The 56,228-nt window shown below is 72.5% G+C and carries 47 protein-coding genes, 3 tRNA genes, 1 other RNA gene and 4 pseudogenes (1 of these 55 running past the window's edge); 29 read left to right on the forward strand and 26 right to left on the reverse strand.

What is annotated here, in order from left to right; all coding sequences use genetic code 11:
• Positions 1-59 precede the first annotated feature (59 nt).
• The 5 genes from ACIQ1J_RS03940 to ACIQ1J_RS03960 all read left to right on the forward strand — a co-directional run bounded on the left by ACIQ1J_RS03940 (position 60) and on the right by ACIQ1J_RS03960 (position 3,844).
• Complete coding sequence (locus ACIQ1J_RS03940; RefSeq protein WP_403553909.1) at positions 60-1,031, forward strand: ABC transporter ATP-binding protein; 972 nt, start codon at positions 60-62, stop codon at positions 1,029-1,031.
• Positions 1,028-1,843 (forward strand): ABC transporter permease, encoded by an 816-nt coding sequence (locus ACIQ1J_RS03945; protein ID WP_403553911.1) that lies wholly within the window; start codon positions 1,028-1,030, stop codon positions 1,841-1,843. Before ACIQ1J_RS03940 ends, ACIQ1J_RS03945 begins: the two co-directional genes overlap by 4 nt.
• Positions 1,844-1,873: 30 nt before the next feature.
• Positions 1,874-3,112, forward strand: coding sequence for a sensor histidine kinase (locus ACIQ1J_RS03950; RefSeq protein ID WP_403553913.1), 1,239 nt, complete (start codon positions 1,874-1,876; stop codon positions 3,110-3,112).
• Positions 3,109-3,723 (forward strand): response regulator transcription factor, encoded by a 615-nt coding sequence (locus tag ACIQ1J_RS03955; RefSeq protein WP_210962151.1) that lies wholly within the window; start codon positions 3,109-3,111, stop codon positions 3,721-3,723. The genes ACIQ1J_RS03950 and ACIQ1J_RS03955 overlap by 4 nt, the downstream gene beginning before the upstream one ends.
• 48 nt (positions 3,724-3,771) lie before the next feature.
• Positions 3,772-3,844, forward strand: a tRNA-Gly gene (locus tag ACIQ1J_RS03960).
• Positions 3,845-3,927: 83 nt separating this feature from the next.
• Here ACIQ1J_RS03960 and ACIQ1J_RS03965 read toward each other — a convergent pair.
• From ACIQ1J_RS03965 to ffs, 6 genes are all read right to left on the reverse strand, one after another.
• Positions 3,928-4,836, reverse strand: coding sequence for a phosphoribosylaminoimidazolesuccinocarboxamide synthase (locus ACIQ1J_RS03965; protein ID WP_403553915.1), 909 nt, complete (start codon positions 4,834-4,836; stop codon positions 3,928-3,930).
• An 86-nt stretch (positions 4,837-4,922) separates the two neighbouring features.
• Positions 4,923-6,431 (reverse strand): N,N-dimethylformamidase beta subunit family domain-containing protein, encoded by a 1,509-nt coding sequence (locus tag ACIQ1J_RS03970; protein ID WP_403553917.1) that lies wholly within the window; start codon positions 6,429-6,431, stop codon positions 4,923-4,925.
• A 205-nt stretch (positions 6,432-6,636) separates the two neighbouring features.
• Positions 6,637-8,976 (reverse strand): hypothetical protein, encoded by a 2,340-nt coding sequence (locus ACIQ1J_RS03975; RefSeq protein ID WP_403553918.1) that lies wholly within the window; start codon positions 8,974-8,976, stop codon positions 6,637-6,639.
• Positions 8,977-9,273: 297 nt separating this feature from the next.
• Positions 9,274-10,527: a phosphoribosylamine--glycine ligase gene (gene purD / locus ACIQ1J_RS03980; RefSeq protein ID WP_210962155.1), complete on the reverse strand. Its 1,254-nt coding sequence runs from the start codon at positions 10,525-10,527 to the stop codon at positions 9,274-9,276.
• A 129-nt stretch (positions 10,528-10,656) separates the two neighbouring features.
• Entirely contained in the window at positions 10,657-13,023 is a 2,367-nt protein-coding gene (locus tag ACIQ1J_RS03985) for a DNA polymerase III subunit gamma and tau (RefSeq protein ID WP_403553920.1), read from the reverse strand.
• Positions 13,024-13,090: 67 nt separating this feature from the next.
• An RNA gene (gene ffs / locus ACIQ1J_RS03990) (signal recognition particle sRNA small type) lies at positions 13,091-13,185 on the reverse strand.
• 74 nt (positions 13,186-13,259) lie between these two features.
• On the opposite strand from ffs, the gene ACIQ1J_RS03995 reads away from it, so the two are divergent.
• Positions 13,260-13,347 (forward strand) — tRNA-Ser (locus tag ACIQ1J_RS03995).
• A 2,416-nt stretch (positions 13,348-15,763) separates the two neighbouring features.
• On the forward strand, positions 15,764-16,375 hold the full coding sequence (locus tag ACIQ1J_RS04000) for a hypothetical protein (RefSeq protein WP_254882252.1): 612 nt from the start codon (positions 15,764-15,766) through the stop codon (positions 16,373-16,375).
• Between the two features lie 792 nt (positions 16,376-17,167).
• Here the strand turns inward: ACIQ1J_RS04000 and ACIQ1J_RS04005 are convergent.
• The 3 genes and pseudogenes from ACIQ1J_RS04005 to ACIQ1J_RS04015 form a co-directional block, all read right to left on the reverse strand.
• Positions 17,168-17,532, reverse strand: a pseudogene (locus ACIQ1J_RS04005) (tyrosine-type recombinase/integrase); the annotation flags it as partial.
• A 22-nt stretch (positions 17,533-17,554) separates the two neighbouring features.
• Positions 17,555-17,922, reverse strand: a pseudogene (locus ACIQ1J_RS04010) (DNA-binding protein); the annotation flags it as partial.
• A gap of 18 nt (positions 17,923-17,940) precedes the next feature.
• On the reverse strand, positions 17,941-18,219 hold the full coding sequence (locus ACIQ1J_RS04015; RefSeq protein ID WP_403553922.1) for a hypothetical protein: 279 nt from the start codon (positions 18,217-18,219) through the stop codon (positions 17,941-17,943).
• 296 nt (positions 18,220-18,515) lie between these two features.
• Here ACIQ1J_RS04015 and ACIQ1J_RS04020 point away from each other — a divergent pair, with 296 nt between their 5' ends.
• The gene (locus ACIQ1J_RS04020; RefSeq protein WP_403553924.1) at positions 18,516-21,308 is read left to right on the forward strand and encodes a DEAD/DEAH box helicase; all 2,793 of its coding nucleotides are present in this window, start codon (positions 18,516-18,518) and stop codon (positions 21,306-21,308) included.
• Positions 21,305-22,540, forward strand: a complete 1,236-nt coding sequence (locus ACIQ1J_RS04025) for an SWIM zinc finger family protein (protein WP_403553926.1) — start codon at positions 21,305-21,307, stop codon at positions 22,538-22,540. Before ACIQ1J_RS04020 ends, ACIQ1J_RS04025 begins: the two co-directional genes overlap by 4 nt.
• Positions 22,541-22,812: 272 nt before the next feature.
• Here the strand turns inward: ACIQ1J_RS04025 and ACIQ1J_RS04030 are convergent, their stop codons facing one another.
• From ACIQ1J_RS04030 to ACIQ1J_RS04050, 5 genes and pseudogenes are all read right to left on the reverse strand, one after another.
• A complete protein-coding gene (locus tag ACIQ1J_RS04030; RefSeq protein ID WP_403553928.1) occupies positions 22,813-24,939 on the reverse strand; it encodes a copper resistance CopC/CopD family protein in 2,127 nt (708 codons plus the stop codon).
• Between the two features lie 158 nt (positions 24,940-25,097).
• Positions 25,098-25,861: pseudogene (locus ACIQ1J_RS04035) on the reverse strand (SDR family NAD(P)-dependent oxidoreductase).
• A complete protein-coding gene (locus ACIQ1J_RS04040; protein WP_210962184.1) occupies positions 25,858-26,349 on the reverse strand; it encodes a cupin domain-containing protein in 492 nt (163 codons plus the stop codon). Before ACIQ1J_RS04040 ends, ACIQ1J_RS04035 begins: the two are co-directional and overlap by 4 nt.
• Positions 26,346-26,966, reverse strand: a complete 621-nt coding sequence (locus tag ACIQ1J_RS04045; protein ID WP_403553930.1) for a GNAT family N-acetyltransferase — start codon at positions 26,964-26,966, stop codon at positions 26,346-26,348. The genes ACIQ1J_RS04040 and ACIQ1J_RS04045 overlap by 4 nt, the downstream gene beginning before the upstream one ends.
• Positions 26,959-29,049 carry a penicillin acylase family protein gene (locus ACIQ1J_RS04050; protein ID WP_403553932.1) on the reverse strand — a complete coding sequence of 697 codons (2,091 nt, stop codon included), beginning with the start codon at positions 29,047-29,049 and terminating at the stop codon, positions 26,959-26,961. Before ACIQ1J_RS04050 ends, ACIQ1J_RS04045 begins: the two co-directional genes overlap by 8 nt.
• A gap of 83 nt (positions 29,050-29,132) precedes the next feature.
• Between ACIQ1J_RS04050 and ACIQ1J_RS04055 the strand changes: the two genes are divergently transcribed.
• The 7 genes from ACIQ1J_RS04055 to ACIQ1J_RS04085 all read left to right on the forward strand — a co-directional run bounded on the left by ACIQ1J_RS04055 (position 29,133) and on the right by ACIQ1J_RS04085 (position 33,606).
• Complete coding sequence (locus ACIQ1J_RS04055; protein ID WP_403553934.1) at positions 29,133-29,864, forward strand: siderophore-interacting protein; 732 nt, start codon at positions 29,133-29,135, stop codon at positions 29,862-29,864.
• A gap of 25 nt (positions 29,865-29,889) precedes the next feature.
• The gene (locus ACIQ1J_RS04060) at positions 29,890-30,483 is read left to right on the forward strand and encodes an HhH-GPD-type base excision DNA repair protein (protein ID WP_210962188.1); all 594 of its coding nucleotides are present in this window, start codon (positions 29,890-29,892) and stop codon (positions 30,481-30,483) included.
• 291 nt (positions 30,484-30,774) lie between these two features.
• Positions 30,775-31,470 (forward strand): HdeD family acid-resistance protein, encoded by a 696-nt coding sequence (locus tag ACIQ1J_RS04065; RefSeq protein WP_403553937.1) that lies wholly within the window; start codon positions 30,775-30,777, stop codon positions 31,468-31,470.
• 184 nt (positions 31,471-31,654) lie between these two features.
• Positions 31,655-32,050 (forward strand): hypothetical protein, encoded by a 396-nt coding sequence (locus tag ACIQ1J_RS04070; protein WP_403553939.1) that lies wholly within the window; start codon positions 31,655-31,657, stop codon positions 32,048-32,050.
• Between the two features lie 133 nt (positions 32,051-32,183).
• The gene (locus ACIQ1J_RS04075; RefSeq protein ID WP_210962190.1) at positions 32,184-32,321 is read left to right on the forward strand and encodes a hypothetical protein; all 138 of its coding nucleotides are present in this window, start codon (positions 32,184-32,186) and stop codon (positions 32,319-32,321) included.
• 199 nt (positions 32,322-32,520) lie between these two features.
• A complete protein-coding gene (locus ACIQ1J_RS04080) occupies positions 32,521-32,817 on the forward strand; it encodes a type II toxin-antitoxin system VapB family antitoxin (RefSeq protein WP_003999914.1) in 297 nt (98 codons plus the stop codon).
• Positions 32,818-32,985: 168 nt separating this feature from the next.
• A complete protein-coding gene (locus ACIQ1J_RS04085; protein ID WP_403554786.1) occupies positions 32,986-33,606 on the forward strand; it encodes a LytR C-terminal domain-containing protein in 621 nt (206 codons plus the stop codon).
• 43 nt (positions 33,607-33,649) lie between these two features.
• On the opposite strand, the gene upp is transcribed toward ACIQ1J_RS04085, so the two are convergent.
• Entirely contained in the window at positions 33,650-34,285 is a 636-nt protein-coding gene (gene upp / locus ACIQ1J_RS04090; protein ID WP_121747899.1) for a uracil phosphoribosyltransferase, read from the reverse strand.
• 139 nt (positions 34,286-34,424) lie between these two features.
• On the opposite strand from upp, the gene ACIQ1J_RS04095 reads away from it, so the two are divergent.
• From ACIQ1J_RS04095 to ACIQ1J_RS04130, 8 genes are all read left to right on the forward strand, one after another.
• Positions 34,425-34,655, forward strand: coding sequence for a hypothetical protein (locus ACIQ1J_RS04095; RefSeq protein ID WP_210962191.1), 231 nt, complete (start codon positions 34,425-34,427; stop codon positions 34,653-34,655).
• A 325-nt stretch (positions 34,656-34,980) separates the two neighbouring features.
• Entirely contained in the window at positions 34,981-35,532 is a 552-nt protein-coding gene (locus ACIQ1J_RS04100) for a hypothetical protein (protein WP_403553942.1), read from the forward strand.
• A gap of 176 nt (positions 35,533-35,708) precedes the next feature.
• Positions 35,709-36,140: a tRNA adenosine(34) deaminase TadA gene (gene tadA / locus ACIQ1J_RS04105; RefSeq protein ID WP_403554788.1), complete on the forward strand. Its 432-nt coding sequence runs from the start codon at positions 35,709-35,711 to the stop codon at positions 36,138-36,140.
• 76 nt (positions 36,141-36,216) lie between these two features.
• Positions 36,217-36,301 (forward strand) — tRNA-Ser (locus ACIQ1J_RS04110).
• Positions 36,302-36,387: 86 nt separating this feature from the next.
• Entirely contained in the window at positions 36,388-36,564 is a 177-nt protein-coding gene (locus tag ACIQ1J_RS04115) for a hypothetical protein (RefSeq protein WP_210962193.1), read from the forward strand.
• The gene (locus ACIQ1J_RS04120; RefSeq protein WP_121747902.1) at positions 36,564-36,857 is read left to right on the forward strand and encodes a Dabb family protein; all 294 of its coding nucleotides are present in this window, start codon (positions 36,564-36,566) and stop codon (positions 36,855-36,857) included. The genes ACIQ1J_RS04115 and ACIQ1J_RS04120 overlap by 1 nt, the downstream gene beginning before the upstream one ends.
• Positions 36,858-37,037: 180 nt before the next feature.
• A complete protein-coding gene (locus ACIQ1J_RS04125; protein WP_403553945.1) occupies positions 37,038-38,108 on the forward strand; it encodes a SigB/SigF/SigG family RNA polymerase sigma factor in 1,071 nt (356 codons plus the stop codon).
• A gap of 293 nt (positions 38,109-38,401) precedes the next feature.
• Complete coding sequence (locus ACIQ1J_RS04130) at positions 38,402-39,322, forward strand: RNA polymerase sigma factor SigF (RefSeq protein WP_210962195.1); 921 nt, start codon at positions 38,402-38,404, stop codon at positions 39,320-39,322.
• A 161-nt stretch (positions 39,323-39,483) separates the two neighbouring features.
• Here the strand turns inward: ACIQ1J_RS04130 and ACIQ1J_RS04135 are convergent, their stop codons facing one another.
• Entirely contained in the window at positions 39,484-39,684 is a 201-nt protein-coding gene (locus ACIQ1J_RS04135; RefSeq protein WP_375919280.1) for a hypothetical protein, read from the reverse strand.
• Positions 39,685-39,891: 207 nt separating this feature from the next.
• Here ACIQ1J_RS04135 and ACIQ1J_RS04140 point away from each other — a divergent pair, with 207 nt between their 5' ends.
• From ACIQ1J_RS04140 to ACIQ1J_RS04150, 3 genes are all read left to right on the forward strand, one after another.
• Positions 39,892-40,392 (forward strand): MarR family winged helix-turn-helix transcriptional regulator, encoded by a 501-nt coding sequence (locus ACIQ1J_RS04140; RefSeq protein ID WP_403553948.1) that lies wholly within the window; start codon positions 39,892-39,894, stop codon positions 40,390-40,392.
• 13 nt (positions 40,393-40,405) lie between these two features.
• Positions 40,406-42,991: an MFS transporter gene (locus ACIQ1J_RS04145; protein WP_403553950.1), complete on the forward strand. Its 2,586-nt coding sequence runs from the start codon at positions 40,406-40,408 to the stop codon at positions 42,989-42,991.
• A gap of 156 nt (positions 42,992-43,147) precedes the next feature.
• Positions 43,148-43,969 (forward strand): YceI family protein, encoded by an 822-nt coding sequence (locus ACIQ1J_RS04150; protein ID WP_121747906.1) that lies wholly within the window; start codon positions 43,148-43,150, stop codon positions 43,967-43,969.
• Here ACIQ1J_RS04150 and ACIQ1J_RS04155 read toward each other — a convergent pair.
• Both ACIQ1J_RS04155 and ACIQ1J_RS04160 read right to left on the reverse strand, forming a co-directional pair.
• Positions 43,952-44,653 (reverse strand): GAF and ANTAR domain-containing protein, encoded by a 702-nt coding sequence (locus tag ACIQ1J_RS04155; RefSeq protein WP_403553952.1) that lies wholly within the window; start codon positions 44,651-44,653, stop codon positions 43,952-43,954. The two genes, ACIQ1J_RS04150 and ACIQ1J_RS04155, sit on opposite strands and share 18 nt — an antisense overlap.
• 17 nt (positions 44,654-44,670) lie before the next feature.
• Positions 44,671-45,423: an ANTAR domain-containing protein gene (locus tag ACIQ1J_RS04160; RefSeq protein ID WP_403554790.1), complete on the reverse strand. Its 753-nt coding sequence runs from the start codon at positions 45,421-45,423 to the stop codon at positions 44,671-44,673.
• Positions 45,424-45,640: 217 nt separating this feature from the next.
• Here ACIQ1J_RS04160 and ACIQ1J_RS04165 point away from each other — a divergent pair.
• Both ACIQ1J_RS04165 and ACIQ1J_RS04170 read left to right on the forward strand, forming a co-directional pair.
• Positions 45,641-46,000 (forward strand): annotated as a pseudogene (locus ACIQ1J_RS04165) (STAS domain-containing protein); the annotation flags it as partial.
• A 141-nt stretch (positions 46,001-46,141) separates the two neighbouring features.
• Entirely contained in the window at positions 46,142-46,612 is a 471-nt protein-coding gene (locus tag ACIQ1J_RS04170; RefSeq protein WP_121747909.1) for a PPOX class F420-dependent oxidoreductase, read from the forward strand.
• A 1-nt stretch (position 46,613) separates the two neighbouring features.
• On the opposite strand, the gene ACIQ1J_RS04175 is transcribed toward ACIQ1J_RS04170, so the two are convergent.
• The 8 genes from ACIQ1J_RS04175 to ACIQ1J_RS04210 form a co-directional block, all read right to left on the reverse strand.
• Positions 46,614-47,369, reverse strand: a complete 756-nt coding sequence (locus tag ACIQ1J_RS04175; RefSeq protein WP_403553955.1) for a TetR/AcrR family transcriptional regulator — start codon at positions 47,367-47,369, stop codon at positions 46,614-46,616.
• A gap of 118 nt (positions 47,370-47,487) precedes the next feature.
• On the reverse strand, positions 47,488-48,978 hold the full coding sequence (locus ACIQ1J_RS04180; protein WP_403553957.1) for an MFS transporter: 1,491 nt from the start codon (positions 48,976-48,978) through the stop codon (positions 47,488-47,490).
• A 52-nt stretch (positions 48,979-49,030) separates the two neighbouring features.
• Complete coding sequence (locus ACIQ1J_RS04185; protein WP_403553959.1) at positions 49,031-51,304, reverse strand: glycosyltransferase family 39 protein; 2,274 nt, start codon at positions 51,302-51,304, stop codon at positions 49,031-49,033.
• On the reverse strand, positions 51,301-52,674 hold the full coding sequence (locus ACIQ1J_RS04190; protein WP_403553961.1) for a glycosyltransferase: 1,374 nt from the start codon (positions 52,672-52,674) through the stop codon (positions 51,301-51,303). Before ACIQ1J_RS04190 ends, ACIQ1J_RS04185 begins: the two co-directional genes overlap by 4 nt.
• A gap of 14 nt (positions 52,675-52,688) precedes the next feature.
• Positions 52,689-54,236 carry a sensor histidine kinase gene (locus tag ACIQ1J_RS04195; RefSeq protein ID WP_403553963.1) on the reverse strand — a complete coding sequence of 516 codons (1,548 nt, stop codon included), beginning with the start codon at positions 54,234-54,236 and terminating at the stop codon, positions 52,689-52,691.
• Positions 54,233-54,970, reverse strand: a complete 738-nt coding sequence (locus ACIQ1J_RS04200) for a response regulator transcription factor (RefSeq protein WP_193776373.1) — start codon at positions 54,968-54,970, stop codon at positions 54,233-54,235. The genes ACIQ1J_RS04195 and ACIQ1J_RS04200 overlap by 4 nt, the downstream gene beginning before the upstream one ends.
• Before the next feature lie 92 nt (positions 54,971-55,062).
• Positions 55,063-55,962: an amidohydrolase family protein gene (locus tag ACIQ1J_RS04205; protein ID WP_403553965.1), complete on the reverse strand. Its 900-nt coding sequence runs from the start codon at positions 55,960-55,962 to the stop codon at positions 55,063-55,065.
• Positions 55,963-56,016: 54 nt separating this feature from the next.
• Positions 56,017-56,228: the 3' end of a DUF2797 domain-containing protein gene (locus tag ACIQ1J_RS04210; protein WP_403553967.1), read on the reverse strand. 694 nt of this gene lie beyond the right edge of the window; 212 of the gene's 906 nt are visible here — the last part of the coding sequence; its start codon lies beyond the right edge, outside the window — the gene reads right to left on this strand; its stop codon occupies positions 56,017-56,019.

Genomic DNA, 56,228 nt, shown 5'->3' on the forward strand with positions numbered 1-56,228 from the left:
ATGCCCGGTGATGACGGCTCGCACTGTCCCCCGGCCCGGATGGCCGTAATGCTTGAAGCATGCAATCAAACGGACACGAACACGTGATTGAGGTCACCGACCTGCGACGTGTGTACGGGGGCGGGTTCGAGGCCGTGCGCGGAATCGACTTCTCCGTGCGCCGCGGCGAGGTCTTCGCCCTCCTCGGCACCAACGGCGCCGGCAAGACATCGACGGTGGAACTGCTGGAGGGCCTCGCCGCTCCGGCCGGCGGGCGGGTGCGGGTCCTCGGTCACGACCCGTACACCGAGCGGGCCGCCATACGCCCCCGCACCGGGGTGATGCTCCAGGAGGGCGGCTTCCCGTCCGAACTGACCGTCGCGGAGACCGCGCGGATGTGGGCGGGCTGTGTGAGCGGGGCCCGCCCGCCGGCGGAGGTGCTGGCGATGGTCGGCCTGGAGAACAAGGCCGACACCCGCGTGAAGCAGCTGTCCGGGGGCCAGCGGCGCCGCCTGGACCTGGCGCTCGCGCTGCTCGGCGACCCCGAGGTGCTCTTCCTCGACGAGCCCAGCACCGGACTGGACGCCGAAGGCCGCCGGGACACCTGGGAGTTGGTGAGCGCGCTGCGCGACGGTGGTACGACGGTGCTGCTGACCACGCACTACCTGGAGGAGGCCGAGAACCTCGCCGACCGGCTCGCGATCATGCACGAGGGCCGGATCGCCGCCACCGGAACGCCGGCCGAGGTGACCGCCGCGCAGCCGTCCCGGATCTCCTTCGAACTGCCCACGGGCTACTTCGTGGGCGACCTGCCGCCGCTCGACGAACTGGGCGTCGGCGGACACGAGGTCGACGGCCGGATGGTCAGGCTGCGCACCCATGAACTCCAGCGCGCCGCCACCGGACTGCTGGTGTGGGCCGGACAGGCCGGAGTGGAACTGCGCCGCCTGGACGTGCGGTCGGCGTCCCTGGAGGAAGCCTTCCTGGGGATCGCGAGGGAGGCGTCCGCGGGGACGGCCGAGGGCACGGCGACGAAGGAGTACGCGGCATGAGCGCCACGACCACCAGGCACTCCGCGGCGCGCGCCACGAACGCCACGGTCACCACACCGATGGGGCGCATGACCGCCCTCGCCCGCGTCGAGATGACCCTGCTCGGACGGAACAAGGGCACCCTCTTCGCCGCGCTGTTCGTGCCGCTGGTGCTGCCGCTCAGCGTCTGGTCGGCGTCCAAGGAGATGGACCTCGCCGAGGCCGGACTGACCACCGGCACGCTCGTCCTGCCCGCCGCGATCGGCTTCTCCCTGCTGTTCGCCGTCTACTCGGCCCTCGTCGGCGTCTTCGTCGTCCGGCGCGAGGAACTCGTCCTCAAGCGGCTGCGCACCGGCGAGCTGCGGGACGCCGAGATCCTGAGCGGGTCCGCGATGCCGGCCGTCCTCAGCGGCCTCGTGCAGAGCCTCCTCCTTGCGGCGGGCTGCTTCGTGCTGCTCGACCTGTCCGCGCCGCCCGCGCCGCATCTGGCCGTCGTCGGCCTGCTGCTCGGCCTGGTGATGTGCGCCGCGCTCGCGGCCGTCACCGCGAGCTTCACCCGGACCGGTGAGAGCGCGCAGGTCACACCGCTGCCGTTCATGTTCGTCTCGATGCTCGGCTCCGGCATGTTCGTCCCGCTGGAGGTGCTCCCCGACCGGCTGGCCTCCTTCTGCGAACTGCTGCCGCTGACCCCCGTCATCACCCTGGTGCGCGGTGGCTGGACCGGCGACCTGTCGGCCTACGAGGCGCTGGGCGCCGTGGTGACGGCGGTGGCCTGGACCGTGGCCGCGGTGTTTGCTGTACGGCGGTGGTTCCGCTGGGAGCCGCGGCACTGAGGTACGGGGCGAGTGGGAGCAGTGGGTCGGATGCGCAGGCCGGGCGGATGGTGGCGGCGGAAGAGCACGCCGGAGAAGGTGGAGACGTACACGCGGTGGTCGTTCCACTTCTTCGGGGTCATGGAGATCGTCGCCATGGGACTGTCGGCCTTCGGACGGGTCGACGCCCGGCTCGCGACCGCGCTCTTCCTGGTGGTCGGCGTGCACGCCACCGTCCTCATGCTGGTCGCGTCCCGGACGCTGGACTGGGAACTCGGCCTGCGGGCGAAGCCCGTACGGCTGCTGTGGACGCTCGCCGTCCTCACCGCGGTGATCGCGTGCGCCGCACTCGGCGCCGCCGAGGGCGGGTCGTACGGTGGGGACGGCGCCGCGGCGGCGGGCACGGCCTTCGGGGGTGTCGTGACCATCGGGTCCGGCATCATCGCGCTCGGCCTGCGCAGCCGGCGGCACGCGATCGCGCTCGTCCTCGGCTTCTCGGCCGGCGCCGCAGCGCTCTCGCTCCTGCTGGACGTGCCGGCCCCCGCCGCCCTCTTCACCGCGGGCGTCGTGCTGGTGGGCGGCGGTTTCGTCGCCTTCGCCTGTGTCTTCTCCGTATGGCTGCTCAACGCCGTCTACGAACTGGACCAGGCGCGGGAGACCCGGACCCGGCTCGCCGTCGCCGAGGAGCGGCTGCGGTTCGGCCGGGACCTGCACGACGTGATGGGCCGGAACCTGGCGGTGATCGCGCTCAAGAGCGAACTGGCCGTCCAGCTGTCCCGGCGCGGCAGGCCCGAGGCGGTGGAGCAGATGATCGAGGTCCAGCGCATCGCCCAGGAGTCGCAGCGGGAGGTCCGGGACGTCGTGCGCGGCTACCGGGAGACCGCCCTGGAGGTCGAACTGGCCGGCGCCAGGGGCGTGCTCTCGGCGGCCGGCATCGTCTCGGAGGTCACCGGCGAGACGGCCGGACTGCCCGCCGAGGTCCAGTCGGCGCTCGGCTGGGTGGTGCGGGAGGCGACGACGAACGTGCTGCGGCACGGCAACGCGGAGAAGTGCGCCGTGACGGTGCGGATTTCGGAGGGGCGGGTAGTGCTGACGGTGGAGAACGACGGGGTGGCGGAGACGGCCGAGGAAGAGCCCTCGGGCGGGTCCGGGCTCGCGGGGCTGCGGGAGCGGCTGTCCGCCGTGGACGGCACGCTGGACGCCGGTCGGGCCGGCAAGGGCGTGTTCCGGCTCACGGCCCAGGTGCCGCTGCCGGCGGCCGGTTCCGCGGTGCTGGAGGCCGCGTCGTGACGACTCCCGTACGGGTGCTGCTCGCCGACGACGAGCACCTCATCCGCGGGGCGCTGGCGGCCCTGCTGTCCCTGGAGGACGACCTCGTCGTGGTCGCCGAGGCGGCCACCGGCCCGGAGGCACTGGCGATGGCACGGGCGCACGCGCCCGACGTCGCCGTACTGGATCTCCAGATGCCCGGCGCGGACGGTGTGAAGGTCGCCACATCCCTGCGGGCCGAGCTGCCCGCCTGCCGGGTGCTGATCGTGACCGGTCACGGGCGGCCCGGCCATCTGAAGCGGGCGCTCGCGGCGGGGGTGCGCGGGTTCGTCCCCAAGACGGTCAGCGCCCAGCGGCTCGCCGAGCTGATCCGCGCGGTGCACGCCGGAAACCGCTACGTCGACCCGGAGTTGGCCGCCGACGCGATCTCCGCCGGGGACTCTCCGCTGACCGCGCGCGAGGCCGAGGTGCTGGAGCACGCCGCCGACGGGGCGCCCGTCGCGGAGATCGCCGAGCGTGCCGCACTCGCGGAGGGGACCGTACGGAACTATCTGTCGTCGGCCGCGAGCAAGCTCGGCGCCGAGAACCGGCACGCGGCGGTGCGGCTCGCGCGGGAGCGGGGTTGGGTATAGTGGCTGTCGCGCCACGGCGAAGTCCACGGATTCCGTACACGGCGCAGTGCGAACGTAGCTCAGTTGGTAGAGCGCAACCTTGCCAAGGTTGAGGTCGCGAGTTCGAACCTCGTCGTTCGCTCAGTGTGAGGAAGCCCCCGGTTCCGGCCGGGGGCTTTCTCGTGCCCGCAGTGCCGCGGCCACGACGGCACGGCGGCACGGCGGCTACGACCAGGTCAGGCCGGTCAGGCGCTCGTACGCCTCCACGTACTTGGCGCGGGTCGCGTCCACGACCCGCCGCGGCAGCGGCGGCGGGGGCTGCTCGCTCTTCCGGTCCCAGCCGGACTCCGCCGAGGTCAGCCAGTCCCGGACGAACTGCTTGTCGTACGACGGCTGCGCGCGGCCCGGCTGCCACTGGTCCGCCGGCCAGAAGCGGGAGGAGTCCGGAGTGAGGACCTCGTCGCCGAGGACGAGGTCGTCGCCGCTCTCGCCCGCGAAGCCGAACTCGAACTTGGTGTCCGCCAGGATGACGCCGCGGTCGCGGGCGATGTCCCGGGCGCGGGAGTAGACGGCGAGGGTGGCCTGGCGCAGGGCGGCCGCGGTGTCCGCGCCGGCCTGGCGGGCGACCTCCTCGTAGGAGACGTTCTCGTCGTGCTCGCCGACCTCGGCCTTGGTGGCCGGCGTGAAGATCGGGGCGGGCAGCTCCGAGCCGTCGACGAGGCCCTCGGGGAGCGCGAGGCCGCAGACGGTGCGGGTCTCGTTGTACTCGGCCAGCCCCGAGCCGGTGAGGTAGCCGCGGGCCACGCACTCCACGGGGACCATCCGCAGGGACTTGCAGACCAGCGTGCGGCCCTCCCAGTCGGCGGGGGCGCCGGGGGGCAGCTCGGTGCTCAGGACGTGGTTCGGGACCAGGTCGACGAGCTGGTCGAACCACCACAGGGATAGCTGGGTGAGGACCCGGCCCTTGTCGGGGATCTCGGTCGGCAGCACCCAGTCGTAGGCGGAGATGCGGTCGCTGGCGACCATCACGAGGTCGCCCGCCTCGTTCTGGTACAGCTCGCGCACCTTGCCGGTGTGCAGATGCACCAGACCCGGAACCCTGATCGGCTCGGGCTTTTCGACGAATCCGGACACGGTTCCTCCCCGTGGTTCTGTCCAAGTGGTTCCGATTCTCCCGTACGGCCGGGTGATCGGGGACGGCGGGTCGGTCCGGGTACGGGTCAGTCCCGTTTGCAGATGCGGTCCAGGAGGTTGGCGGTGGCCCGCTGGACGCGGGGGTCGACGTGGCCGGGGCGGTCCAGCGCCGGCGACCAGGCGAACGTCCCGGACGCGAAGACCCAGGCGCCCGACGGCGCCCGGTACAGCGACGTCTCCTGGTGGCGCCGGGCCCCTTCGACGTCGGTGTACGGGCTGTGCGCGAGCAGGACCCGTTCGTCGTGCCGGGGGAGCGCGGTGCGCGGGAAGTAGCGGTCGGCCTCGCCCGCGACCAGGTCCTCGATCTCGTCGCCCTCGTGCGCTCCGGTGGCCTCCCAGAGCCAGTGCCCGGCGTTGCGGACGATCAGCGGATGCGGTTCGGGGACGCGGCCGGCGTACTGGATGCCGAGCAGTTGCTGTTCGGCGCGGTCGACCTCCCGCCACAGCACCGGCCGGCCCGGGCCCCGGCGCTTGCGGCAGGTCAGCAGGCGGTCGGGGGTGCCGGACGGGGAGGCGGCCAGCTCCACCTGCCAGTACATGGTGTTGGCGGAGAGGAAGACCAGGGACGTGCCGTGCTCGCGGGCGAGTTCCGTGGTGCGGCGCATGGCGGCGGACCAGTACTCGTCGTGCCCGGGGAAGACCAGGCCCCGGTAGCGGGTCGGGTCGACGCGGCCGGAGTGCAGGTCGCGCGCGTCGGCGTAGGCGAGGTCGTAGCCGTAGCGCTCGGCGAAGCGGATGAAGTCGTAGGCGTGGCCGACATGCAGGGGCAGGCCGGCACCCGCGTACGGGCGGTCGAAGGAGACGGTCGTCGCGGCGTCCGCCTCGCCGAGGAGCCGGCCGTCGTCGTCCCAGGCGTGGTAGAGGCTGGCGCCGGTGCGGCCGTCCTCCGGGTAGAGGTTGTAGGCCTGCCAGGTGATGTCCGGCAGGAGGAGGAGCAGGTCGGCCGGGTGGCTGTCGCGGACCGTGAAGGGCACGTGGGAGCGGTAGCCGTCGGCGGTGGTCAGGACGGCCACGTACGCGCCGATGTTCCAGTACGACGGGATCTGGAGCCGCCAGGACAGCCACCAGTGGTGGCAGGAGACCGTGCGGTCGGCGGTGAGCGGCGGGGGCTGGACGATGCCGGACAGGCGGGGGCTGGTGGTGATCTTGGCGGCGCCGTCACCGCCGTAGTGGCCGATCCGGTAGACGTCGACGCTGAATTCCTGGGGCGGGTCGACGGTGATGTGGAAGTCGATGGCCTCGCCGGGGGCGGCGGCTCCGGTGGCCGTGAAGCCCTTGATCTGGCGGCGGACGTCGTCGGCGCCGCGCGGGCCGCCGCCGTCGGTGCGCCACCCTTGGGTCTTCGTGCCGGTCCTGCCGTCCGGGTCCGGATCCGGTACGGCGTCCTGGTCCGCGTACCAGGCGACGACCTGGCCGGTGTCGCCGAAGTACGTCTCGCCCCCGCGTAACCAGGGGACGGGCCCCTGTCCGAAGGGATCCGTCACGGCATGCGCGAGTGCTCCCGACTCCCAGCGGCGGATCTGCTCGGGCCCCATGGGACAGTCCCCTCCCTCGTGCCCCCGTGGTCGTGCGTATGACGAACGCCTTTGCCATGTGCGCGATCGGTCCCAGCACATCACATTTCGCGCGCGTGCTGTCACTGTTCGTCGCGAAGTGGCCCAAGAAGTGGCCCAAGAAGTGGCCCAGAGTGGAATCGGCGAGTCCGATTCGGCGTTCCGGCACGGTAGCCGGTGGGGCGGGTCAGACCAGGCGCACCGGCTTTTCCGGGCGTATGCCGAGCTCGGTCATCCAGACGCGCAGGGGGCCCGGGTCGCCCGTCTCGACCAGGCTGCGGACGTGGAGGCCCAGGTCCACGGCGCGGGCGCCGTCGACCAGGAGGGAGGGCCCGTCGAGCCAGTCGAGGCCGGGGGTCGCGCCGGCGGTGTCCATCGCCGCGCAGCACACCATCGCCGTGATGTGGGCGGTGAGGATCTCTCGGCCGGTGCGCGGGGGCTGAAGAGGGAGGAGGGGCAGGGCGCGGTCGTCCCAGAGGGCGGCGTCCGGGCCGACCGGCGCCACGGCTCCCTGGACGGGGGCCTGGGCCCCGGTCGGCTGCGCCTCCGCCTCCTCGCGGGCGAGCTGGGCACTGAGCCCTGCGGCGAGGGCGGCTCCGCGGGCCGTGGTGCCAACCAGGTCGTCATCGTCGTCGGCGGCGTCCTCGGCGGAGGGGGCGGGGGAGGCGGCACGGTGTTCCGGGTGGCGGTCGCCGGGAGTGTCCGCGTCGCCGTGGGTGCCTAGGTGGGCGGCGGGGGCGGCGTGCGTTTCGTGGGCGGCCTGCGCGTCGTAGGCGGCCTGCGCGTCGTGCCCGGGGTGCCCGGCGTGCTCGCCGTACGGCGGATGCGCGGCGGCGTCGGTGCCGGGCTCGGCCACCGGTAGGGGCCCCGTACCGGGCTCGGTCACCGCTCCAGTGCCGGTGCCGGGCTCGGTACCGGGCTCAGCGTCGGTGCCGGGCTCGGCCACCGCTCCAGTGCCAGTACCGGACTCGGTCACCGCTCCAGTGCCGGTGCCGGGCTCGGTACCGGGCTCAGCGTCGGTGCCGGGCTCGGCCACCGCTCCAGTGCCAGTACCGGACTCGGTCACCGCTCCAGTGCCGGTGCCGGGCTCGGTACCGGGCTCAGCGTCGGTGCCGGGCTCGGTCACCGCTCCAGTGCCAGTACCGGACTCGGTCGCCGCTCCAGTGCCGGGTCCCGTCCCCGTGTCGGTCGCGGCTGTCGCGTTCCGTGGAGTGGAGGGGCCGTCGGCGACCGGCGTGGGGGTTGTCGTGAGGTGGTCCAGGACGCGGGCCAGGGTCGGGCCGTCCGTGCCCGGTGTCCCGCCGTCCGCGGTGCGGCGGACGCCCAGGGTGTCCAGGACGCGGTGGAGGCGGGCCGCGTCCGTGCGCCAGGTCCGGTCGACGACCTCCTCGGGGTACTCGTCCCAGGCCACCGGAGCCCAGTCCGGACCGGTCTCGGCCGGCCCGCCGTGGAAGAGGCGCGCGGCGAGGAGGGAGACCGCCTCGTCCATCACCCCTGGCTCCTCCAGCAGGTCGCAGGCCGGACGCTCGCCCAGGCGGGAGGCGAAGCCCTCGGCCAGGCGGTCGCGGCGGGACAGCTCCGTGAGCGCGGCGACGACGCCCACGTCCAGCCGGGAGGGCCAGCGGCCCATCCGCCAGGCGGGCAGCGCCACCCGGGTCAGCAGCCGGTCCCAGCCCGCGTAGGCGAGCCCGACCTGCTCCTGCGCGACGATCCGCAGACCGTAGTCCACAGCCTGTGCCCGCTCGGCGGCCGCGGTCGCGACCCCGCGCTCCATCTGTGCCGCGTGGACCCGGCAACTGCGCAGCAGGAGCCGGGACACCCAGCCGAGGCCCGCGCATGCCGCCCGGGACAGCGGACCGCGCCTGCCCGACGAGGCCACCGCCACCGCGGCGTCCAGGCCCCGTATGAAGCGGCGGGCCGCGGCTATGTCGGGGTGCGCCGAGGGGCCCGCACCGGCGACGACCGGGGCGAGGACGGCACGCAGTTCGCCCACGCGCATCCACCACAGGAAGGGCGAGCCGATGACGAGTACGGGCGCGGGGCCGGTGCGGCGGTGGGCGGGTCCGCCGACGCCGGCCACGTCGTCGTGTTCCTCCACGGGCGGCGGGCCGTGGGCCGGGTGGGTGCGGTCCTCCAGCCAGCTGTCGCAGTCCGGTGTGAGCGCTATCGCGGAGGGGGCGGGGACGTCCAGCCGGTCGGCCAGGTCGCGCACCATCCGGTAGAGGTCCGGCGCGGACTCCTCGGCGATCGTGACCGTCGGGGTCACGGCGGGCCGGGAGCGGGCGACGACGAGGGCGACTCCGGCGGCGGCCGCCAGCACGAGAAGCGCGAGTGCCGACACCGCCCAGCGGGCCGTGTCCCAGCCTCCGCCCGCGAGGTGCCCGGTGGAGCCGCCCACGAGCAGGATCACGGCGGCCGCAGCGGGCAGCAGGGCCACGGCCAGCGCCCTGCTGCGGATGCGCAGCACGGCCACCGCCCGGGAGCGCGCTGCCTGCGCGCCCATCTCCACACCACCGATACCGGTCACGGCCGGACCTCACCCCCTCCTTGCTGCCCTGGACTTTCCTGCTGCTCTCCGGCTCTTGCTCACTCCCCCACTGTGGCACCCGCCACTGACATCGCAATGCCGGTGGGCCAAGTGCCGGAATGCCTGCGCGGCACCATAGTTGGGGCCTTCGTGCCCGTCAGCCGTATGGCGCATCGGTCACTCGATGGAATGGCTTTGGGGAAAGGTGGATGACGGACAGCAAAGATCAGGCCCCGGCTCCTGAGACGGAGCCGGGGCCTGTCGGGTTCGGTGGCGGGAGTTTTCCGCAGGGCCGGGTCAGGCGCCCGCGGCCGCCTTCGCCGCGATGTCGGTGCGGTGCTGGGAGCCGTCGAGGCCGATGCGGGCAACGGCCCGGTAGGCGCGGTCGCGGGCCTCGGTGAGGTCCGTACCGGTGGCCGTGACGGACAGGACGCGGCCGCCGGCGCTGACGACGGCGTCGCCCTCGGCGCGGGTGCCGGCGTGCAGGACGTAGGCGTGCGGGGCGTCCTCGGCGGCCACCTCGTCGAGGCCGGCGATCGGGTCGCCGGTGCGCGGGGTGCCGGGGTAGTTGTGGGAGGCGACGACCACGGTGACGGCCGCGTCGTCGCTCCAGCGCAGGGGCTCCAGGTCGGCGAGGTTGCCGGTGGCGGCGGCCATCAGCAGACCGGCGAGCGGCGTCTTGAGGCGGGCCAGCACGACCTGGGTCTCCGGGTCGCCGAAGCGGGCGTTGAACTCGATCACGCGGACGCCGCGCGAGGTGATCGCGAGCCCGGCGTACAGCAGTCCGGAGAACGGGGTGCCGCGGCGGCGCATCTCGTCGACGGTCGGCTGGAGCACGCTCTGCACGACCTCGTCGACCAGCTTGGGGTCGGCCCAGGGCAGTGGCGAGTACGCGCCCATGCCGCCGGTGTTCGGGCCCGCGTCGCCGTCGAGCGCGCGCTTGAAGTCCTGGGCGGGCTGGAGCGGGCGTACGTTCTCGCCGTCGGTGACGGCGAAGAGGGAGACCTCCGGGCCGTCCAGGAACTCCTCGATGACGACGCGGTCGCACGCGTTCGCATGCGCGCGGGCCGCCTCGATGTCGTCGGTGACGACGACGCCCTTGCCTGCGGCCAGCCCGTCGTCCTTGACGACGTAGGGCGCGCCGAAGGCGTCGAGGGCCGCGTCGACCTCGGCCGGGTTCACACAGACGTAGGAGCGTGCCGTGGGGACGCCGGCGCCGGCCATGACGTCCTTGGCGAATGCCTTGGAGCCCTCCAGCTGCGCGGCCTGCCCGGACGGGCCGAAGACCGGGATGCCCGCCTCGCGTACGGCGTCGGCGACCCCGGCGACGAGGGGCGCCTCCGGCCCGACCACGACCAGTTCGGCACCGAGCCCGGTGGCCAGCGCGGTGACGGCCGCGCCGTCGAGGGCGTCGACCTGGTGCAGTTCGGCGACCTCGGCGATACCGGCGTTGCCGGGTGCGCAGTGCAGCGCGGTGACGTCGGGGTCGAGGGACAGGGAACGGCACAGGGCGTGTTCGCGGGCGCCGCCGCCGATGACAAGGACCTTCACGGGGTGAAGCCTAATGGGAACGGCCCGGTGCGGTTTGTGCGGGCTTCCGAAGGGGCGGGGCGGGGGGCTTGTGGGTTCCTCCAGTGCGGGGCCCGGGCCCGCGGCCGGCACCCCGCCTGCTCGTGCGGACTACTCGTGCGGAATCTCCTCGACCACCGACGCCCCCAGCTCCCGTACCAGCAGTTCCTTGCCGGAGAGGGCCGACTCGTCGAGGTCGGGGTCGTCGTCCTCGGGGATGTCGTCCTCGGGGGAGACCGGGCGCGGCTCGGGGGCCGGGGGCCGGGGCGCTGGGGCGGACGCCGAGTCGGACGCCGGTCCCGGCGCGGCGGGCGCGGACGGTGCGGGAGGCGGGGCCGCGGGCGAGGGTGCCGACGGGCGCTGTGCGGGCGCACCGCCTCCGGAACCGCCACCACCGCCGTAACCGCCACCACCGGCACCACCGGCACCACCGGCACCGGACCCGCCGTAGCCACCGGAGGGACCGGCGGGCGGCGGAGACGCCGAGCCGCCGGACGGGTCGACGACCGCCTCGATCTTCCACTGCACGTTGAACTGCTCGGCCAGGGCCTGCCGCAGCACGTCCTCGCTCCCGCTGCTCATGAAGTTGTCGCGAGCACCGGCGTTGACGAAGCCGATCTGGAGGGATGTGCCGTCGAAGCCTGTCACCTGGGCGTTCTGGCTGAGCAGGATCCAGGTGAACCGGCGGCGGTTCTTGACCGCCTCGAGGATGTTGGGCCAGATCGTGCGGGGGTCGACTCCCGCACCCGGCGGCGGAGAGGCGGGCCCGGGGGCGGCGGCGGCCGGCACGGGTGCCGGAGCCGGAGTCGAGGCGGGACCGGAAACGGAAACGGGAGCGGGAGCGGGAGCGGGAGCGGCCGGGGGCCGGGACTGGCCGCCGCCCGCCGGTGCCGCCGTTGGCCATCCTCCGGGACGCCGCCCGCCGCCCGCGGGAGCCGCGGTCGGCCAGGCACCGGGTGCGGGTGCGGGTGCGGCGGGAGGCGCCTCGGCGGGGGCGGCGGGGGCGGCGGGAGGTACGGGGGCGGCCTGGGGCTGCCCGCCGCCCGCGGGGGCGCCGCCTTCGCCGGGAGCGGGACCCGTACCGGTACCGGCAGCCGTCGGCCGTTCCGGGCGGTCCGCCCGCGGAGACGGCTCCGCCGGGGCACCGCCACCACCGGGTCCGGGCGCCCGGACCGCCGCCCGGGCAGCGGCGGGCCCGCCGCCCGGCGGAACCGGAGCGGCGGCGGCCGCGACCCCACCGGTACCGGCACCGGCATGCGCCTCGGGCCCGGGCACGTATCCCATGGCGGGCGACCCTGCGCCCGCGCCCGCGGAGAACTGCACACCGCGTTCGATCCGGTCCAGGCGCGCCATCACCGAACGCTCGTCGCCGTACGCGGCGGGCAGCAGCACGCGCGCGCAGATCAGCTCCAGCTGGAGGCGGGGCGCGTGGGCCCCGCGCATCTCGGTGAGCCCCTCGTTGACGATGTCGGCGGCACGGCTCAGCTCGGCGGCACCGAAGGAGCTCGCCTGGGACCGCATCCGTTCGACGACGTCGGCCGGGGCGTCGATGAGCCCCTTCTCCGCCGCGTCGGGCACGGCGGAGAGGATGACCAGGTCACGGAGGCGCTCCAGCAGATCGGTGACGAAGCGCCGCGGGTCGTTGCCGCCCTCGATCACCCGGTCCACGACCTCGAAGGCGGCCGAGCCGTCCCCCGTGACGAACGCCTCGACGACGGAGTCGAGCAGCGAGCCGTCCGTGTAGCCGAGCAGGGCGGTCGTCATGTCGTACGTCACACCGTCGGCGCCGGCGCCCGCGAGCAGCTGGTCCATGACGGACATGGAGTCCCGGACGGATCCCGCGCCGGCCCGCACCACCAGCGGCAGCACGCCGTCCTCGACCGGGATCTCCTCCTTGCCGCACACCTCGCCGAGGTAGTCGCGCAGGGTGCCGGGCGGCACGAGGCGGAAGGGGTAGTGATGGGTCCGCGACCGGATGGTCCCGATGACCTTCTCGGGCTCGGTGGTCGCGAAGATGAACTTCAGGTGCTCCGGGGGTTCCTCGACGACCTTCAGCAGGGCGTTGAAGCCCTGCGGGGAGACCATGTGGGCCTCGTCGATGATGTAGATCTTGTACCGGCTGGAGGCGGGCCCGAAGAAAGCCTTCTCACGCAGGTCACGGGCGTCGTCCACGCCTCCGTGCGAGGCGGCGTCGATCTCGATGACGTCGATCGAACCCGGCCCGTTGCGCGCCAGGTCGCGGCAGGACTGGCACTCGCCGCACGGGGCCGGCGTGGGGCCCTGCTCGCAGTTCAGGCAGCGGGCCAGGATCCGGGCGCTGGTCGTCTTGCCGCAGCCGCGCGGACCGCTGAACAGGTACGCGTGATTGACCCGGTTGTTCCGCAGCGCCTGCTGCAGCGGGTCGGTGACATGCCCCTGCCCGATGACCTCGGCGAAGGACTCCGGGCGGTAACGGCGGTAGAGCGCGAGAGACGACACGCATACGAGGTTATAGGCGCCCACCGACAACCGGCCCGCCCCGGGAAAGCGGACCCGCCCCGTGAACGCAGGCGCCCCCCACGCACCCGCCAGAGCCGACCTACCCTTGCTGCCTTCCGGCCCTGGGGGAGTTCAGTCAGATAGCGCCGCGTGAGGGGCTGGGCCATACGTTACCCGATGTGGGGCCCCCAGAACGAGTTCGCAAGCACTCTCCGACGTCATGTAATGTTCTCTGCGGAGGATTCGCCTAGAGGCCTAGGGCGCACGCTTGGAAAGCGTGTTGGGGGCAACCCCTCACGAGTTCGAATCTCGTATCCTCCGCCAGTGCCTCACCGGGCACGAAGTCGAAGGGCCCCACCGTTCGCGGTGGGGCCCTTCGACGTACTTTGGTCTCAGTTTTGGTCTCAGTTGCCATGATCGGATGGGCGCGGACCTGGGCGGACGGCGTGCATCCGCCAGCGCCTCTGACGCGCATCCCCGTGGTGGGCGCCGCCCCGAACCTTCTTCCCTCGGCTCCCGCGGCAGCCACAACGGTCGAGTGGGCCGGCTCCGCACGTAGTGCGGCCTCATCACACACAACGTCGCCTACCTCTGCGGGACCCAAGTGCCCTTCATGCGGGGCCGGCCACCACCGCCGGGGCTGCCACCAAAAACACGGATCGTACTGCTGGGTAGCAGCTTCAGGCGGCATGTCTCTCGAACGGGGAGGGATGCCTGGCCCGACCGACAGTGTGGCGGTTGGGAAAGCAAGGCAGACCCCACTTGCTGGCAGCCAACGTTTCCCAGCGAGGCCCTCCACCCGTGCTCCCCAAGGAAGAAAACGATCATGAGCGCTGTAATCCCCGAGGCATCAACGGCGACGCCGCCCTCAGGCGGACGGTGCATCTCCACCGCTCCCACAGCTCTCGCCCCTGGGCCCACCCCCGTCTCCTGGCAGCAACTCCGCGCCAGGCCGACCTCGGCCGCCCGGGCTGCGACTCCACGGCTGTGCGCCCACCGTCGTGGGAGCGCATGGCCGAGTTCAGCCGCCGCGACTCGCCTGGGCCAGCCCACCATCTCCTCGTCCATGGCCTCTACATCCCCAGCCGAGTGCCTGCCAGTCGCGTTGGTCCCCTTCCCGCCTCAGTGGACCCGTCGCTCGGCCGTGAGCTGAGCCGCCGGACGACAAAGCGGCCCAAGAGGGCGCATCTCTGCTCGAAGTCCGACGGGAGCCAGCCGCGGCTCAGCAGGCGCGGGTGTGCGGCAAACGCCGTAATCGCGGCAACGACGAAAGCGAGCGATGCCCATGGCGTTTGTACACGCGTCGTCACCTGCTGGCCGCGCGTGCTGATGAAGCTCGTCTGGAAGGTGTCCGGAGCAACAAGTTCGATCGCGCTCAGAGCCCTCCAGTCGAGGTCGAGCTCGCATGTCGGGTTCGCGAAATGCAGCCTGCGGGGCGTGAGCGTCACCGCTCCTGGCCCATCCACCACCCATCGTGGCTGCGCGTCACGCGCAGCCTGCCGGCGCCGTGTGGAGTTGCCGAGTGCTGAGCCCACCAGACTCCCGATGACGACTGTGGGACTGCCGACGGCGACCACATTGCTGTGCTGATGGCGGCCGTCTCCCAGGGCTCGCCAAGTCGAGCGCTGACCGGGGCCCACGGCAAGCGCGCGGTCGCCTTGATCCAGTCTTGCGGTTGTGGCGACCAAGGGGCGGCCAGAAAGGCGGCCGTCAAGGAGGTCGGCGAGGATGTCGCACGTGTGCCACAGATACTCGTCCAGCGGTGACTACGCCGGCCGGTTCGCGTTCTCCGGCGGCGGCGCGAAAGGGTTGGGCACTGTCACTTCGGTATCCGTCCGAGGATCCATCGATTACCTAGCGCGATCAACCCTATCCACGCCGCACTACGAGCGGGATGCCGTTCACCTGATGACCGATTTCGTTCGCACGGACAGCTGGACGAGGGACAGGCGCTAGCCTCACGCGCTGGACGCGACTGCACCCTCGCCGACATGGCCTACATCGGTGCAGGCAAGTGGGTCACCACCCCGAAACGCCAGCCGCACCAAGGCGAACTCACCACGACCGAGCAGACGGCCAGCCGGGCTTGTCAGCCGCACGCGCACCCATCGAACAAGGAGTCGCCGAAATCTCACGAGTCTTCTGCGGAGCCCGACGCGTCCGAACCGCATGACCGCGACACCGCTGAAATTCTCAATCTGCCACTCACGCGTGCGGAACCACCTCACGACGCACCAGGCCGGTGGTCACAATTGGAGAGACATATTCCACCTCGAGTCATTCCAGTATACGGAAACCCCAAGGAAGATATTTCGACACCACCTCTGCGGCCCTAGCAGGATGGCCTCGCTCGCCGTATCCCGAGGTCATCAACGGAACCGCTGCCGGTGCGCCGACCGCTCCAGGGCATCGATAATCAGCCCCGATGTTCTGTCGGTATTGCGTTATTGCACAACTAACCTAGGCTCATCGAGCATCCTTCGCAGCCACTCCCTCACGGGGGGCTAGCGCCGAAACAACAGACACGAAGGGAACACTGTTGAGACGCGCAGTCCACAGAAGCCTGCTGGCCTTATTCGCGGCCCTTGGGATAACCCTGGCCTCCAGTACGGCAGCGAACGCGCACTACGTCTACTACGCGGACCTCGTATGGTCGAACGCCGATTCGTCGCGATGCGTCATGAACCGGTCTGAGACGTCACACGGTTCGACGGGCGGAGGCTACTTCCGCGGTGACTCGATGTCCCAGGCCGAACTCAGCTCCATTCCGTCCGACTGCATTCTCCCCTGGGAGCGCAACACCGGGTGGCTCGCAGAAGGATTCGTCATCTACAAGTGGTACGTCGACGCCCAGGGTGATGGCTCCTGGCTCATCTGCGACCGGACCGATCAGTGGTACATGAACTCCGAACCGGCATCCACGATGCGCATCACCAGCACCGCCCCGGCAGGCGGCGCGTGCGGCTCCGGCTACTACGGTCTCGGCAACTACGCAGGTATGAAGGACGGCAACGCGTGGTACGGCTGGGACGTCATGATGTGGTCTGGATCCCACCTGCTGCCTGACACGTCGTTCGCGGCACCGCCGGCACCGACCGAGGCGCCCCCTGGAGTAAACGACGACAACGTGGCACCGGCAGGATCGATGCCGGACACCATGCCCGTGTCGGATTCCAACGGGAAGCCCGCCCTCGACGCATCGGGCAACCCCATCGAGACGCAGGTACTCCCGGAGGCCCCGACCGGGGCCAAGAGTCTCGCCACGGCGAACGCTCCGCGACACTTCACGACCGCTCCGAACGGTGCCACCATCGAAGAGGTCGAAGTCGTACTCGACGGCCTCGTAAGGTAGGGACGCAAGTCCCAAGGAACACAACAGCTCCGGCGCGGACCACTTCCCGCGTCGGAGCTGCGGCGCGGCAAGGAGCGCCAATGCGACTCTCACCAAACAAGAAGAGGAGTCATAAATTGGTCACCTTGCAACGCATTTGCGGGTTCCTCGCACTCATTTCCCTTGCATGGATCGGGTTTATCGCATTCCTGACAACACCTGACGCACTACTTTTTGCCGCCAAGCGCGGCTCCCTCATTACTCCGATTTCGATCCTCATCCTTTCCGCCGGCGGGTGGATTGCAATCTCATACAGCTTACGGAAAATATCCGACCGCTGACCGGATCAGCACCTTGCATCGCTCCTCACCGGTCACGCAAACGTCACCGCCATCGTCGAGTCCCTGGCCGACATGGCCCGGGCGGGTCGGATCTACTCCGCGATCGACGGCGAGGCATACCGCTGGATCGTCGACCACGTCGGACTGAAGCTGTACGACCTGTCCTGACTGGCTCTGGAGCCGTATTGGAGTCGCCGTCGGTAGCGCGAGAAGGCTCCGGCTGGTCTCAGTTCTGGTCTCATTCGCGCCCGTCCGGCCCTGTCCGAACAGGGCCACCCCGAACGAACCGCCGCAGGCCGGCACGGGTACGGCCTGCTCCGGACCCCCGTACGAACATTTGGAAAGCGTGTTGGGGGCAACCCCTCACGAGTTCGAATCTCGTATCCTCCGCCAGTGCCTCACCGGGCACGAAGTCGAAGGGCCCCACCGTTCGCGGTGGGGCCCTTCGACGTTGTCCGTCTCGGTTTCCGTCTCAGTTCGCCGTCGGCGACTCCCGGGTGGCGTCCCCGACTTGCCGCGCGACCTTCCGCAGCATGGTCCCCGTCACATGCATGTAGCGAGCGCGCACCCGGGCCGCTCCCCGGGCTCCCACCCCATGATCGAGTCGGCCACGACGTCCGGGACGCCGAGGATCAGCAGGACGGTCGCGGCGGTGTGGCGAGCGTCACGGAGACGACCGTCCCGCACGCCGGCGTCCCGAAGCAGCCGCTTCCAGACGTGGAAGTCGATGCTGGGGCTCAGCGGCCCACCGGTCGGCGAGGCGAACACGTACCCCCTGCCCTCCCGGTCCGCACCGGCCGCGAGCCGCTCCCGCTCCTGGGTCTCCCGGTGCTGCCGAGCCCGGTGCGAGGCCGAGGTGGAGCCGGGTCATGTCATCGACATCCGACGTGAGGAGGGCGACCGGCCAGGCTGACGCAAGGCCGCTTCCGCGACGGTGGCGTCAATCGCGTACTTGTGCCCGTGCAGGCCGGCGCCCTTGAGCAGTTGGGCCGCCGCCTTGGCCGCCGCCTCCGTGATCGGCTCCCCCTTGACCTGGGAGAGCGCCCATTGCAGTAGGGGCACATTCACCCGGGCGTGGCTCACCTCCACGATGGTGTTGGCGCTGACGACGAGGTCCGCTCCCATGTTGTGGAACACCTGGAGCATCGCCGGAATCTTCCGGTCCTGCGCCACCCAGGCCGACAGCCCCGCACTGCCCAGGACGACGGTCGGTCCCGGTAGCGGCAGTCCATGCGACGCGCCAGTTCAGCGGGCCCAGTAGCGGTATGCCTCGATCCATTGCCAGCCCTCGGCGGCGGGTTCCGGCAGCGGCAGGTCCAGGATTCCGATGTCCTGTCGGACCGCCCCACGGACGCAGCGTGCGACCACGCGTCCGTCCTCGGTCAGATCGACACCGACCGCGCTCACCTCGACGCCGAGAACAGTCGTGGTGAACGGCACGGCAAGGCTCTCCTCGATCATCGTGAAGAAGCCGGTGAGCTGCTCATCCTCGCCGTAGGCGTCGGCGGTGGCCTCTTCGGTCACGCCTCCAGCGCGGCTGGGTCCCAGGTGCTCATGGCCTTACCGTAGCGCTGCACCGTACGGTTGGGACCGGTGTGTTCAGCAGCGGCGTATCCGTCGTGGCGCCGTCGCCCGCAGTCAGGCCAAGGCCCGTGATTTGCGAGCGTGTGACGTTGCCTGGTGGGGTCCGGTAGTGAGCGGCCCTGGGGAGGGGCCGGCAAGCGACAGGGCGGAAGAGAGTGGCACGAGTAGTCGTACGAGAGCCGAGTACGGGCGCTAGGAGCGCTCCGCCGCTGGTCCGGCAGGAGACGTCCGCCTTCGTGAGGGAGTTGCTCGGCGCCGGCTGGGCGGCGGTGTTCCTGCCCGGCGAGCCCGCCCGCCTTGGGCGGCTGCTGCTGTGGAAACCGACCGGGGCAGCAGCCGGAGACTGTATGGCGCCCACCGGCCTTGAGACCGAGGCGGTGGAGCTGGTCCTGCCGCACGGCCGCTCGGTCAGGCGGCGCAGGGTCGAGGGTTACGCGCTGCCTGTCGCCGTCGCTGTCTCCGCCCTGGCCAGTGCGGAGCCGACGCATTCCTCCGGCGCCGCCTGGCAGGCCGCCACTCGCTTCGCGCTGCGGCTGCTCGCCGACGGCCGCCTCCACCCGGCCCTCACCCCCGCCGGTTACGACACCTGGCAGGCGGGTCCCTTTACCGCCGCCCAGCGCCAGACGCTGGACGCCCTGGCCGCCGCCTTCCCGCCACACGCCCACTGCCTGCCCGGGCCCGGCCCTGCTCCGGTACGGATCGCCGAACCGGCCGCGCTGATACGCCAGTTCTGTGACGCGGTCGCCGATGATCTGGTCCGTACGCCGGCCGCGCCGCTCGCCATGGGAGCGCTGCCGTACGCCTGGCGCGAGGCCCGCGCCGTGCCCACCTTGCGTGAATGGGCCGAGGAAACCCAGGCGGCGCTCACCGCCGAGGTCAGGGTCTCCCTGCGCGTCGACGTACCCGAGGGACGCCGACGGCAGTTCCGGGCCGTCCTGCAACTGCACACCGCGGCGGACCCGGCGCTCGTCGTCGAGGCCGCACGACTGTGGAGCGAGCCGGCCGGAGTTGAGCGGCTGCTCGGCCCACGCGCCGAGACCGAGACCCTGCTCGCCCTGCGCCGCGGTGCCCGCGCCTGGCCCCCGCTGCGGAGGCTGCTCAACGATGCCGCTCCCGATGAGCTCCGGTTGACCGACGATGAAGCCTTCGATCTCCTCGGGGACGCCACGAACGCGCTGCGCGCGGCCGGTGTCGACGTGCACTGGCCGCGCGACCTGGTCAAGGCACTCACCGCGACCGCGGAGATCGGGCAGCGCACCGCCCCCGGTTCCACCGCGGGCGGCCTGCTGGACACCGAGGCCCTCCTCGACTTCCGCTGGCAAATCTCCCTCGGCGGCGAGCCGCTCACCGAGTCCGAGATGGATGCTCTCGCAGAGTCACGCCGTCCCCTCGTCCGGCTTCGCGACCAGTGGGTGATCGCCGACCCGAAGCTGGTGGCCCGCGCCAAGCGCCGCCGGATGGAACCGCTCACCCCCATGGAGGCGTTGAGCGCCGCGCTGACCGGCGAGGCCGAGCGGGACGGTGACCGGGTCCCCTGCACGGCGGTCGGTGCGCTCGGCGACTTGGTCGCTCGTATCCGCGATCCCGGTTCCCGTACCCCCGTGCCCCAGCCCGCCGCGCTCAAGGCCACGTTGCGCGGGTACCAGAAACGTGGCCTGGCCTGGCTGGCCGAGATGTGCGCACTCGGTCTCGGCGGCTGCCTCGCCGACGACATGGGCCTGGGCAAGACCATCACCCTGCTCGCTCTGCACCTGCACCGCCAGACCGACCCCGCCACCGCCGGCCCCACGCTCGTCGTCTGCCCCACCTCTCTGCTCGGCAACTGGCAGCGCGAGGCCGCCAGGTTCGCGCCTTCCATCCCCGTGCGCCGCTACCACGGCGGCGACCGCCACCTGAAGGACCTCGCCGATGACGAGATCGTCCTGGTCACCTACGGCGTCCTGCGCCGCGACCGGGAGACACTCACCGAGCACGCATGGTCGCTGATCGCCGCCGACGAGGCACAGCACGTCAAGAACCCCTACGCCGTCACCGCCCGTGAGCTGCGCGCCCTGCCCGCCCGCGCCCGCGTCGCCCTCACCGGCACCCCCGTGGAGAACAACCTCTCCGAACTGTGGGCGCTCCTCGACTGGACCACCCCCGGACTCCTCGGCCCGTTCACGGCCTTCCGCGACCGGCACGCCCGAGCGATCGAGTCGGGCGAGGACCCACAGGCCGCCGACCGGCTGTCCCGTCTTGTCCGCCCGTTCCTGCTGCGCCGCAGGAAGTCCGACCCGGGCATCGCACCCGAACTGCCCGCCAAGACCGAGACCGAGCGCGTCGTACCTCTGACCGCCGAGCAGGCAAGCCTCTACGAGGCAGTGGTCCGCGAAGCCATGACGAAGATCGCCGAGGCCGACGCCATCGCCCGCCGCGGTCTGGTTCTGAAGCTCCTCACCGCGCTGAAGCAGATCTGCAACCACCCCGCCCAGTACCTGCGCCAGTCGACACCACTGCGCGGCCGGTCCGGCAAGCTCGACCTGCTCGACGAACTGATCGACACCATCACCGCCGAGGGCGAGTCGGTGCTGGTCTTCACCCAGTACAGGCAGATGGCGACCCTTCTGGAGAAGCACCTCGCGGAGCGGGGAGTCCCCACCCTCTTCCTGCACGGCGGTACCCCCGTCACCGCGCGCGAGGAGATGGTGGACCGCTTCCAGCACGGCGTGGTGCCGGTGTTCCTGCTCTCCCTCAAGGCCGCGGGCACCGGCCTCAACCTCACCCGCGCCACCCACGTCGTGCACTACGACCGCTGGTGGAACCCGGCCGTCGAGGACCAGGCCACCGACCGCGCCTACCGCATCGGCCAGGACAGGCCCGTACAGGTCCACAAGCTCCTCGCGGAGGGCACCGTGGAGGACAAGGTGGCGAAGCTTCTCGAGTCCAAGCGCGCACTCGCCGACGCCGTCGTCGGCTCCGGTGAGGCCGCCCTGACCGAACTGTCCGATGCCGACCTCGCCGAACTCGTCGCCCTGGGGAGGCAGACATGAGCCCTTCGTTTCCCGGCCGGCGCCGCGCGCCCGCCCGCGGCAGGCGTGCCTTCGCCGAGACCTGGTGGGGCCAGGCATGGGTGACGGCCCTGGAGGACTCCACCCTCGACTCGGGGCGCCTGTCCCGCGGACGCACCTATGCCCGCCAGGGCATGGTCGGCGCGGTCACCATCGCCCCCGGCCAGGTCAAAGCCGCCGTCCAGGGCAGCCGGCCCCGCCCCTACCGCTCCGTCGTCCGCCTGCCCGCCCTCACCGGCCCTCAGTGGGACACCCTGCTCGACACGATCGCGGCCCGCGCCGGACATCTCGCAGCACTTCTCGACGACGAGATGCCCGCCGGACTCGTGGACGACGCCCGGCACGCAGGCGTCCCACTTCTCCCACTCCCCACCGAGCTCGATCCGGAGTGCTCCTGCCCCGACTGGGGATACCCCTGCAAGCACGCCGCCGCGCTCTGCTACGCCATCGCCGCCACCATCGACACCGACCCATTCGTGCTCTTCACGCTGCGCGGCCGCGGTCGCGAGGAGGTCTTCACCCAGCTACGCGCACGCCGTACGGCAGCACAGGAGACCGCCGCCCAACCGGCACCTGCCGGCGCCCCGGCCGCCGCCGCGTACTCCCACTGGGCCGAAGCGCCCCCCGCACTGCCCGAACTCCCGGAACCCGCCGCCCACACCACAGCATTGCCGGTCGCCCCGCCATCCGGCACCGGCCTGGCCGCCGCGGACCTGGAACGCCTCATGGCCGATGCCACCGCGCGCGCCGCCCGGCTCCTCGCGGGCGACACCACCGATCTGCACCTGACCCAGCGCCAGGACGCCGTCCGCATCGCCGCAAGCGACCCCGGACTTGAGTGGTTCCACCACCTGATCCAGAACACCGGCGCCAAACCCACTGCCTTCGCACGTCTCACCCGCGCCTGGCGCCACGGCGGTCCCACGGGCATCACCGTCGCCGAACAGCCCTACGCCCCCGATCCGACGGTGATGAAGACCGCCCGCACCGCCGTGGACGCGGCCCTCGCCGAGATGACCGACTCCCCCACACACCTCAGGACCTGGCGCAACCGCCTCACCCTCACCCACCACGGCATCCAGCTGCGTCTGGGCCCTGACGCCCGCTGGTACCCCTACCTCCGGGACGACGACGGCGAATGGTGGCCCGGGGCACCAGCCGACAGCGACCCGGTCACCGCGCTCACCGCGGCCTGGTCGCAGAACGGGGAGTGAGGAAGCGATTCCCCCGCTGGCCGGGTCGACGTGAGTGAGCTCTTCCTCCTGATCCGCACCCTTGGCCTCGGCCCTTCGCCGCGCGCTTCGGGACCTGCCGCTGGTCGCGGGCGGCGAACTGGGCGCGGAGGGCCGGCCGCAGGGTCAGTGAGGCGGCCATCGTGACCGGCACGGTCAGCGCGATGGCCAGGGCCACGCCCTGGCGGGCGCCGAGGCCCAGGGCGGCCGTGGGGCGTCGTACTCCTCGCATCGTCCTGTTCTTCGCCTGACCGTCACCGCTCGATCCGGATCCGCCTCGTCTCGCTCACCTGGTCGATCTCCGACACCCGGACCGTCGTCTTCATGGTCCAGGCGCCGGGGAGGGGGAGGGTGAGGGAGTTGGCGCTCCAGTAGCCGCCCCGGTCGACGAGTTCCGCGTCGACCGGGCCGACGCCCCGGTCGGGAAGGGTGAAGGAGAGGCGCAGTTCGGGTATGGCGGCCAGGCTGCCGTCGGGGCCGAAGACGACGGCCTGCACCGCGTTGTCGCCGGTGCGGCCTGGGTCCAGGGTGATCTGGACGGTGCCCCGGCCGGAGGCGCCGATGTCGAAGGGGATCGTGGTGACGGAAGCGGGCAGCACCCCGCCCGCCGGTACGGCCCGTGCCGCCTCGTCCGCCGCCCGGCCCGGCACCGTACTGGTGAGCACGGTCGTGACCACCAGGACGACGGCCGCGACGACGGCCTCGACCAGAACGGACCGGCGCAGCCCGCGACGGCGGGCGTCCCCGACGGCGGACGGCTCCGACTCGGCCGCCCCCCGCTCCGACGGCCCCGGCTCGGACGACCCAGAACCCGACGCCCCCCGCTCGGACACCCCCAGCTCGGACGACCCAGAACCCGACGCCCCCCGCTCGGACACCCCCAGCTCGGACGACCCAGAACCCGACGCCCCCCGCTCGGACACCCCCAGCTCGGACTGCTCCGACACCCGCGCCGGAGGCCCGCCCACCGGCTCCGGCACCCGCTCACGTACCCGCTCGCGTACGGCCGTCTCCGCGTCCACCGCGTCCACCGCAGCCACCGCACCGGCCGCATTGGTCGCGCCCGCCGCACCCGCCGCATCGGTCGCCTCGGACGCACTCGCCGCGCCAGCCGCACCGGTCGCCTCGGACGCACTTGTCGCACCCACCGCCCTCGCCGCACCGGCCGCCTCGGACGCACCCGCCGCACCCGCCGCACCCGCCGCACCCGCCGCACCCGTCGCCCACGCGCCCGTCCAACGCCGCGAGACCGCCGCCGCGGCCAGCAGCACGGCCACGCCGGCCAGTTTGGCGAGCAGCAGCCTGCCGTACGTCGTCTCCGTGAGCGCCGGCCAGGAGCCGAGGCCGCGCCAGGACTGGTAGACGCCGGTGACGACCAGGACGGTCACGGCGGCGAAGGCGGTCCGGGAGAAGCGGGCGATTGTGGCGGCGTCCGCGGACGAGCGCAGGGTGGCGAGCAGGGCGACGAGGCCGCCGAGCCAGACCGCCGTGGCGAGCAGGTGCAGCACGGACGACGTCACCGCCACCGGCACCTGGATCCCCGCGGCGGCGTGCTCGGCGGCGGCCCAGGTCAGGGCCAGGCCGACGGCCAGCGCGGCGCCCACCGCGGCGGCGAGCGGGGCCCGCTCCCGGTGCCGGTACCGGCCCCCGCGGGCCATGCGGACGAGGAAGAGCCCGGCCGGCACGAGCAGCGCCAGCCTCACCAGCAGCAGCGCTCCGGGCCGGGTCGTGAGGGTGCCGCCGAGCGCGTCGGCGTCGAGGGCCGCCGCCGGCCCCGTGCCCGCCTCGTACGGGGCGCGCAACACCAGCAGGGCGACGGTCGAGCCCAGCAGGGTCCACCAGCCCGCCACCAGTGGCCGGCGCAGCGGGGCGGGGTCCGGCGGGCGGCACAGGGCGACGAAGGCGGCCGTGCCGATGAGCAGGGCCGCGGCGAGGTAGGCGAGGTAGCGGGCGGTCTTGTGGAGGGCGGCGGTCAGCGGGTCCTCGGTGGGGCCGGGGGCCACGGACGCGGTCGTCAGGGAGGGCTTGCCGACCGAGAAGGTGAAGGCGCCGGAGACGGGGTGGCTGTCGGCCGACACCACCCGCCAGGCCACGGTGTACGTGCCCTCGCCGAGCCGGCCCGTCAGCGCCACCCGCGCCGTGTCGGAACGGCCGTCGGCGTGCCCGGCCTCACCCGTCCGCACCCGGTGCCCGCCGGGGTCGAGGACGCGGAAGGAGTCGTCGCGCAGGCCGACGGACTCGGTGAAGGTCAGGGTGACGTGGCGGGGGGCGCGCTGGAGGACGCTGCCGTCCTCGGGGTCGGTGGAGCGCAGGGCGGCGTGGGCGGACGCCGGTCCCGCGCCGCCGAGGACGAGCAGGACCAGCAGGGTGCCCAGCAGCACCGGTCCCCGAAGTCTCCGGCCGCCCCGGGCTCCAGCGCGCGTACCGCCACCACACCTCACGTCGCATCTCCGTCGTCGTGACCCACTGCCTCGGGGATACGTACGGACGCGGGCGCCGCCCCGCTCACCGGAGACTCACCGGATGCCGGGCGGAGCGTTCACCACGACGGGCGTGCCGTCACTCCGCCGTCCACCACCAGGTCGTGCCCGGTGCCCCGGGACGCCAGCCGTGACGCGAGGAACACGCACGCGTCGCCCACGTCCTCCGGCCGCCCCAGCCGTCCCGCGGGCGCCGCCTCCCGCCACCGCCGTACCCCGTCCGGCCAGGCCGCCGCGAGCCCGTCCCGGTCGGCGAGGCCGGGCGAGACGGTGTTGACCCTGACTCCCCACGGGCCGTACTCCAGCGCGGCGGAACGGGCGTGCGCCACGACCGCCGCCTTGGAGGCGCCGTAGTGCGCGTGGGCGGGTGCGGGGGCGTTCGCCTCGATCGAGGCGATGTGGGTGACCGTGCCGCCGTCGTCCTGGGTCCGCATGATCCCGGCGGCGGCCTGCGTGCACGCGAAGACACTGGTGAGTTGGTGTCCACCACCGCCCGCCACTCGGCGGCCGCCATGCCGGCCAGCTCCCGCAGCGGCTGCACGCCCGCGTTGTTGACCAGCGCCGTCAGCCGTCCACCGCCCCAGTCGGCGGCTTCCTCGACCAGGCGCCGGCAGGCGTCCTCGTCGGTGAGGTCGGCCCGCAGTACCACCGCCCGGCCGCCGCGCTCCCCGATCCGCGCGGCCACGTCCCGAGCCGCCTCGACCGCCGTACGGCAGTGCACCGCGACCGCCGCGCCCTCCTCGGCGAACCGCAGCGCGATCCCTCGTCCGATGCCGCCGCCCGCGCCCGTCACGAGTGCCACCTGACCGTCGAGCAGGTTCATGGGCGGCACAGTTCCACGATCCGCCCGGCCGCCGCCGGATAGCGCGCCGTGAGGACGGCCGCGTCGCCGTGCTCGTAGTCCCCGTAAGTGAACCCGGGGGCCATCGTGCACCCGAAGAAGGACCACGCGCCGCCCGCCGCCACCCGGCCGCCCATCCAGGTCCCGGCGGGGACGGTGAACTGCACGTGCTGCCCGCCCAGCACGTCCGGTCCCAGCGCGGCCGTACGCACGCCGCCGTCCGGGTCGAGGAGCAGCAGCTCCAGCGGATCGCCGAGGTAGAAGTGCCAGACCTCGTCGGTGGGCAGGCGGTGCAGGGCGGAGAAGTCACCCGGCCGGGCGGTCAGCAGGGCGACGATGGCCGAGCCCGCCGGGCGTCCGTCCGGCCGCCCGGGCCCTGCCCAGGTGCGCCGGAACAGACCGCCCTCACGCGGAATGGGCTCCAGCCCGTAGTGCGCGATCAGGTCCTCGGCGGTCGGCGGGGAAGTCACCCGCCGAACGCTACCTCCCTGCGCAGGAACGCGAGTTGCGCCTTCTTCTCCGGCAGGTACACGTCCGGCAGGTCGATCTCCGGCAGTACGACCGCCGGTCCGGCGGTGAAGCCCTGCTTGAGGAAGCGGGCGATCGCCTTCTCGTTGCCGACGTCCGGGTCGACCACGATCCGCTTCCGGTCCAGGCCCAGCAGGACGTACGCCATCAGGGCCGCCGCCAGCGCGGCGGTCCAGCCGGGACGCGCGCCCTCGGTCCCGGCGGGTGCCAGCAGCAGGTGGACGCCGATGTCGCCGGGTTCGACGTCGTAGCACTCGCTCACCCGGTCGGCCCCGGGGTCGTAGGTCTGGAGCAGCGCGACCGGCTCGCCGTCCTTGACCACCAGGAAGGCGTGGTGGGTGTCCAGCGTGTCCATGTGGGCGTAAATTCCCGCGACCTGGTCCCGCGTCAGGCCGTTCATGCCCCAGAAGGCGGCCCGCTCCTCGCTCACCCAGCGGTGGATCACGCCGGCGTCCGCGGCGGCGTCGAGCGGGAGGACGCGGACGGTGCCGAAGCCGTCGAGTTCCTGCTCGTGGACGGCGGCGCGGGAGGCGTACGGGGACGTGTGCTGATCAGACATCGGTTTCCTCGGTGAGTCGGTCGAAGTCGGTGACCACGGGGACGAGTTCACCGTCGAGCCACCGGGCCCGCTGGTCCCGGTGGTGCGGCGAGCCGGGGACGCCGGACGCGCCGAGGGGTACCACCCAGCGGCTGGCCTGCCGGTCGGCCAGGTCCCAGACGTACCGGGCGGCGGGGCCGCGTGCGGCACGGTCGGTGAGGCCGGGGACGGCGGAGGTGCACAGCACGCAGTCGTGGTCTCCGGAGAGCCGGGGCCCGTCGGCGTGGGAGGGGTCCGGCAGCGCCTGCCAGGCGGCGAGGCGGTGGCTGTCGCCCCAGGTGCCGGCCGGCGGATCGGCGGCCACCTCCTCCAGCGCCGCGCGGACCGCCCCGGCGCGGTCGATGCCGTACAGGTCCTCGGCGCGCAGCAGGTGTTCGAGGGCATAGCCGACGCGGGGCACGAGCGCGAGCCACGGCAGCAGTACCTCGGGGTACGCGGGCGGCACGGACGCCGGGGCGAGGACCGGGTGCGCCGCCAACCGCCGCACGACCGCCCCGCGTACGGCCGCGTACGCCGCCGCGTCGGCGCTGCCGGCGTCCATGCGCCGGTCCCAGGACAGGAGCCGGTCGCGGAGGGCGGCGGCCGCGGGGGTCAGGTCGTCCAGGGCCGTCAGCCGGTCCAGGAGGGGGCCGGCCGAGGCGAGGAGGGTGTCCGTGTGGATCGCGGACATGTCGGCTGCCGCCCAGCGCTCCTTCCCGGCGAGCAGGGCGGCGATGCGGTCGGCGCGGTGCGGTGGGGCGAACTCGACGCCCAGCGGTGCGGCCGGGCCGCGCTGGTTGGCCATCACGGCGACGCCGTCGGCGAGCCCGGCGCGGGGCGGGGTGTGCCAGCCGTCCCACTCGTGGCCGGGCTCCCAGGCGGGCACCGGACGCAGGCCGTTGGCGGCGGACCGCAGCGGCACCCGCCCCGCCACCCGGTGCAGCAGCCCGCCCTCGGTGTCGGCGGCCTGCACGACGTTGACCGGCTCGGCCCACGCGTCCAGGGCACGGTCCACGTCGGCGACCCGGCGGGCCCGCAGCAGCGGCAGCAGGGCGCCGAAGCCGAGGTCGGCGGTGACGCGGGGCGGGTAGCGCAGACTGAGGGCGGTGGGGGTGCCGTCGTCGAGTCCCTCGGGTCCGCCGGCGATCACCGGCCCCCGGTCGGTCTCGATGACCTCGACCTCGACGATCTCGTCCCCTTCTTCCCCTTGGCTCGCGACCCGAATGGTCTCCGTGTGCCGGGCGGCGCGGTGCCAGGTGCCGTCCGGGCCGAGGGCCTCGACGCCGGCGCCGGTGCGGCGCAGACGCTCGCGGTACAGGTCCTGGTAGTCGGCCATGGCGTTGGTGATGGCCCAGGCGACCGTGCCGGTGTGGCCGAAGTGGGCGATGCCGGGGACGCCGGGCACGGCGAGGCCGACGACGTCGAACTCCGGGCAGGACAGGTGGATCTGCTGGTAGACGCCGGGGTCCTCGATGAAGCGGTGCGGGTCGCCCGCGATGACGGCCTGCCCGGTGGTGGTCCGCTCGCCGCTCACCAGCCAGCCGTTGCTGCCGGCGGTGCCGGGTCCGTCGGCGGCGAAGAGGGCGACCGCGTCCGGGCCGAGGTGCGCGGTGACGTGCTCCCGCCAGAGCTTGGCGGGGAAGCCCGCGAAGAGGATGTGCGTGGCGAGCCAGACACCGAGCGGGGTCCAGGGCTCCCAGCGGCCGGGGGCGAGACCGGCGCGCGCGAACTCGGGGGCGGCGGATCCGATTTCGGCCAGCCCCTCGTTCACACCGTCGACGTACGCCCGCACCCATACGGCCGTCTCCGGGTCCTTCTCCTCCAGGGCGGTGAAGCAGCGGCGGGCGGTGTCCGCGAGCCGCGCCCGCCGGGCGAGCCGGTCCCAGGACAGGGCCCCGGGCCCGAGGAAGGACGCGGAGGTGCCCTGCGCGCGGTGGCGCTCGACCTCCAGCTGCCAGGCCCGGTCGCGTGCGGTCACCCGGCCCTGGGCGCGGGCGAGTTCGTCCGCGTTGTCCGCGCGCAGGTGCGGGATCCCCCAGGCGTCGCGGTAAGTCTCGGTGCTCACCCCTGTACCCCCACTTTCCCTTTAGGTTAGGCTCACCTAAGTCTTACGTCGTGGCCGAATAGTACGTGAAGGGTGAAGAAACAATGGGGCAGGGGCGGGGTTGGGAGGGCGCGGTCCTCAAGCTGATGCGTGCGAAGGACTTCGAGTTCACCGTGACGGACGCGGAGGACGTGACGCCGGACTTCCGGAGGCTGCGCCTGAGTGACGGCGGCATGCTGGCGGCGACCGGCGTCCACCCCACGATGTGGGTGCGGCTGTGGTTCGACAACGCGGGCAAACCGCACCAGCGGGCGTACACACTGGTCGACCCGGACCCGGCGGCCGGCACCTTCGGCATGGAGTTCGCCCTGCACGAGGGGTGCGCGAGCGACTGGGCCAGGGCGGCGAAGCCCGGCGACACCATCGAGGCGACGGTCCAGGGCACCGGCTTCGAGGTCCCCGAGCCGGTTCCCTCCCGCGTCTTCGCGGTGGCCGACCCGGCGTCCCTGCCCGCCCTCAACTCCCTCCTCGACGCGCTGGGACCGGTTCCCGCGACGATCTGGTTCGAGGACGGCGGCACCGGCACCGACGGCCTGCCCTTCCGTACCGGCCCCGACCGCCACGAGGTCCGCACGGTCCCGCGCCGTGACGCGGGCGCCCACCTGGTCGCGCAGGTGAAGGAGGCGCTGCCGGAGCTGTTGCGGTCGACGCCCGAGCCGTTCGTCTGGATCGCCTGCGACACGGCGACGACCCGGGCGCTGGCCTCGTACGCCCGCAAGGAGCTGGGGCTGCCCAAGCAGCGGGTGAGCGCGCTGGGGTACTGGCGCGCGACCTGAGCCCGCACACGCGATCATCGAGGGCATGGACGTCACACTTCACCTCGCCCAGGACCCCCAGGCCGACGAGCTCCTCGGCCGCAGCCCGCTCGCCGCGCTGGTCGGCATGCTGCTCGACCAGCAAGTCCCCATGGAGTGGGCGTTCAAGGGGCCGTCGACCATCGCGCGGCGCATGGGCGCGGAGGACCTGGACGCGCACGACATCGCGGCCCACGACCCCGAGGCGTTCGCCGCCCTGCTCTCCGACAAGCCGGCCGTGCACCGCTACCCCGGCTCGATGGCGGGCCGCGTCCAGCAGCTGTGCCGGTACCTCGTCGAGACCTACGACGGTGACGCGGAGGCCGTCTGGCGGGGTGTCTCCACCGGCAAGGAGCTGCTGAAGCGGCTCCAGGACCTGCCCGGCTTCGGCAAGCAGAAGGCCCAGATCTTCCTCGCCCTGCTCGGCAAGCAGCTCGGCGTCCAGCCGGACGGCTGGCGCGAGGCCGCCGGCGCCTACGGCGAACCCGGCGCCTTCCGCTCCGTCGCCGACATCACCGGCCCTGAGTCCCTGACGAAGGTCCGCGCCCACAAGCAGGAAATGAAGGCGGCGGCCAAGGCGGCGAAGACCTCGGGCGATTAGCCCCCGGCTTCGGGCAGTCGTGCAACAGGGACGGCACGGATGAACGCAACAGCACCCGCCGACCCCGGACCACGACACCCCACCCGGGCCCCCGACTACGGGCCGTCACGCAACAGGGACGGCACGGATGAACGCAACAGCACCCGCCCGACCCCGGACCACGACACCTCACCCCCGGCCCGCACCAACGCCGGGCGCCACTTGCACCACCCGCGCCTACGCACCCGCCCACATCAGCCCACTGGCCCGCCCCAACTGGCGCCCCCACCACCCCCGCTCCCAGCATGGAGCATGACCGAGCCACCCAGCGGCACCCCCGGAGGGCAGCCGTACGACGACCGCGGGATCCACGCCCGTGCGGGCCACGGCACGCACACCCCGACAGGCGGACGGCACGCGTCCGGGCCCGAACCCGAGCCCGCCTTCGAGGGTCCGCTGCACTCGCTGTCCCGCGCCGCATGGCAGACCGTGCTGCTCACCGGGATCGCCTCACTCGTCCTGGGCGTGCTGGTCCTGGTCTGGCCGGGCGCGTCACTGCGCGCCGCCGGTGTGCTCTTCGGCCTCTACCTCGTCATCAGCGGCGTCCTCCAACTGGCCGCCGCCTTCGGCACCCACCGGACGACCTCGCTGCGGGTCCTCGCCTTCATCAGCGGCGCGGTGTCGATCCTGCTGGGCCTGTTCTGCTTCCGCGGCCCTCTGCAGTCGGTACTGCTGCTCGCGCTGTGGATCGGCATCGGCTGGCTCTTCCGCGGCGTCACGCAGATCCTGGCCGCCGTCCACGACCCGGCGATGCCCGCGCGCGGCTGGCACATCTTCCTCGGCGCCGTCACCGTCGTCGCCGGCATCGTGCTGATCGACTCGCCGGTGGAGTCGGCGGCCGTCCTCATGCTGTTCGGCGGCTGGTGGCTGGTAGCCGTCGGCGTGGTCGAGATCGTCACGTCCGTACGCCTGCGTGGGCGAGCCCACCAGGTCCCACGCGCCCTGTGAACCGCCCCTACGCCGAGCGAGCGGTTCTCGTCCCGGCACGGTGGGCGGCGTACGCCCGGCGGGGACACGACCTGACGTGAGCCCCACACCGCACGCCGCTGCCGACGCCCGCGCCACGCGCGTCGGACATACGGCGCGCACAGGGCGCGCGACGCGTGCGGCACGTACAGGGCGCGCGGCGCGTGTGGCACGTACAGGGCGGGCGACGCGCACCGGACGCCGTCGCGCCTGCCTGCGGGCCCTGGTCCTGCTGCTCGTCCTGATCGTGCCGTGCACGCACGCGACGGCCCAGGCGGCACCGACCGCCCTGGTGGCCGGGGGGAGCGGAGGTGTCGGCGGAGCCGGTGGCAGCGGACCTGGCGGCGGTGCCCCGGGCGGCGCCGCCGGTGAGTACGACCACCTCGACACGGCGCTGCGCACACCGGCCCGCAGCGGCCGGCGCACCCTCGTGGCCCTGTCCGTCCCGCCGCCCCCGGCGCCCGGCCGCCACGTCCCCGCGCCCCGGACCCTCGCACCACCCCTTCCGGCCGGGCCGCCGCCCTCCCCACACGCCCCGCGCTCCGTGGTCCTGCGCTGCTGACCGGACCGGACCGGCGCCGACCGCACCGTCCGCCGGCCCTCCGCAAGAACGCGGAACGCGGAACGCGGAACGCGAGACACGAGACGCGGAACGCGACCCCCCGGAACACGGAACGAGGAACGAGGAATCCGCCATGCTCAACGACCCCTACGCCGTCCTGCGCGCCCTCCTGCGCGCCGAGGCCGCCCGCCGCACCACCAAGCCCGACACCGGCAGGCCGCAGACCCCGAGCGAACCCCGGCCGCCCGCGCGGCAAGGGAAGCGCGACTGACGCGGTCGCCCGAGCGGCGGAGGCGGGTCCGGCACCGCCTCCGCCTCCGGCGCAGCGCGCTCGCGGTCGCCCGTCCCGGGGCCGCCGTTCCCGTTTGCCCCCGTTTACGATCCTGCTGGCTCGTTTACGGCGTCATTTCCAGCGCCGCACTCCGGCGCCATGGCTGCGCCCGCAACGTCTTGGCCGGTAGGCTTTCCGTGTGATCTTCAAGCGCATCGGAAACGGCCGGCCGTACCCCGACCACGGCCGGGAGAGCACCCGGCAGTGGGCGGACGTCGCACCGCGCCCGGTCCGCCTCGATCAGCTCGTGACGACCAAGGGCCAGCTCGACCTGGAGACGCTCCTCGCCGAGGACTCCACCTTCTACGGCGACCTCTTCGCGCACGTCGTGAAGTGGCAGGGCGACCTGTATCTGGAGGACGGCCTGCACCGCGCGGTGCGCGCGGCGCTCCAGCAGCGCCAGGTGCTGCACGCGCGGGTCCTCGAACTCGACTGACCGGGCCCACGACCCCCTCGCACCCACCGCGACGGCCCCCTTCGACGCTTCGGCTTGACCCTTTCGGGTTGCATTGCGCCGAACCGCGGAAGACCGACTGATCATCTAATAGGCATCGCCGCCCAATCGCACTACGCTGCGCCCATGAGCATGCTCACCCCCCCTGGTATGGGCGGCCAGTACAAGATCACGGGGGACAAGTACCCGCGGATGCGACCGGCCCGACGACGCGGCCGGCTCGCGGTCGTCGCCGTCGCCTGCGTCACCGTGCTCGGGGTGCTCGGCTGGGGCACGATCCAGCTCATCGACGTCTTCACCGGCGGCGACAAGGCCTCCGCGGCCGGTGCCGGGACGGACTGCGTGACCACGGTCGCGAAGGCGAGCGCCTCGCCCGCCGCCGTGGCCCTGCCGAAGCCGGCCCAGGTCACCGTCAACGTGCTCAACGCGACGACCCGCAGCGGCCTCGCGCAGAAGACCGCCGACGAACTGAAGAAGCGCGGCTTCCGCATCGGCGACGTGAGCAACGCGCCCGAGAAGTACGACAAGAAGGTGACGGGCACCGGCCTCCTGCTCGGCCCGGCCGCCTCCCCGAAGACCTCGCTGCCCGTGCTCGGCACCCAGCTCCCCGCCGCCGAACGCCGTACCGACGCGGCCCGCAAGGGCGCCGCCGTCGACCTGATCATCGGCAACGGCTTCAAGGACCTCGCGAAGCGGGCGGACGCCGACGCGGCGCTGGCCGAGCTGGCGGCGCCGCAGCCGGCGTCCGCCGCGGAGAAGAAGAGCTGCTGAGCAGCCGTACAGGGGCGGGGCAGCCCCGGAGCGTGAGCGTGCGCTACTCGGCCGCCCCGTACATCCGGTCGCCCGCGTCGCCGAGGCCCGGCACGATGTAGCCCTGCTCGTTGAGACGCTCGTCGACCGAGGCCGTCACGACCGTCACCGGGGTGCCGGCCAGCTCGCGCTCCATGAGTTCGACGCCCTCGGGGGCGGCGAGCAGCACCACGGCCGTCACGTCGTCGGCGCCGCGCTTGATCAGCTCCTGGATGGACGCGACCAGGGTGCCGCCGGTGGCCAGCATCGGGTCCAGGACGTACACCTGACGCCCGGAAAGGTCCTCCGGCATGCGGGTCGCGTACGTGGAGGCCTGCAGCGTCTCCTCGTTGCGGATCATGCCGAGGAAACCCACCTCGGCGGTCGGCAGCAGCCGGACCATGCCGTCGAGCATGCCGAGGCCGGCCCGCAGGATCGGCACCACCAGCGGGCGCGGGTGGGAGAGCTTGACGCCGGTGGTCGGACAGACCGGCGTGTGGATGTCGACCTGTTCGGTGCGCACGTCGCGCGTGGCCTCGTAGGCGAGCAGGGTGACCAGCTCGTCGGCGAGACGGCGGAAGGTCGCGGAGTCGGTGCGCTGGTCGCGCAGCGTGGTGAGCTTGTGGGCGACCAGGGGGTGGTCGACGACGTGGAGACGCATGTCCTCCACAGTAACCGGGCCCCGTGGGGCCGGCGTCCCCCCGGCCGGGCAGGGACCCGGCCACGGCGACACCCGTTCACCGGCGTCAAACCGCCCGGCCGGGGGAAGGTGGGAGGGACGGACACTGGGTGGTGAGACTGTGCCTGACCGGGACCTCTACGACACGCCGTCCCCCGGCAAGGAGCCGGGGACCGGGCGCGGGGCGGAGCGCAGCACGGAGCCGGCCGGGGAGGCCGAGCGCCGTCGGCGCCGGGCCCAGTTCCTGCGCGACCTGGCGGAGGCCAGGCAACTGCGGGACCGCGTCCAGCCGCGCCGCGCCAAGGCCGCCCGGCTGCGCCACGCGATGCGCATGCGCACCTTCCGCTGGTGATTTCGCGACCGGTCCGGGGAAGATCGCGCGCCGCGCCGACGTTACGACGACGGGCGCACGCGGGCGCCGCGGGAATCCGCGTACGATCCGCACGTGGCTGCGACAAGTGCGCTGACGGGTGGCTGCCCGGGTGGGTACTCCCGGGACCCTGACCGACACCGCCGAACACGAAACTGCCGGACACAGGGCGCCGAAGACGTCCCCTGAAGGCCTTGTTTCTGCCACGATTCCGAGTGGGTGGGGGCTCGGAGCACCGCTCCCCCGCCCGCAGCCTCCGCCGGGGGGATTCCCAACCGGCACGCCTAGGACCAGTGGGAGAGTCACGGTGTACTTCGCCGCACTGCTCGCGCGCACCGAAGACGGGTGGGAAGCGAGCGATACAGAGCTCGACGATGTGGAGACCCTGTCGGATCTGGCCGACCTGGCCCGGGAAGCCTCTCCCGACGAGGACACGGTGCTCGTGCTGATCGAGCAGGAGGACGCGTGGTTCGGAGTCGTCCGGGTGGACGGCGAGGAGGATCCCCGCATCTATGTCTCGGACGCCGCCGCCGCCGCCCGCAGCAGCTACGGCGAGATCCTGCTCACCGACGAGCTGCTCGGCCGGGATCCCGGTGACGACGGCGACGACCTCGACGCCCTCGACCTCGACGGCACGGAGGACGGTGAATCCGACGACGAGGACGACGAGGAGGGCGGTGACGGCGGCGACACGGCCGCCGCCACGGGTGAGGCCGTGCCGCACGGCCCGGTCGGCGACGCCGAGGTCCTCGACGACCTGGGCGTGAGCGAGAAGGAACTGCGCTCGATGTCCGGGGATGCGGTCGGCGAGATCGCCGAGGCCCTGGGCGCCTCCGAGGTGCTGGAGACCGTCCGCTGACCGTGCCGACCGAACAGGACCGAGAAGGAGAACCGGCGGACCGCTCCGCCCCGCACGGCCCGCACGGCCCGCGCGACCCGGTGCGCGACCCGGTGCGCGACCCGGTGCGCGACCCGGTGCGCGACCCGGTGCGCGACCCGGTGCGCGACCCGGTGCGCGACCCGTGGCGAGCCGCGATGCGGCTCGCCCTGGCCGAGGCCCGGCGGGCGGCGCGGGGCGGGGACGTCCCCGTCGGCGCCGTCGTACTGGCGCCGGACGGGCGGACCGTGCTGGCGGCCGGGCACAACGAACGCGAGGCCGCCGGCGACCCCACGGCCCACGCCGAGGTCCTCGCGATCCGGCGGGCCGCCGCGGAGACCGGCGAGTGGCGGCTGGCCGGCTGCACGCTCGTCGTCACCCTGGAGCCGTGCACGATGTGCGCGGGCGCGCTCGTGCAGTCCCGCGTGGACCGGGTCGTCTACGGCGCCCGCGACGACAAGGCGGGCGCCGCCGGCTCCCTGTGGGACGTCGTACGCGACCGGCGCCTCAACCACCGCCCCGAAGTGATCGAGGGCGTGCTCGCGGACGACTGCGCCCGCCTGCTCACGGACTTCTTCCGCGAGCGCTGACCGCCGTCGGCAGGGGCCCCGCGGCCTCCGGATACCGATTTCAAACCATGCCGCACCGTGCTGTAAGGTCTCTCTCGGTAGCGTGTCCGAGCGGCCGAAGGAGCTCGCCTCGAAAGCGAGTGTGGCGCAAGTCACCGAGGGTTCAAATCCCTCCGCTACCGCTCTTGAAGGGCCCCGTCGAAGGACGGGGCCCTTCGTGCGATCATGACCGACCGAAGGCGTGCTCGAAGGGACAGGGGAGGCCGCAGTGGCGGTGAATGCGAAGAAGATCGCCGTCTACGTGCTCGTGGTCTTCGCGCTCTATGTGATCATCACGGATCCGGCGAAGGCCGCCGACTACGTCCAGATAGGTTTCCAGGGCATCTCCGACGCGGCGAGCGCCGTCGGCGACTTCATGACCTGGGCCGCCAACGGAGGAAAGTGATGATCCGCCACCTGGTGCTGTTCAAGCTGAACGAGGGCGTGCGGCGCGACGACCCGCGCGTCGTGGAGGGCGTCGAGGCCTTCCGCGCGCTCGGCGGGCTCATCGAGGAGCTGCGCTTCTGGGAGTGCGCCTGGAACATCAGCGACCGGCCCATCGCCTACGACTTCGCCATCAACTCGGCCGTGGAGGACACCGACGCCCTCCGGCGCTACGTGGAGCACCCGGCGCACCAGGCGGGCGTCGCGCTGTGGCGGGAATTCGCCACCTGGGTGATCGCCGACTACGAGTTCTAGCCCGGCCACACCGCTCCGGCCCCGCACCGTACGGTGCGGGGCCGCTTCGCGTACCCGCCTGCGTTCACTCAACACGACGTTATGCGGTGCTTGCACACAGTGCACATGTCTTGTGATGCTATGACCGCTTTTGACGGATGAGTTACGGAAGAGTTGACCGATCACGAGGTGGAGTTGACCGTGCCGGCCAGTACTGCGCCTCAAGCACCGCCCGCACAGCCCGCGCCGCCCGCACAGGCCCAGGAGCCACCCGCACAGGGGTCCGCGCCGTCCGTACAGGGCCAGGGGCCGCCCGCACAGGGGCCCGCGCCGTCCGCACAGGGCCAGGAGCCACCCGCACAGGGACCGGCGACGTCCGCACAGGGCCAGGAGCCACCCACGCAGAAACCAGCGACGTCCGCACAGGCCCAGGAGCCACCCACGCAGAAACCAGCGACGTCCGCACAGGCCCAGGAGCCGACCGCGCGAGAGCCGGCGCCGCAGCGCAGCCGGGGCGCCGACACCCGGGCCCTGACCCAGGTGCTCTTCGGCGAGCTGAAGTGCCTCACGCCGGGCACCCCGGAGCACGACCGGGTGCGCGCGGCGCTCATCGAGGCCAACCTCCCGCTGGTGCGCTACGCCGCCGCGCGCTTCCGCTCCCGCAACGAGCCGATGGAGGACGTCGTCCAGGTCGGCACCATCGGGCTCATCAACGCCATCGACCGGTTCGACCCGGAGCGCGGCGTGCAGTTCCCGACGTTCGCGATGCCGACCGTCGTCGGCGAGATCAAGCGGTACTTCCGCGACAACGTCCGCACGGTGCACGTACCGCGCCGGCTGCACGAGTTGTGGGTGCAGGTCAACAGCGCGACCGAGGACCTGACGACCGCCTTCGGGCGCTCCCCGACGACCGCCGAGATCGCCGAGCGGCTGCGCATCACCGAGGAGGAGGTGCTGTCCTGCATCGAGGCGGGACGGTCGTATCACGCCACCTCGCTGGAGGCCGCCCAGGAAGGCGACGGGCTGCCCGGACTGCTCGACCGGCTCGGCTACGAGGACCCCGCCCTCGACGGGGTCGAGCACCGCGACCTGGTCCGGCACCTGCTCGTCCAGCTCCCGGAGCGGGAACAGCGCATCCTGCTGCTGCGCTACTACAGCAATCTCACCCAGTCGCAGATCAGCGCCGAACTCGGCGTCTCCCAGATGCACGTCTCGCGGCTACTGGCGCGTAGTTTCCAGCGATTGAGGTCCTCGAACAGGATCGAGGCGTAGTCTCGCCACACGGCCTCCTCGCATATCGAAAGCGCGTGCCAGGTGTCACCGGGGCGAGCGAATCGCTCACCAGGGCCGTTGCGGGCGGAATCGGGCCGATAGACCGTCAGACCGCCTTTTTCCAGGGGGAATTCGCGTCTCGGATGTCGACATGTCACTACAGCGCGTTGCCGACATGTGACATTCTGCCGGAGACGCGTTTGCCGGGGCTTCGGCTCCGGTATTCAGGTGGAGGCTGCGTTCCCGGCATGGGAGCGTTCGCCGTGACCGTCCCGCGACCCAAAGGGGGTGGCATGTCCGCAGACCAGGGCAGCTCGAAGGTGCTCGCGCTCGCGGAGAGCGAGACCGCGCCCGACACGATCGAGGCGCTCGGCCCCGTCGAAGACGTCCAGGCCATCGAAGCCGTACCGACCCTCGACGCCGTGCCGGCCCAGACCCTTCCGGCCACGGAGGCCATCGACACCCGCACCCTGTCCCGCTCCCTGTTCCTGCGGCTCGCCGCCCTCGACGAGGACAGCCCGGAGCGTGCCTACGTCCGGGACACCCTGATCGAGCTCAATCTCCCGCTGGTGCGTTACGCCGCCGCGCGCTTCCGCTCCCGCAACGAGCCGATGGAGGACATCGTCCAGGTCGGCACCATCGGCCTGATCAAGGCGATCGACCGCTTCGACTGCGAACGGGGCGTGGAGTTCCCGACGTTCGCGATGCCGACGGTGGTCGGGGAGATCAAGCGGTTCTTCCGCGACACCTCGTGGTCGGTGCGCGTCCCGCGCCGGCTCCAGGAGCTGCGCCTGGCTCTGACGAAGGCCAGCGACGAGCTGTCCCAGAAGCTGGACCGCTCCCCGACGGTCGGCGAGCTGGCCGCCGTGCTGGGCGTCTCCGAGGAGGACGTCGTCGACGGCCTCGCGGTCGGCAACGCGTACACCGCCTCCTCGCTGGACTCACCGGCCCCGGAGGACGACGGCGGCGAGGGCTCGCTCGCGGACCGTCTGGGCTACGAGGACACGGCACTGGAGGGCGTGGAGTACCGCGAGTCCCTCAAGCCGCTGCTGGCCAAGCTGCCGCCCCGGGAGCGGCGGATCATCATGCTGCGCTTCTTCGCCAACATGACCCAGTCGCAGATCGGCGAGGAGGTCGGCATCTCGCAGATGCACGTCTCCCGGCTGCTGACCCGGACCCTCTCTCAGCTGCGCGAGGGCCTCATCTCCGACTAGCGCGCGAGGCCTCGTCCGCGACCAGCGCGCGAGGCCCCGTCCGCGACAGGCCCCCAAGAGCCGTCCACGACAGGCCGACGACCGCCGCGGCACCTCGGGGGTGCCGCGGCGGTCACCGTCGTATGCGTCTGCGCGGTGCCGGTTCCGCTCCGGCGCCGGTTCTACTTCAGCGCCAGCCAGGCCACGGCCGCGACGATCACCACGGCGGCCACGATGCCGACGATCAGGCCGATGCGGGGCCCGGAGGAGGCGGCGGGCGCCGCCGCCTGCCGGGACTGGGGGCCTTCGTCGACGAACGCGCGGAACATCTGGGTGCTGCCTGCGGGGTCGTTATTGCCCTGGGGGCCCTGGTTGTTAGCCATGGGCCGAGACACTAGCGAATCCGTGGATGCGGCCCAAGTGCGGGGCTCCCCAGCCCCCTTGCCCCGGCCCACAGCCCGTCACCTGCACGTTTACTATCGCAATACTTGCCTTTGCCAACTTTTTATGACCAGATGGCCCGTTTTTATTTGCCTGTAGCAACCAACCGAACCTATGGTTGCCCTAAGCAACGAAAACGGGAGGTGCGCATGGCCGAGAAGGCTCAGTACGAGGAGCTGATCCGCCAGTTCAGCGCCTTCGGCGCAGTGAAGCGGGAGATGGGACGGCTGCTGCCGGCCGACTGCCCCGGCGGATCCGCCGCCGTACTGACGCTGCTCGGCCGCCACGGGGACATGCGCATGAGCAAGCTCGCGGAGCTGCTCGCCGTGGACATGTCGGTGACCAGCCGCCACGTCGCCCACGTCGCCGAGCGGGGCTGGATCGAACGGTCCCCCGACCCCGCGGACAAGCGCTCGCGCATCCTGCGCCTGACGCCCGCGGGCCAGGGCCGGCTCGACGAGATCGCCGACCGGACCAGCCAGATGCTCGCCCACCGGCTGAGCGACTGGTCCGACGACGAGGTCGGCCAGCTCACCCGGCTCATGGCCCGTCTCAGGGCCAGCTTCGACGACTGCCGGGCCCCCGTGGCCCGGCCACCCGCACCGTCCGGGGACGAACAGTCCACCCGTACACCCGCGATCACCACGTAAGTAAAGGAAGTCCATGGCAACGACCACACCAGCCGGTGTGCGGGCTCATGCCAAGCACGGGGGAGGCTCCGACGGAGACGCTCCGATGACGCACCGGCAGATCATGGAAGCGCTGTCCGGGCTGCTGCTCGGCATGTTCTGCGCCATCCTGTCCTCGACCATCGTCACCAACGCCCTGCCCGAGATCATCGGCGACCTCGGCGGTGGCCAGAGCGCCTACACCTGGGTCGTCACCGCCTCGCTGCTGACGATGACCGCCTCCACCCCCGTGTGGGGCAAGCTCGCGGACCTGGTCAGCAAGAAGGCGCTGGTCCAGATAGCCCTGATCGTCTTCGTCATCGGCTCCGTCGTGGCCGGTCTGGCGCAGAACCCCGGGATGCTGATCACCGCGCGCGGCATTCAGGGCCTGGGCGCCGGCGGTCTGGCCGCCCTGGCACAGATCATCATGGCCGCGATGATCTCCCCGCGTGAGCGCGGGCGTTACTCCGGCTACCTGGGCGCGACCTTCGCCGTCGCGACCGTCGGCGGCCCGCTGCTCGGCGGCGTCATCACCGACACCAGCTGGCTCGGCTGGCGCTGGTGCCTCTACGTAGGCGTGCCCTTCGCGCTCCTCGCGTTGGTCGTGCTGCAGAAGACGCTGCACCTGCCCGTGGTCAAGCGGAAGGTCAAGGTCGACTGGGCCGGCGCCTTCTTCGTCACCGCGGCCGTCAGCCTGCTGCTCGTCTGGGTCACCTTCGCGGACGACAAGTACTCCTGGATGTCCTGGCAGACCGGTGCCATGGTCGGCGGCGCGATCGTGCTGACGCTGATCTTCCTCCTCGTCGAGTCGAAGGCCGACGAGCCGATCATCCCGCTGCGCCTGTTCAGGAACCGCACCATCACCCTGGCCTCGCTGGCCTCGCTGTTCGTCGGTATCGCGATGTTCGCGGGCACCGTCTACTTCAGCCAGTACTTCCAGCTGGCACGCGGTGAGTCCCCGACCATGTCGGGCGTCATGACCATCCCGATGATCGGCGGCCTGTTCGTCTCGTCCACGGTCTCCGGTCAGATCATCACCAGGACCGGCCGGTGGAAGGGCTGGCTCCTGGCCGGCGGCGTGCTGCTCACGGCGGGTCTGGGCCTGCTGAGCACCATGCGCTACGACACCGCGTACTGGCACATCGCGATCTTCATGGCGCTGATGGGCCTCGGCGTCGGCATGATGATGCAGAACCTGGTCCTGTGCACGCAGAACCAGGTGGCCCCGAGCGACCTGGGCGCGGCCTCCTCCGTCGTGACCTTCTTCCGGTCCCTCGGCGGCGCGGTGGGCGTATCGGTGCTCGGCTCCGTGATGTCGTCCCGGATCAGCCACTACGCCTCCGACACCATCGGGCAGCTCAGCCCGCAGGAGCAGGCCGCGGCCGCCAATGCCTCCGGCGGCGGCTCGATCCCCGACATGAGCCTGCTGCCCCCCGGCATCCGCGAATGGCTGGAAAGCGCCTACGGGCACGGCATCGCCGACATCTTCCTGTACGTCGCACCGATCGCGCTGCTCGGCTTGCTGGTGACGCTGTTCATCAAGGAGGTCCCGCTGCGCACCTCGGGAGCCCTGGCCCAGGCGGCGGAGGCGTCCGCCGAGACCGCCTCCCCCGTGGCCCCGGCTCCGGCCGAGGCCACCCGGGTCGGCCCCGAGCCGGTTCCGGCGGGTGGGATGGCTGCCGCGTCGGCGGCTCCCTCGGCCACCTCGGCCACCTCGGCCACCTCGGTCGCCGAGCCGGGGCTCCGGCCCGAGGCCACGCAGCGGCTCGCCGCGGTCGCCACGGCGACCGGCTCCGGTGAGCCGGGAGCGCACGTCTCCAGTGGCATCGCGGTCCGCGGCTTCGTCCGCGGCGCCGAGTCCGCCCCCGTCCCGCAGGCCGCGGTCACGCTGATCTCGCTGGGCGGCCGGCAGTTGGGCCGCTCGGTCGCCCAGGCCGACGGCTCCTACGTCCTCGACGCGCCGAGCGCGGGATCGTACGTCCTGATCGCCTCCGCCGACGGCTTCCAGCCGCAGGCGTCGACGATCGTCGTGAACGACGAACCGGTCGCCCACGACATCCTGCTCAGCGGCACCAGCGGGCTGAACGGCCTGGTCCGGGCCGTGGAGAGCGGGCTGCCGGTCAAGGACGCGATGGTGATCGTGACCGATGTGCGCGGGGACCTGCTGGCCTCCGCCGCCACCGGTGAGGCGGGCGAGTTCTCCTTCACCGAGCTGGTGCCGGGCACGGTGACCGTCGCGGTCAACGCCGTCGGCTACCGGCCGCGCGCCCTGCCGCTGGAGGTCGGCGGCACCGGCGTCACCCGCGTCGAGGTCGACCTCCAGGCCGGGGCCCAGGTCCAGGGCGTCGTGCGGGCGCCGCACGGTCCGCTGGCCGACGCCCGCGTCACGCTCGTCGACGTGGCGGGCAACGTGGTCGGCACGGCCACCACCGGTGCGGACGGGGCGTACGCCTTCACCGACCTGGACGCCGGTGAGTACACCGTCATCGCGACCGGCTACCCGCCGGTGGCGACGGCCCTGACGGTCTCCGGCCAGGGTGCCGACGGCCACGACATCGAGCTCGCCCACCCCGGCGAGTAGTCGGACCCCGGCCCGTGGTGGCGGGCGCGCTCCGAGCGGAGGTGCGCCCGCCCACCACGGGCCGGTTTCTTCACGGCCTTCTGCACCACTTCTGTACGGCCTTCTGTACGGCCTTCTTTACGACCACTTTCTGAGCTTTCGCAGGGAGAAAACGGGATGGGACTGACCGCGAGGATCCGAACGCGGGACGGATGGGCCGTGTCGCACGCGGTCGTCACGGTGACCGACATGACCGGCACGCAGGTGCTGCGGGCCGAGGCGGACGCCGAGGGCGCCGTGCGGGACAGCACCCCGCTGACGCCGGGGGCGTACACCGTCATCGTCACGGCCGTCGGCTACGCGCCCGCCGCGTCCAGCGCGATCGTCACCGCGAGCGGCCGGGCCGAGGCCGGCACCGTGACGCTGGCCCGCCAGGGTGGCACCGAGCTGCCGCCGCCGGGCCCGTGGACCGTCGACCCGGCGCACTCCAGCGTGGCCGCCGTCGCCCAGCACCTGGGCATCTCCAGCGTGCACGGCCGGTTCACGGAGTTCTCCGGCACCGTCGAGATCGCGCCGGACGACGTCACCAAGTCCCGGGTGGAGGCGGTGATCCGGGCGGCCTCCATCGACACCGGCAACGGCATGCGCGACACCCACCTGCGCTCCGCCGACTTCCTGGACACCGAGCGGTTCCCGGAGATCACCTACCGCTCCACCGGGGTGTCCCAGGCGGGCCCGGACCGCTGGACCGTCCACGGCGAGCTCGGCCTGCACGGCGTGAGCCGCCCGGTCGACCTGGACCTGGCCTACCTCGGCACCGGCGCCGACCCGTGGGGCGGCACCCGGGCGGCGTTCCGCGCCACGACGGAACTGCGCCGCGAGGACTTCGCCATGAACTACAACCAGGTGCTCCAGGCCGGCATCGCCGCCATCGGTACGACGCTCAGGGTCGAGCTGGACATCCAGGCGGTCCAGGGGGAGTCACTGCCGGCCGCGTGAGGAGCCGCCGGACGCCCGGGCCACCAGCTCGCCGCACAGGTCCCGGAGCTTGACGTTCCGGTGCTGCGAGGCCCGGCGCAGCCGCTCCAGTGCCCGGTGGGCGTCGATCCGCTCCCGGGCCATGAGCATGCCGACCGCCTGGTCGATGACGCTGCGGGAGAGCAGGGCCGTGCGCACATCGGCGGCCGACGCCTGCTGCCGCTCCAGGCGCAGGGCCTCGTTCACGGCGTCCGCGGCCCGCTCCGCGAAGGTGCGGGCCGCTTCGCGTCCCTCGGCCAGCGAATCCGGTTCGACGCCGTAGAAGTTGAGCGCGGCGCCCGTCTCGCCCTCGACGGCCAGCGGCAGCGCCAGTACGCAGCGCACGCCGGTGGCCAGCGCGTACTTCGTGTACGCGGGCCAGCGGGTCTCCGTGGCCAGGTCGGGGGCGTACCGGGGGCTCTCCGTCTCGGCGGCGTCCACGCAGGGGCCCGAACCGTTCTCGTACTGCCGCAGGTCCAGGCCGCTGGGCAGACCGGCGCTGCCCGCCAGGGTCATCAGCCGGTCGGCACGGCGCACCGTCACGGAGCAGGCTACGGCGCCGGGCACCTGACCGACCGCGCGGTCGGTCAGGTCACGCAGCAGGGTGTCGAGACCCTGGCTGCGCGCTATCGCGTGGTCCAGCGTGTCGCGGATCTCCGAGGTCATGCCCTACGGATATCCCGTCATCGCTCGCCCACGCCTCGTCCCCCCGCACCCGTGTTCGCGTCGACGATGCGGCGGGCGAGGTCGCGCAGTTTCACGTTCTCCCGCTGCGAGGCCTTCACCAGGGAGTCGAAGGCGCCCGCCGCGTCGATGTCCATCCGCTCCATGAGGATGCCGGTGGCCTGGCCGATCAGGTCCCGGGTGCGCATGGCCTCGGTGAGCTGCTCGCGCACGGTCGCCGAGTCCAGGGCGAGGGAGACGTGCGCGGTGAACAGCCGGCCGATGCGGGTGGCGTCCTCGTCGAAGGCCTGCGGCTTGCGGGCGTAGGCCGTCAGCACGGTCAGGCGGCGCCGGTCGGCGCGCAGCCGCAGGGACAGCGCGGAACGCAGGCCCAGGCCGGAAAGGGCGTTGCCGCCGCCGTCGGCCTCGCTGTCGTCCGTCCGGACCACGGGCGTGGTCCACAACCGCTCCCAGTCGGGGTGCGGCTCACGGCCGCCGCCTTGCCGGGGCTCGGCGGCGAACCGTACGGACTCGTCCGTCCAGGCGAGGGTGCGCAGTCGGCTGCCGCGCTGGATCTCCGAGATGCCCGCGTGCTCAGCGCCGGGCAGCAGACGCACCGCCAGCTCGACCGCGGTGTTCAGGGTGTCGTCCGGGGTGCCCGTGGCGTGCAGTTGCCGAGCCGCCGACGTCAGGACCTCGGCCAGCTCGAAGCCCACCGGAAAACGCGGCAAATCGGTAAATTCGGACGCAGCCACCACGAACCTCTTCGGCATGCGCGGCCAAACGGCCGTGCGCAGGAGAGCTCCGCAGCACATTCCCGACTGCGAGCACAGGACGAACAGCACTTTAGCTGCTTGGTTGCCAGCCGGTGACGCCCGGCCGAAGGAGCGGCGGGCACCTTCCCCACCCCGTCGGAGGCGTGATGGAATGGGGCCCGGGTCAGGAAGCGGCCTCGACCGGAAGCCGGCTGACATCTGTCAGGTGAGTGACGTGACCTTCCTCCCACAACCATGCGAGCCGTGTGATCCGCCCGGCTACGCCGTACTCGCGCTGCCGTGCGAGATCGACTTCTGCAACGCCGCTGGGCTGCTGCCCCTGATCATGACCGCGGTGGACCACCACTCCGACGGCCTGCGCGTCCTCGTCCTGGATCTGACCGCGACCCGCTTCATGGACTCCCAGGGCGTCCGCCTCCTCGCCGAGGTACGCCGCCGCGCCCCCCGGCACACCCGGCTGCGGGTGGTGGCCGCCCCGAAGGGCGTACCGAGCCGCGTCCTTGAACTGTCCGGACTCCGCCGTGACGTGCCGGTGTACGACAACCTGGCGGAGGCCCTGCGTCCGGAGGACGGGCCGGACAGCGACCCGGAGGACGGGCCGGACAGCGATCCGGAGGACGGGCCGGACAGCGATCCGGAGAACGCCCCGGGCGGCGGGCCGGGCGGCGGGCCGGGCAGCGGGCCGGGCAGCGGGACCGCGGCCTAGGCTGGCGGCATGGCACCGAACATCGCGACGAACACCCGGGTCTCCCTGGCCGAGCTGCTGGACTTCGTACGCCCCCGGCACCGGGCGGTCCTGCTGACCCGGCGGGCCGACGGCAGCCCGCAGGGATCGCCGCTGACCTGCGGGGTCGACGACTCCGGCCGGATCGTGGTCTCCACCTACCCGGAGCGGGCCAAGACCCGCAACGCGCACCGCGACCCGCGGGTCAGCCTCATCGTGCTCAGCGACGAGTGGAACGGCCCCTGGGTCCAGATCGACGGCACGGCGGAGGTCATCGACACGCCCGACTCCGTGGAGCCGCTCGTGGAGTACTACCGCAACATCGCGGGCGAGCACCCCGACTGGGACGAGTACCGGCAGGCCATGGTCGAGCAGGGAAAGTCGATCATTCGGGTGACTCCGGAGAAGTGGGGACCGGTGGCGACGGGCGGCTTCCCGGCGCGGCTCGCGGCGGACGACTGACTCACCCTCGTTCGACCATCGCCTCGATGCCCGCCACGAGCAGGTCCAGCGCGAACTCGAAGTCCCGGTCCAGCATCTCGGCGACCGTGTCGCCGCCGCGGGCCGACATGATCGCCCGGGACTCCGCGATGACGTCCGCGTTGTCCGGCGACTCGGCCGCCGCGTTCATGGAGTCCTGGAAGTAGTCGTCCGGGCTCATCCCGGTGTCCGCCGCCCGGGCCAGGAGGTGGCCCTCGATCGTGCCGTAGCCGTAGACGAACTGGAAGACGGCGGAGATGGCACCGGTCAAGCGGTGCGCGGGCAGACCGCTGCGACGCATGACGCCCTGCACCTGCCGGGAGAAGGCCAGCGAGTGGGGCCCGATGTTGAGGTAGGTGCCGGTCAGCCGGGACGCCCAGGGGTGGCGCACCAGCAGCCTGCGGTTCTCCCGGGCCAGTGCGCACAGTTGCCCGCGCCAGTCCTCGCCGGCCTCCGGGCCGGGGTGGCGCAGCTCGCCGTAGACGGCGTCGAGGGCGAGTTCGAGCAGCTCGTCCTTGGTGTCGACGTACCAGTAGACGGACATCGCGGTGACGTCCAGCTCCGCGGCCAGGCGGCGCATGGAGAACTTGGCCAGGCCCTCGGCGTCCAGCAGCCGGACGGTGACCTCGGTGATCCGCCCCCGGTCCAGCCCGGACGGCTGACCGCCGCGCCGTCCGCCACTGCGCCCCTCGCCCGCCAGCCAGACACTGGCCCGCGGCCCTCGGCCCGCCTTCGCCATACCCACCCACCTCGCTCACCGATGCCGGTCATGCTAGGCGCCCCTTCGGGGCGCGGGGGGCGGCGCGAGCAGCCACGACGAGCCCGCAGCCGCGCGGACACCCCACCACCCGGGTTCTTCAGGCGCCCTCCTTCTCCGCCCGCCGCAGCAGCACCGCCGCCACGGCCCCGCCGAGCAGCACGGCCACCGCTCCCACCAACTGACTGCGCTCCAGCCCGGAGGAGAACGCGTCGATCACCCGCTGCCGCTCCGCCTCGCCCCGCGCCGAGGCCAACGCCGCTGGCAAGGACGCCGCCGCCACCGGCACCAGCGCCGCGAACCGCGAGTTCAGCACCGCGCCCAGCACCGCCACGCCCAGCCCGTTGCCGAACTCCGCCAACGTACCGTTGACGCCCGCGCCGACCCCCGCCCTGGCCGGCGGAATCGAGCTCATGATCGCGTGCGCCATGGCCGGGTTGCCGAGCGCGCAGCCCACGCCGATCAGCAGCAGGCCCAGCAGCGTGCCCGCGTAGCCCTCGCCGGTGAGCGTGGCGATGGCCACCAGGCCCGCCGACATCAGCACCATGCTGAGCAGCACCGCCACCGGCGTGCCCAGACTGGCCAGCCACTTCGCCGCCACCCCGGAGAAGTTCAGCAGCACCACGGTCAGCGCCAGCGGCGCGGTCGCCAGCCCCGCCTCCAGCGGGCCGTACCCGAGCACGAACTGCAGGTGCTGGGTGAGCAGGAAGAGCGCGCCGCCCATGCCGAAGGTGATGAGCACCAGCCCGGCCACCGCGCCCGTGAACCGCTGGTTGCGGAAGAAGGCCAGGTCGAGCATGGGGTGCGGGATACGGCTCTCCCAGTACGCGAAGAGCGCGAGCACTCCGACCGCGACGGCCGCCGTGGCGAGCACCCGGCCCGACGTCCAGCCGTGCTCGGGGCCGGAGATGATCGCGTAGACCAGTGCGGCCATGCCGATCGTGGAGAGCACGGCGCCGAGCAGGTCGGGGCGGTCACCCTGCCGGTTCTTCGACTCCGGAACCAGGGTCACGACCGCGACCAGGCCGAGCGCCACGACCGGCAGATTGATCAGGAAGATCGCGCCCCACCAGAAGTGGTCCAGCATGAAACCGCCGATCAGCGGCCCACACGCGAAGCCGAGGGCACTGACCGCGCTCCAGATGCCGATCGCCTTCGCGTGCTCCGCGGGCGCGAATATCTGCATGACCACGGCGAGCGTGGTGGTCAGCAGCAGCGCGGCGCCGACCCCCATGCCGGCCCGCGCCGCGATCAACTGGCCGGTGGTGTCCGCGAGTCCCGCCGCCAGCGAGCCCAGGCCGAACAGGGCGAGGCCCGTGGCCAGCATCTTCTTGCGGCCGTAGCGGTCGGCCGCGCTGCCCGCGGTGAGCAGCAGGCCGGACTGGACCAGCGAGTAGGCGTTGATCATCCACTGGATGTCCGAGGTGGCCGCGCCGAGCTCGTCGGTGAGCGAGGGGATGGCCACGTTGAGCACGGTGTTGTCCAGCACCACGGTCAGCTGGGCGAGGCTGATGACACCGAGGATCAGCCAACGCTGCGGGTGGCCCTGGACCGCGGGCACGGCTTCCTGTTCCTGGGGGGACGTCGTCATGCTGTACAGCGTATAGGGAGCCTTATACGCTGTACAGCAGAGTCTTCCCGGATCAGTCCGCCGGCTGTGTGAGGTCGTAGAAGGTGGCCGAGCCGACCTTGACCTCCTCGAAGTTGGCCTCGACCCACGACGTGATCTGCGACGAGGTGCCGGAGCCGCCGCCCCGGCCGCCGCCCGCGCCGCCGCCTCCTCCGATGAAGTAGTGGATCTTTCCATCCGCCACGTACTTCTTGAACTGGGCCAACGTCGGCGACGGGTCCGTGCCGTTGAAGCCGCCGATCGCCATCACCGGGTCGCCGGTGCTCAGCTGGTAGCTCGCGGCGTTCTGGGAGCCGATCGCGGCGGCGACCCAGGTGTACCGATCGGCGTCGGTCTCCAGCAGCTTCTTGGCCTCGGAGTCGACCTGGGCGCCGTTGAGCAGGCCGCCCATGCCGCCGCCGGGCATGCCGCCGCGCTCGCCGTTCTGGCCCGTCCGGCCGTTGGGAGCCGTTTGACCGTCGGGGGCCGCCTGGCCGTCGGGAGCCGTCTGGCCGTCGGGAGCCGTCTGGCCGTTCTGGCCCGGTGCGCCTCCGGGGAAGCCGCCGTTGCCGGGAGCACCCTGGCCCTGGCCCTGGCCTCGGCCCTGGCCCTGCGCCTGCCCGCCGGGCGCGTTTCCGCCGCCGGGGAGGCCGCCGCCCCCGGGGCCGCCGCCCCGGCCACCGCCGCCACCGCCCGGGCCGCCCATCATGCTCGCGCCTGCCGGGCCTGCCGTGACGATGGAGCCGCTGTGCCCCTCCTGCACGGTGCTCAGCGTGTACGCGGTGGGTGCCGCCAGCGACGCCGCGAGGCCCAGTCCCGCCACCGCCGGAGCGAGCCGCCGCCCCAGCCGTCCGGCGAAGGCCAGCCCGAGCGCGGCGACCAGACCGCCGACGAGGACCAGCCACTTCAGCCAGGGCAGGTAGTCGGGCGTGCGGTTGAGCAGGACGTACCCCCAGGCCGCGGTCGCCGTGACGGCCGCGGCGAGGGTGAGGGACGCCCAGCCCCGCGCGCGCCGCTCCCACACCGCGGCCGTGCCCATGCCGACCACGGCCGCCAGGTAGGGCGCGAGGGCCACCGTGTAGTACTGGTGGAAGATGCCCGCCATGTAGCTGAAGACGGCCGTGGTCATCAGCAGTGCGCCGCCCCAGACCAGGAAGGACGCGCGAGCCGGATCGGTACGGCCGCCGCGCCGCGTGGCGATCAGGCCCGCGGCGAGCAGGACGAGGGCGGCCGGGAGCAGCCAGGAGATCTGGCCGCCGATCTCGGCGTTGAACATCCGGTCCCAGCCGGTCTCGCCCCACTGCCCGCCGCCGGCGCCGCCCGTACCGCCGCCACCGCCGCCGACGCTGCCGGTCTCCTCGCCGTTGAGCCGGCCGAGGCCGTTGTAGCCGAGGGTCAGCTCCAGGAAGCTGTTGTTCTGCGAGCCGCCGACGTACGGGCGCGACGAGGCCGGCCACAGCTCGACGACCGCGACCCACCAGCCCCCGGAGACGACGATCGCGACGGTCGCCAGGGCCAGCTGTCCCAGCCGCTTCCTCAGCCGCACCGGCGCGCAGACGCCGTAGACCAAGGCGAGCGCGGGCAGGATCAGGAAGGCCTGGAGGGTCTTCGCGAGGAACGCGAAGCCGATCGCGACGCCGGCCCACACCAGCCACTTGGTCCGGCCGTCCTCCAGCGCGCGGACTACGAGGTAGCAGGCGACGGACATCAGCAGCGCCAGCAGCGCGTCCGGGTTGTTGAACCGGAACATCAGTGCCGCGACGGGCGTCAGCGCCAGTACGGCACCGGCGATCAGCCCGGCCGCGGGACCGAACCGGCGGCGCACCGCCGCGTACACGACGGCGACCGTCGCGACGCCCATCAGCACCTCGGGGACCAGGATCGACCACGAGCTCAGCCCGAAGATCCGCACCGCCAGCGCCATCGGCCACAGCGCGGCCGGGGGCTTGTCGACGGTGATGGCGTTCGCGGCGTCGAGCGAGCCGAAGAAGAACGCCTTCCAGGACTGGCTGCCCGCCTGCACGGCGGCCGAGTAGAAGGAGTTGGCGTAACCCGAGGCGCTCAGGTCGTAGAAGTAGAGCAGGGCGGTGGCAAGCAGCAGGCCGAGGAAGGCCGGGCGGACCCAACGGGGGTCCTCGGGGCGGCCCCGCCACAGCCCGCGGAGGCGGGGCCGCCATGGCTCCCGTGGCGGCGGCGCGGTGGCGAGCGCGGCGACGGGGGCGGGCGGCGCCGGCGGCGGTGCCCCGTCCTGACCGTTCGGGGGTCGCGCGTCCCCCGCGCGGGTCGTCCGGTCGTAGTGCGTCGTCATCGTCCGTCCCTCGGGTCGGTGTCGGCGTGAGGCACCGGCTGCAGACGCACGGTGGCGTCGCTCCAGCTGCGGTACGGCTCCGGAAGCGCCCCGTCCGGTGGATCCGCGATCAGCGGCGCGTCCCCGGCGGGCGGCGCGTCCGGGAACACCCAGGCGCGGAAGAGCAGGAAACGCAGCACGGTGGCCGCGAGGTTGGCGGCGATCAGTACCGCCAGCTCGGTGGAGTGGCCCGGGTCGGCCGTCGCCGCGTTCAGGGCGGCGAGTGAACCGGCGGTCAGGGCGAGGCCGATACCGAAGACGACCAGCCCCTGCGCCTGGTGCCGTACGGCGCCGCCGCGGCCCCGTACCCCGAACGTCAGCCGCCGGTTGGCGGCGGTGTTGGCGACCGCCGAGACCAGCAGGGCGAGCGCGTTGGCGAGCTGCGAGCCGCCGAAGTGGCGGAAGCCGCTGTAGAGCAGCAGGTAGAAGAGGGTGGACAGGACGCCGACGGCGCAGAAGCCGACGAGTTGGCGGGCCAGCCCCTGCGGTACGTCCGTCAGGTCGCGGTCGCGCGGGTCGTCACCGAAGGGCCGCGCCAGCCGGTCCAGCGGCAGCGAGCCGGTGGCCAGGGCCTTGCCGACCCGCCAGACGCCCTTGAGGTCCTCGGTCGCCGTCTTCACGATGTGGACGGTGGAGTCGGGGTCGTCGACCCAGTCGACCGGCACCTCGTGGATCCGGCACCCGGCGCGTTCGGCCAGCACCAGCATCTCTGTGTCGAAGAACCAGCCGGTGTCCTCCACCAGCGGCAGCAGCACCTGGGCCACATCCCGGCGGATCGCCTTGAAGCCGCACTGGGCGTCGGAGAAGCGGGCCTGGAGGGAGCCGCGCAGGATGAGGTTGTAGGAGCGGGAGATGAATTCCCGCTTGGCGCCGCGCACCACCCGTGAGCTGCGGGCGAGCCGGGAACCGATCGCGAGGTCCGAGTGACCGGATATCAGCGGGGCCACCAGCGGCAGCAGCGCGTTCAGGTCGGTGGACAGGTCGACGTCCATGTAGGCGAGGACCGGGGCGTCGGAGGCCGACCAGACGGTCCGCAGGGCCCGGCCGCGCCCCTTCTGCTCCAGCCGGAAGGCCGTGACCTCGGCGAGCTCCGCCGCCAGCCGCGCCGCGACGTGCGGGGTGGCGTCCGTGGACGCGTTGTCGGCGACCGTGATGCGGAAGGCGTACGGGAACGTCCGCGTCAGGTGATCGTGCAGTCTCAGGACGCACGGCCGGAGGTCCTTCTCCTCGTTGTAGACGGGGATCACTACGTCCAGGGCAGGCGTACCGGCTCCTGCGGCCGGGAGATGCTCCCGCGCCGGCAGGGAGCCGGGAGAAGAGTCGGTTCGCATGGGACCGACTCTTCTCAAGCCCCCTGTCGTGCCCGTGTGGTGACGCTGTGCCGCGCCTGTGAGTGCGGCGACCACTGCGTCTCACCGGCCGGGAGCACCGGGAGGTGCACGGTGAAGACCGTCCGCCCCGGCACGCTGTCGACCGTCACGGCACCGCCGTGCGCGGACGCCACGGCCTGCACGATGGCGAGTCCGAGCCCCGTCGAGCCGGTGGCGCGGGACCTCGCGGAGTCGCCGCGCGCGAACCGTTCGAAGACGCGCGGCAGCAACTCGGCCGGGATGCCCTGCCCGTTGTCCTCGACGTCCACGCACAGCCACGCCCCGCCGGTCCGCACGCGCGCGGTGACGGTCGTACCGGGCGGGGTGTGGTTGCGGGCGTTGCCCAGCAGGTTGACCAGCACTTGCTGGAGCCGGGCGGCGTCCGCCGACACCAGTGCCGGTTCCTCGGGCAGGTCGAGCCGCCAGTTGTGGTCGAGCCCGGCCGCGCGGGCGTCGCTGACGGTGTCCACGACGAGCGGTACGAGGTCGGTCCGCTCGAACTGCAACGGCCGTCCGGCGTCCAGTCGGGCGAGCAGCAGCAGGTCCTCCACCAGCAGGGTCATCCGCCCGGCCTCGGACTCGATGCGGCCCAGCGCGTGCCGGGTGTCGGGGCCGACCTGTTCCCGCCCTCTGCGGGTGAGTTCGGCGTACCCGCGGATGGAGGCGAGTGGCGTACGCAGCTCATGGCTGGCGTCCGCGACGAACTGCCGGACCCGCGTCTCGCTCGCCTGCCGTGCGTGCAGCGCGCCGTGCACGTGGTTCAGCATCCGGTTGAGCGCGGCACCGACCCGGCCGACCTCGGAGTGCGGGTCGCACTCGGACTCCGGGACCCGTTCGTCGAGGTTCACCTCGCCGGCGTGCAGGGGGAGTTCGGAGACGCGGGTGGCGGTCGCGGCGACCCTGCGCAGGGGGCGGGTGGCCACGCCGACGATGACGGTTCCGGCGAGGGAGGCGGCGATGAGACCGGCGGCGGTGACGCTGGCCTCTACGAGGATCAGGGTGTTGATGGTGCCGGTGACTTCGGCGGTGGGCACGGCGGCGTAGTAGCCGGCCCTGTACTCCACGCGGTAGTCGCCGAGGTCGCCGATCTCGACGGTGTGCGTGTCCCCGTCCCGGGGGACGGAGGCCAGCGCGGCGCGTTCCGCCTCGGTCAGGGCGACCGGTGACGTGCCGCTGAAGTTGGTGCTGTCGTCGTCCTTGCGTCCGTACTTGGCGTCGACGACGACACCGTCCCGCACCTCGGCGACGACCGTGCCGCGCGGCTGCGGTCCGCGGGTGACGAACTCGTCGAGGTCGATCCGCTGCGGGCCGTCGCCGGTCTCGGGGACACCGGGCGGCCCGAAGCCGGACACCCGCCCGGCCACCTCCCGCACCTGCCCGTCCAGCTGCTCGTAGAGATGCGACCGCAGCGCCACCGTGGTCACCGTCCCGATCACCGCGCACACCACCGCGATCAGGGCCACCGACGCGACGACGAGCCGCGTCCGCAGGGTCCGCGGCCGCGGGCGTCGCCGTCCGCTCACGCCGCGGGCTTGATCAGGTAACCGGCCCCGCGCCGGGTGTGGATCATCGGCTCGCGGCCTGCGTCGATCTTCCGGCGCAGGTAGGAGATGTACAGCTCGACCACGTTGGCCTGTCCGCCGAAGTCGTACGACCACACGCGGTCCAGGATCTGCGCCTTGCTCAGCACGCGCCGCGGATTGCGCATCAGGAACCGCAGCAGCTCGAACTCGGTGGCGGTGAGGTGGATGCCGTCACCGCCCCGGGTGACCTCGTGGCTGTCCTCGTCGAGGGTGAGGTCGCCGACGACGAGTACGGACTCGGAGCGCCGGTCGGCGGCACCGGTGCGCCGGATCAGCCCGCGCAGCCGGGCGACGACCTCCTCCAGGCTGAACGGCTTGGTGACGTAGTCGTCCCCGCCGGCGGTCAGCCCGGCGATGCGGTCCTCGACCGCGTCCTTGGCGGTCAGGAAGAGCACCGGCACGTCCGGCAGGTCGCGGCGGAGCCGCCCCAGCACGCTCAGCCCGTCCATGTCGGGCAGCATCATGTCCAGCACGACGGCGTCGGGCCGGAACTCGCGCGCGGCCTGGACGGCACCGTGTCCGTCCCCGGCACTGCGGATCTGCCAGCCCTCGTAGCGCAGGGCCATGGACAGCAGCTCGGTGATGGACAGCTCGTCGTCCACCACGAGCACCCGGACGGGGCTCCCGTCCGGCCTCAGCAGTTCGGTGCGCCCCTGGGGCGAGGTCGTGGTCATACCGGACACGATGTCGGGGGGCTCTGAGAGCACCCTTTCCCCAAGCTGTGATTTCTCTGAGAAACCCACAGGGGCGTCTCAGGCACTCCTCGTCAGGCCCTTCGGTGCCCCGGCAGCCCGAACAGCCGGGCCGCGTTGTCGTGGCACACGCCACGCAGCCACGCGTCGCCCAGTTCCAGCCGCTCCAGCGCACGCAGCTGGTGCAGGTAGGGGTACGGGATGTTGGGGAAGTCCGACCCGAGCACAATGCGGTCGCCGAGGCCGGCCAGCCGGGGCAGTGCCCGTCGGGGGAAGGGGGCGAGACGCTCGCTGAAGTCGGTGAACGCCATCGTCGTGTCCAGCCGCACCTCGCCGTACCGCTCGGCGAGGTGCAGGAAGTCCTCGTACTCCGGCATCCCGAGGTGCGCGACGACCAGCCGCAGCCGGGGGTGGCGCGCCAGCACCCGCGCGATGGGCTCGGGCCCGGTGTGCTTGCCGGGTGCGGGCCCGGACCCGCAGTGGATGACGACCGGCACGCCCGCCTCGGCGAGCACGCCCCAGGCCGCGTCGAGCAACTCGTCGGCCGGGTCGTACGCCCCCACCTGCACATGCGCCTTGAAGACCCGCGCCCCCGCCTCGACCGACTCGCGGACGTACGTCTCGACGCCCGGCTCCGGGAAGAGGGTGGAGGTGTGCAGACAGTCGGGGGTCCGGCCGGCGAAGTCCACCGCCCAGCCGTTCAGCCACCGGGCCATGCCCGCCTTGTGCGGATACAGCATGGCGGTGAAGGCGCGCACCCCGAACTTCCGCAGCAGTGCCGCGCGTTCGCCCTCCTCCTGCCGATAGGTGATCGGCCACTCGACTCCGCCGGTCAGCGGGCCGAGGGCGTCGAAGTAGCCCCAGACCTTGCGCAGCACCCGCTCGGGCATGAAGTGCGTGTGCACGTCGACCAGTCCGGGCAGCCCAAGCTCCTCCCAGAACCGGCGGACCTGACCGGCCTCCTGATCACTCATGGGCCCACGATCGCGTCCCGCGCGCCCGCGGACAAGAGGGAGCCGGGGACGAGGTCAGAACAGCCCGTCCTGTACTCCGGCCGCTCGTTTGAGCTCTCGCACGGGCACGGCGCACGGCTCGCCCTCGGCGGACACCAGCTCCCACCCCGTCATCAGCCGCGTGTCCAGCACGACGACCCCGCGCTCCGTCGCCAGATGCAGATCCGGCCCGGCGGCCGCCACCAGCTCGCCACCGATCGCCCCGCCCGCCACCAGCTCGGCCACCT

It is taken from the genome of Streptomyces sp. NPDC097107, assembly GCF_044762405.1.
Taxonomy (GTDB): Bacteria; Actinomycetota; Actinomycetes; order Streptomycetales; family Streptomycetaceae; genus Streptomyces; species Streptomyces thinghirensis.

What these genes read in the sequence shown, in the direction of transcription:
- ACIQ1J_RS04135 (WP_375919280.1), bottom strand. Translation starts at nt 39,684, where the DNA reads ATGGCTAACAACCAGGGCCCCCAGGGCAATAACGACCCCGCAGGCAGC.
- ACIQ1J_RS04145 (WP_403553950.1), top strand. Translation starts at nt 40,406, where the DNA reads ATGGCAACGACCACACCAGCCGGTGTGCGGGCTCATGCCAAGCACGGG.
- ACIQ1J_RS04150 (WP_121747906.1), top strand. Translation starts at nt 43,148, where the DNA reads ATGGGACTGACCGCGAGGATCCGAACGCGGGACGGATGGGCCGTGTCG.
- ACIQ1J_RS03950 (WP_403553913.1), top strand. Translation starts at nt 1,874, where the DNA reads ATGCGCAGGCCGGGCGGATGGTGGCGGCGGAAGAGCACGCCGGAGAAG.
- ACIQ1J_RS04140 (WP_403553948.1), top strand. Translation starts at nt 39,892, where the DNA reads ATGGCCGAGAAGGCTCAGTACGAGGAGCTGATCCGCCAGTTCAGCGCC.
- ACIQ1J_RS04170 (WP_121747909.1), top strand. Translation starts at nt 46,142, where the DNA reads ATGGCACCGAACATCGCGACGAACACCCGGGTCTCCCTGGCCGAGCTG.
- ACIQ1J_RS04130 (WP_210962195.1), top strand. Translation starts at nt 38,402, where the DNA reads ATGTCCGCAGACCAGGGCAGCTCGAAGGTGCTCGCGCTCGCGGAGAGC.
- ACIQ1J_RS04155 (WP_403553952.1), bottom strand. Translation starts at nt 44,653, where the DNA reads ATGACCTCGGAGATCCGCGACACGCTGGACCACGCGATAGCGCGCAGC.
- ACIQ1J_RS04075 (WP_210962190.1), top strand. Translation starts at nt 32,184, where the DNA reads ATGCTCAACGACCCCTACGCCGTCCTGCGCGCCCTCCTGCGCGCCGAG.
- ACIQ1J_RS04025 (WP_403553926.1), top strand. Translation starts at nt 21,305, where the DNA reads ATGAGCCCTTCGTTTCCCGGCCGGCGCCGCGCGCCCGCCCGCGGCAGG.
- ACIQ1J_RS04000 (WP_254882252.1), top strand. Translation starts at nt 15,764, where the DNA reads ATGTCCCAGGCCGAACTCAGCTCCATTCCGTCCGACTGCATTCTCCCC.
- ACIQ1J_RS04205 (WP_403553965.1), bottom strand. Translation starts at nt 55,962, where the DNA reads ATGAGTGATCAGGAGGCCGGTCAGGTCCGCCGGTTCTGGGAGGAGCTT.
- ACIQ1J_RS04190 (WP_403553961.1), bottom strand. Translation starts at nt 52,674, where the DNA reads ATGCGAACCGACTCTTCTCCCGGCTCCCTGCCGGCGCGGGAGCATCTC.
- ACIQ1J_RS04060 (WP_210962188.1), top strand. Translation starts at nt 29,890, where the DNA reads ATGGACGTCACACTTCACCTCGCCCAGGACCCCCAGGCCGACGAGCTC.
- ACIQ1J_RS04120 (WP_121747902.1), top strand. Translation starts at nt 36,564, where the DNA reads ATGATCCGCCACCTGGTGCTGTTCAAGCTGAACGAGGGCGTGCGGCGC.
- ACIQ1J_RS03940 (WP_403553909.1), top strand. Translation starts at nt 60, where the DNA reads ATGCAATCAAACGGACACGAACACGTGATTGAGGTCACCGACCTGCGA.
- ACIQ1J_RS04185 (WP_403553959.1), bottom strand. Translation starts at nt 51,304, where the DNA reads ATGACGACGCACTACGACCGGACGACCCGCGCGGGGGACGCGCGACCC.
- ACIQ1J_RS03970 (WP_403553917.1), bottom strand. Translation starts at nt 6,431, where the DNA reads ATGGGGCCCGAGCAGATCCGCCGCTGGGAGTCGGGAGCACTCGCGCAT.
- ACIQ1J_RS04175 (WP_403553955.1), bottom strand. Translation starts at nt 47,369, where the DNA reads ATGGCGAAGGCGGGCCGAGGGCCGCGGGCCAGTGTCTGGCTGGCGGGC.
- ACIQ1J_RS04045 (WP_403553930.1), bottom strand. Translation starts at nt 26,966, where the DNA reads ATGTCTGATCAGCACACGTCCCCGTACGCCTCCCGCGCCGCCGTCCAC.
- ACIQ1J_RS04065 (WP_403553937.1), top strand. Translation starts at nt 30,775, where the DNA reads ATGACCGAGCCACCCAGCGGCACCCCCGGAGGGCAGCCGTACGACGAC.
- ACIQ1J_RS04160 (WP_403554790.1), bottom strand. Translation starts at nt 45,423, where the DNA reads ATGCCGAAGAGGTTCGTGGTGGCTGCGTCCGAATTTACCGATTTGCCG.
- ACIQ1J_RS04200 (WP_193776373.1), bottom strand. Translation starts at nt 54,970, where the DNA reads ATGACCACGACCTCGCCCCAGGGGCGCACCGAACTGCTGAGGCCGGAC.
- ACIQ1J_RS04180 (WP_403553957.1), bottom strand. Translation starts at nt 48,978, where the DNA reads ATGACGACGTCCCCCCAGGAACAGGAAGCCGTGCCCGCGGTCCAGGGC.
- ACIQ1J_RS04085 (WP_403554786.1), top strand. Translation starts at nt 32,986, where the DNA reads ATGGGCGGCCAGTACAAGATCACGGGGGACAAGTACCCGCGGATGCGA.
- ACIQ1J_RS03945 (WP_403553911.1), top strand. Translation starts at nt 1,028, where the DNA reads ATGAGCGCCACGACCACCAGGCACTCCGCGGCGCGCGCCACGAACGCC.
- ACIQ1J_RS04055 (WP_403553934.1), top strand. Translation starts at nt 29,133, where the DNA reads ATGGGGCAGGGGCGGGGTTGGGAGGGCGCGGTCCTCAAGCTGATGCGT.
- tadA (WP_403554788.1), top strand. Translation starts at nt 35,709, where the DNA reads ATGCGGCTCGCCCTGGCCGAGGCCCGGCGGGCGGCGCGGGGCGGGGAC.
- upp (WP_121747899.1), bottom strand. Translation starts at nt 34,285, where the DNA reads ATGCGTCTCCACGTCGTCGACCACCCCCTGGTCGCCCACAAGCTCACC.